Raw genomic sequence first — 51,802 nt, forward strand, 5'->3', positions numbered from 1 at the left:
CATTGACCTAAACTTGTAACACCAAAATGCTCTACCATCTTTCCCTGTTCTTTTCTGTCTAAAGAAAACAGGTCCTTTAGATTCTAGTTTTATAATTAATGTCATCAATGGTGTTAACCAAGACATCAATAGAACTATTACAGAAAAAGAGAATACCACATCAAAAGCTCTTTTCATTAGCTGATTATGTTGGTCATCCAATGGAACTGGAGAAACATCCAATACAGGAATTTCATCATATCGCTCCAAAGTAATCCCTTTAGAAGCAAAACCCCTAAAATCAGTAATTAGCTTCACCTTAATCATGTGACTTTCTCCCCAATCAATTAGCTCACGAATCAATTCATATTCAATATAAGGAATACAACAGTAAACCTCATTCACGCTATTCTCTATAGCAAAGGATTTGAACTCTGAAAGTTTTCCTTTAACATACATTTCCGTTGACTTATCATCAAAGAAACCTAAAAACCTAAAACCAAATTCAGGGTGAACTCTAAAGAATTTTCTAACTTCTACTGCTAATGGGCCGTAACCGAGGACTGCTACATTTTTGTAACTAAAACCTTGTCGGCGATACATTCGTACAGCATAGATACCAATTACTTTTACTATGAAAACAATTGGTGTCCATATCATATAGGTATTGAGTAGAAACTCTCTTGAGACATTAGCAAACTTAATCCCTACAACAAAAGTAGAAACAGCCATTCCATGCCATATTAATGCAGAAGTATAGCTTCTTAATACTTTTGTAACCCTTTTAGTTCTTTGAAAAGCATGTGGTTTTAAAGATAATGAAATGATGATCCATGCTAGATTTGCAAAAATCCATAGCATGGTATAAGGGTCCTTCTCCAACAAAGGATGTAAACCATTAAACTTTAATAATGTAGCTAACACTATTGATAGGTTTAACAGTAATAAATCAAGAACAAAATTGAATGGTTGGAGATATTTTAATTTGCCTGTCATATTTATGAACTAAAAAATTACCACACAAAAATATAAAAATATGACTTACTAGTAGTAGATTTAATCTATTATTTTCTTAATAACTCTCTAATAACAAGCATAATGAACTTAGTATTTCCTACAAAATACCTTTTAAACATTCTTCTAGGTTCTTGCAAAAATCTATAAAACCATTCTAGTCCTAATTTTTGCATCCACAATGGAGCTCTCTTAACTTTACCAGCCACAACATCAAAACTACCACCTACCCCCATTGTAAAGTTAACCTTTGAAAGGATATCTCTATTTTGATGTAAAAAATTTTCCTTAGTTGGAGAACTAATAGCAACAAAAAGAATATTAGCTCCACTATTAGCTATTTCTTCAGCTATAGTTCTCTCTTCTTCTTTTTTGAAATAACCATTACGGTATCCAGCAATAATATCTGTGGAATATTTTTCTGAATATTTATTTACTACACTTGCTATTACTTCTTCTTTAGCACCAAAAAAGAAAATCTTGAAATTTTCTTTTTCGGCAACTTTTACAAGTTCCTCCATTAAATCAATACCAGCAACTCTTTCAGGCAATGGTTGACCTAGTATTTTAGAAGCCCATACAATAGATTGTCCATCAGCATTGATGACATCAGCTTCATTAACACTTTGAGCAAGTACTTTGTCAGATTGCATAAGAACTATCTTTCCTGCATTTACTACTGTATGATTAATTGACTTCTTTTCATTAATAGTTGAAATAATTAGATCTATTGTTTCATTTAACGTCAAAGAATTAATAATTGTATTTATTATTTTAATTTTTCTCATATCTATACTTTATTAAAGAAGCAGGGTTCCCTCCATAAATAGAATATTCTTTATTATCTTTAGTAACAACACTTCCTGCTGCAATAATACTACCTTTCTTTATTGTTATTTTATTTCCTAAAATAACGTTTGTACCAATCCAAACGTCATTTTCAATTTTAACTAATGTTTTCTTTGAAACTCCTTGTTTATTCATTGGTATATCTAATCTATCAAAATTATGATTTGGTCCTAATACAACCAAATTTGGTGCTATCATAACATCATTACCAATAACTAGATTATTAGTAATTCGACTATCATTACCAATACCAGAATTATGACCTATCTCAACATCAGCTCCATTTCCAAAATAAATGTTTCGACCTATATCTATATTGTCTCCTGAATATTTAAATATTTGAGAGCAAACGAAACCTCTGATTTTTCTTATGAATAAACCAACAAATATAGATGTGTTTGAAGGTAATTTTGAAACTATTGAATAATAAATAATCAAAAAGAAATTTGTCTTAATTTTTTGTATGTTCATTATATAACCTTATTAATCTATTGACATTATTTTGTATTCGGTAGTCATCTAAACATATTTCCTCTTGCTGCGAATAATCCTTATGACAGAAATTCTCGAAAATCTCAGGATCAAATTGCTGTGATATAGATAATATCGGTCTACCTGAAAGTGAATAATCAATCAATTTACTAGGAACTTGATTACTAGAAATATTATTGATATTTATCAAAAAATCCATTTCAGACAACTTCTCTATTAATTCTAATCTTGGTACATTAACGTGAACAATTAATTTGCTTCCTAACTTTTTTTTATATCTTTCTATAAATTTATCATTTAGCTCCCTACTAAAAATGATAAACTTAAAATCTTCCTCTCTTTGACATAAGTACTCAAAAAAAGACGACGGATCTCTCATACCTGAATAAAATAGTCCTGCATATGCAAATGTTGGAATACTATTGCCGGAATATTTTTTTGTCGTTATTTTTTCAAAATTAAATGCTTGAGGAAAAACTTTAATATTAGATTGTTTTTTATAATAAGTATAGCTAGTAATTGCTTTGTCTGTTGGGATAAATATATAATCAAATTCTTTTAATACCATCTTCTCAAGATATTTATATATGGGATTTATTTTAATGTAACTTTGAAAAAAAAAGGGATCGCTATATTCAGCTATTTTCAATTTCGATTTATTTAATTTCTTATTTTTCTTTAGTCCCTTATACAAACCATAATGAACAGCAAAAGGAAATGAATTAGAAAAAATTATATCATAACCTCTATTTAAATTCGATAAATATAACGATAGTGAATTGATAAAATTCTTAAAATAAAAAAATGGATAAAAATAATTAATTACTTTTCTTAAATATTCATTTATTTTTATTGATAGTAAATTATGATTTACATTTGAAGAGTTTTTTTCTTCTATAAGATCGCCAATTAATATTACATTAACATTTTTTCTTTTATATATATTAGAATAAAAGATTTTTTTGTTAGGCAAAATTAAATCAATACTATAACCACGCTCTACAAACTCTTCAATAAGTTCATAGGCTCTAAAAGCCCTTGGGGAATTTTCAGGATAAAAAAAATACGATACTAATAATATCTTCATTTAATTTTATTATTTGAATATCTTACAAAGATAAAGTAAAAGAACGCAAAAATAACAACTCCCTTTTGTCTATATAAAATATTTTCAATAAACATGAATAAAGAAAAAGAAATCATTATAGAAGAATAAATGTCTACTTTTAAATTTTGAAAAGATTTATATAAGTGTGACAGAATAAAAGTAACAAAAGGTATAAACCCAATAATACCATAACATATTAAAATATCTAAATATTGATTATGAGTATGAGCATTATTCAAATATGCCCAAGAATCCGTTTTTCTAATATTTTGTAAAGAAGTTAAATAATCTCCACCTCCAACCCCTAACCAAGGATTTTGTATAAATAATTTAAGGGCACTTTGCCAATTTTGAATTCTAGCATTATCTCCTTCACTTATAAAATTAAGTATTCTAGATAATGTATCTTGAGACCAAAATTTAACATTTAATTCATTAATTAACTCCGAAGCAATACCAGGCAATACAGATACAAGTAACCAGAGAATAAATAAATTAAATATTAAAGTTAGAATCATTTTTAATTGATTTGAAACATTAATCTTACGCAATATTTTTGTCAACAAAAACAAATAAAAGAGAGTAAATATCAATAAAACACTGCTTTTTGTAGATAAAATATAAATTATAAATAGCAGGTAAATACTAATTAAAAATCGCAGAAACACCTTACCGTTAAAATAAAAAATAACTAGTAAAATAGAAATCAGTACATAAAATGATAAATATAATGGTTGCATTATATCTGGTACGATTTCAATAATAAAATTCCTATGGTAATGGGTTATTAATCTATATAAAGGCTCTTCATTCTCAAAAATATGTTGTATAACACAATAGTTTATTTTGAGTGAGATTAGCATAACACCAGCAATAAACGATTTCAAAAGATTTCCATAGGGTATTTTAAAATCGTGAAAGTTTATTGAAAATAATATCCCTATAACAAGTATATGAACACTATCAATTATCTTTGCCCCTGCTTCAATTATATTTTGGTTCTTGAATAATAGGAAAATCTGAATAAAAATAAATACTCCCCATGTTATTAGATGTTTACGATACCTAATATCTACACTAGTACAACCTTTTGAGGATAGAAAATAAATCACATACGATATTACAACTAATATTAACGATATATTATAATAGCCAGTATCTATAGACATCATGAATGATAGTAAACAAAAAGTTATAATCAATAAACTTTTTTTAATACTATCAGTCTTAAAAATATTAATCATACAACTTGACAATTTTCCTTGCAATTGTTTCATTATCTAGCTCTAACTCTTTTAATTTATTGATCGAATTCTCTGCTAAATTAGTCTTTTTCTCAAGGATTTTTTCAATTGCTTTTACATAAGTATCAACATTATCTCCACTAATAACATAACAATCATCCACTTTATCTAAAACAACATCAACATCTCCTACTTTTCTAGAAACCACAGGAGTATTACATGCCAAAGCCTCTTTTACTACTTGTGGAGATCCTTCTGAAATTGATGTTAACAGTAAACAATTTGCCTCAATTAACTCCCTGCGTATTTCAGATCTACTTAACCCTCTAAAAGCTATCACCTCAATATCATCTTTATTTCTTTTTCTTAAACGTTCAATTATTTCACTAAACAGTTTATAATTTTTTTCCTTTCTTAGTGGATCTGAAGGAAAGATTATTTTAATTAAGTTACTCCCATGTTTTTGTTTAAAAGTTTCATTTTTTGTTCTTTTAAAATAATTGACATTGACCCCACACGGTATTATAGAAATATTAGTATTATATTTTAATAAAATATCTTTCATTTTTGAATTAACAACAATTAGATTATCAGCTTTTCTAGCTAGTATTTTTGATAAATAAGTTTGAATATTTTTCTTAAGTGAATTATCTCCTTCAAGAATATCACTACCATGGAATGTTATTATAACTTTTAAATTTTTAGGCTTGAAAAGTAATAAGAATAATCCAGAAATTGAGTAGTGAATATGTATTATTGAATATTTAAATCGAATAATTTTTAAAATAATTTTTAACTGTGCTACTGTATATCTATAAAATGTAGAATACTGCCTCAAATTAAAAACTTCAAAAAAATAATCAGAATTATCTTCAATTGCATCTAACTGCTCTTTTACAAAGATTCCTGATAAATTATCATTTTGATCCAAAGGGTACATTGCAGTTATACATAAAATTTTCTTTTTCATATGATGTTTTAATTATTGCAAAAATTAAAATAAATATCTGAAATGTATAATATGAATAAATAACATTTTCAGTAAAAAGACGTAAAATGAATAGTAATAAGATAAATAATATAACCAGATTTTTCTTCTTACAAGAAATCCAAACGATTTTAAATACTGTGTATATAAACAGACCAAAAATTATTAAACCAAAATCAAATAAGATTAAAATAAAGTCATTATGAGGCATTATTCCATCCCAAACTAACTTAAAATTCATTACCCCATGACCAAAAATCATACTACATAAACTGCTTTTATCTAAAAAATAAATATAGTATTTACACCATGCATATACTCTCCAAACTAATGAACTAGTTACTGATTTATTGATTTCTTGAACAGAAGATCCTCTTCTAACTTCAGACAAAAATTCATTAAAAGATAATTCTTGAAAAACATTAAATATTCCAAATACTTTATTGTGAAGAATTGGATTAAAGGTTAATAATAACAGATAAAAACAGAAGAAGGAAAAAACAGAAACTAAGAAATAAAAGAAAAATGTTCTAACATTTATTTGTCTTATTGGTAAGAAAGATGTTAGAGTAATTAAAAAAGATCCAGTTGAGGTTGACAAAAAACCTATCAAAGTTAATGCTATCTTATATTTAAGTGGTAAATCAAAATATATTATTAATATCAATAAAAACACAATAACATTACCAAGCAAATTAACATGTTCAAAAAAACCTATTTCTCTTAATGCAATTTTACCCACCAAAAGGCTATATGTATAAATAATGATAAATAGATTCATAAATATCAATATTAGATATTTGGATAGTTTCACCATCTGATCTCTAGATATCTTTAGTAGACAATAACGCAATAAATTATACGATATATAAAAAGTTATTATCTTAACAAGCCATATAAGATCTGCATTTAAAAAAAAATACTGAATAAGAAAAAATATTATCACAAAAGAAATCTCTATTATTTTTTCAATTTTAACAAATTGAATCTTATTTATTAATAATCCTAGAATTAAATATGCATTTGAAAAAATAAAAATTAACAACCGAAATGGAGTTAATATATCAAGAATTAATATTACAAAAATATAAACTAATAAAAATTTAAAGTATGATATTTTCAAATTCATTTTTGTTTACTTAAACGAAAAGTTAATATTAAATTGATAATATAAGCAAGTGAATATGATAACGAAAAAAGTACTATGAAAGATTTTGACGATTCTAAATTTATAGAAATAATAGCTGATAATACTATTAAAGTAAATAAAAGCATTTGCCACAACAAATCTAAACTTTGTTTACCAACTATATGATAAACATCTGTCATTGGACTAGATATAAATCTAAAAAATAAAAATGGTGACAAAATTTGAGCATATTCCCCTGCTAAACTCCAATTATCACCAAAAAAAAATATAAAAAGGTCTTTACCAAAAAATAGTAATGCTAATGAAGGAAATATAGATAATAGTAATAATTTGATTAAGGTTTTAACAAATATATCTCTGCAATTTCCAATAGTATTATATTCTATTGCCGCTTCATTCCTAAATACTTGAGAAATTGAGTTTGAGATTAATCTATTTGGTATTGATACAACCTTTGATGACATAGAGTAGTTACCTATTATACTATTATCAGAAAAATATTTTTTTAAAAAAAACACTGGCAACTGATTGGTTAAAGAATTCAAAGCATTACTAAATATAGTAAACTTGGGAAAGTTGCTATACAGAACTAGCAATTCGATAATTTCTTTAATATTTAAGTTTTTAATTAAAATATCTTTTTGATACATCCTAAAAAAAGATACAAGAATAATCAAAAAAGTACTTAATAATTGTCCTATTATTAATCCATTAATACTTTTAAAAGTATAAAAAAACACAATCTGTAATAAGATAAGAAAAGTACTTTTATAAATATCTCTCTTTGCTAAATCTGAATATAAACCTTCTTTTATAAAGATAAAATTTGAAGTTTGATATATCGAGTTAAAAAAGCATCCTAATACTATTATTAATATATTAATCTCTAAAAAATGTGATATTAATAAATAAACAGGAACTAATAAAATACTTAAACAAACAGATAGAATAAAACAAATTACGGATAACAATCTACTCTTATTAAGGTCAGCTTCTACAGTAATAGCTCTTTCATACTTTCCTGATAAAAAATTTATCATTATTGCAATAATAGCATTATAGATAGCATATTTACCAAATTCAGAGGGTAGATACATTCTTGACAATATTGGCATAAATAATAAAGGGATTAAAGAGGATATTGTTGATCCAGAAAAAATTTTTAATACATTTTGATTAAAATCAGACTTCAAATATTTATTAAGATTTATCATTACATATAACATGAAAAAAAATAGGGTGAAATAAAGTTTCACCCTATTTTAATTAAACTTTAACTCCACAAAAGTCAAGTACTTTTTTTGTCTCTAAGTTCAGTTGCTTAAATTCATCATGTGCAACTAGAAAGACCACGATATCAGCTTTATTCACTGCCTTTTGATAATCAGTTAATTTAAATATATTATGTTCTTTCACATTTGGTTCAACAATGAAATAATTATCATTATTTGCATTTTGTAATACTTTCTGCACAATATATTTAGCAGGAGATTCTCTTAAATCATCAATATTAGGTTTAAAAGCTAACCCCATTAAAGCAATATTTGGCTTACGACCATGCTCTAATTCAAATTTCAGCTTCTCATTTTGAATCTTTTCAGCACACCAAAAAGCTTTATAGTTATTTATTTCTCTTGCTTTACCAATAATTTGAGATTCCATTGGATATTCAGATACAATAAAATAAGGATCAACGGCAATACAGTGACCACCTACACCACAGCCAGGTTGTAATATATTAACTCTAGGGTGTTTGTTTGCTAAATTGATGAGTTCCCAAACATTGATGCCTGCTTTATCACAGATCAGAGATAATTCGTTTGCGAAAGCAATTTGTACATCACGAGAAGAATTTTCTACTAACTTACACATTTCGGCAGTTCTTGCATTTGTAGCATGAAGTTCTCCTTTTACAAATTGACTGTAAAAAGCTAACGCTTTTTGTGTTGATTTTTCATCTATACCTCCAATTACCCTATCATTATTGACTAACTCAAACATTACATTACCTGGTAATACCCTTTCCGGACAGTATGCAATATTTAATTTACCTTTTAATTCTTGCCTTTCAGAATAAATTAAGTTTGCCATTTTCTCAGTTGTACCCACTGGTGAAGTAGATTCAATTATATATAAATCTTCTTCTTTTAATAAAGGTAAAATAGCTTTAGTTGCTGCTTCTACAAATGAGATATCTGGTTCATTTTTACCTTTGAAAGGTGTAGGAACAACTATTAGATAAACATTTGCTTCAATAGGCTTTACATCTGCACTTAAATATCCTTCTTTTACAGCATCAGCTACTGCTTTATCTAGTTCAGGTTCTACAATATGTATTTTACCTTGGTTGATAGTATCTACCACATGTGGATTAACATCAACACCATGAACTTTTACTTTATTTTGTGCGATTAACGCCGCTGTAGGTAAGCCTATATAACCTAAGCCAACCATTACTACTTCCGGATTCATTATAATGTTTCTTAGTTATTGTTTAGAATAAATTCCACTACTCTTTCTGATGCTTTTCCATCACCATAAGGGTTATGTAACGCACTCATTTTTTCATATCTATGATGATCAGAAAGTAATGAAGTAGCTTCTTTTACTATTAAGTTAGCATTAGTTCCTACTAATAAGACTGTCCCTGCTTCAACAGCTTCTGGTCTTTCAGTAGTATCTCTCATTACTAGAACAGGTTTTCCAAGAGATGGTGCCTCTTCTTGAACTCCACCACTATCAGTAATAATTAATTTTGACTGATTCATTAACCAAATAAATGCAGGGTAAGATAATGGATCTATTAATTTAATATTATCTATACCTCCCAAAATATCATATACTGGTTTTTGAACATTAGGATTTAGATGAACAGGGTATATTATTTGTACTCCTGTAGTTTCGGCTATTTCTTTTAAAGCAGTACAAATATTTAAAAAGCCTTGTCCATGATTTTCTCTCCTATGACCTGTTACTAAGATCAAATCTCTATTAGGAGTAATAATGGATTTAAGAAATTCTATTTCCTGATTTCCTTCAAGTTGCTTTACCTTTTCAACACTAAACATTAATGCATCAATCACGGTATTTCCAGTAACCAATATCCTATCTTCAGATGTATTCTCTTGTAGTAAGTTTTGTTTCGATGTAATAGTAGGGGAAAAATGATAATCTGCAACTCTACCTGTTATTTGCCTATTAAGTTCTTCAGGGAAAGGAGCTCTTTTATTATAAGTCCTTAGCCCTGCTTCAATATGACAGACTTGAGCTCCCGAATAAAAACCTGCTATACCAGCAGCCATTGTTGTTGTTGTATCACCATGTACAAATACATAATCAGGCTGAAAATCTTCTAAAATAGTTTTCATACCAACAATAATGTCACTTGTCAATGAGTATAAGTTTTGATTAGGTTTCATTAAATCCAAATCAAAATCAGGTTCTATTTCATAAAATTCTAGAACCTGATCTAACATTTCTCTATGTTGAGCTGTTACACATACTTTTGTATCAAAATCAACACTATTTTTTTGAAACTCTTTAACAAGCGGAGCCATTTTAATTGCCTCAGGCCTAGTTCCAAAAACTACTAATATTTTCTTCATTACTTCCCTATATTATAAACATTAAAGCCTAATGTATTCAGTTCTTGCTTATCCAAAATATTTCTACCATCAAATATATTTGCAGGTTTTAGTACTTTTGAATAAATCTTTTCCCAATTATAATCCTTGAACTCATCCCACTCTGTCAGAACAGCAATCGCATGAGCATCACCTACTGCATTAAAAGGGTTATTTACAATCTTTACTCTTGATCTAATGTATTCAGAAGAATGATTATTTAAGTATTCTAAATCAGCATATACTCTTTCTTCAGTTACTTTAGGATCGTAAATAACAATTTCAGCATCTTCATCTAATAAATGATCTGCAACATAAATTGCGGCTGATTCACGTGTATCATTGGTATCTTTTTTAAATGCCCAACCAAAGAAGGCTATTTTTTTACCTGAGACTGTATTATAAGATTCTTTGATAATACGATCTGCAAAACGTCTTTTTTGGTAATCATTTAGCTTGATTACTTGATCCCAATATTCAGCGACCTCATCAAGTCCATAAGATTTTGCGATATAAACCAAGTTTAAGACGTCTTTTTGGAAACATGAACCTCCAAAACCAACAGATGATTTTAAAAATTTTGGTCCAATTCTACTATCCATACCAATTGCACGTGCAATTTCATCCACATCCGCTTCTGTTTTTTCACATAAAGCTGACATAGCGTTGATTGATGAAATACGTTGTGCTAAGAATGCGTTTGCAGTTAATTTAGAAAGCTCTGAAGACCATACGTTTGTCTGTAATACCCTTTCTTTTGGAACCCAAGCTTCATAAATTGAAGATAAAGTATCTTTTGCTATTTGGCCTGACTCTGTGTTATCTCCTCCTATTAATACTCTATCTGGACTTAATAGGTCATCAATTGCTGTACCTTCAGCCAAGAATTCAGGGTTTGAAAGGATTTCAAAATTAAAGCCACTTTCAGAGTTGGATAGAATATCAGATAACGCTTCTGCTGTTCTTACAGGAAGTGTCGATTTTTCTACTACTATTTTATCTCGTTGTGCTATACTTGCAATTTGACGTGCACAAAGTTCAATATATTTTAAATCAGCCGCTTGACCTTTTCCTTTTCCATAGGTTTTTGTAGGGGTATTTACAGATATAAAAATCATATCCGCATCTCTGATACCTTGCTCCACATCAGTAGAGAAAAATAAATTTCTTCCTCTTGTATGTTCTACTACCTCTGATAAGCCAGGTTCGTAGATAGGTAGTTTATCTAGATCTGTATCATTCCAATCTTGAATACGTTGCTCGTTAATATCAACAATATTCACTTTAATGTGAGGGTTTTTCAGGGCAATTACTGCCATTGTAGGTCCACCTACATAACCCGCTCCGATACAACAGATGTTTTTGATTTCTTTTTTCATAACAGCATTAATTTTTCAAATTAGCTTTGGATTTTAGATAAGAGTTGATGTCTGTTAGGATAGCAAAAGCTATGATAGATATAAAACCTGCCAGCATTCCTAAGGCCGTTTTACCTTTTGCTGATAGGGATACGGTATAAAATTCTGAGAATCTGTTTACAAATTCTACAGGTTGGAGTAATGATAGCTTTCTTCTAATAATAGCAATACTATCGTCCGCTCTTCTACTTTTTTGCATGGCTTCAAAAGCTAGCTCACCACTTTGTCTAATATAACTATCATTTTGTTGATCTGTAGACATTAATACAACATTAGAATTACCCCTATTAGGTCTGCCTTGCTGTATTAAATCTCCCTGAGAGTCTATGATTTTTTTGTAAGCTTGATTATAGTCCTGCAGTTCTTTTTTCTCTTCTATAAAGCTTTCAGATTTTATATCAAGGTTCTTTTTATAGACATCTAAGTTTTTCTTTATATAAACATTATTATTGAAATAATATTCAAAACCTTGTTGAATCAATTGTTTTGTAATATTTGGATCTATGGAACTTACTATGATTTCAAAGCGTGTTTCGTTATCATAACTGTTCATTAATAGAGAGTCTGCTAAATGATTATTTTCAATTGCTCCATATTTATATAACCTAAAATAACTTGTGGCAGTTATTTCAGAAATAAGTTCTGCAGTTTCAACTGGTATATTAAGAGCTTTGGCTAACATTGGCCTTCCCTCATCAGTGCATAGTGCATTCAACTCATTAACTTCAGTTGTAAAATCAACTCCTTTCAAAAACCTAGAATTCACTGTAGCTTTGGAAGAATAAAATTTTGAGGTATTTTTAGTCATATAACCTATTACTCCTCCTATAACTATAGCTAAAGCAATAAGTATTTTCCACTTATTAACAATGTTGTAAAAATATAGGATTATCCCCAAAAAAAGCTTTCCTACACTATTAACAAAGGCATTGACCTTATCACCAATTATTGAAAACAATTCGAGTAAATCAATTTCGTCGTTATTGGATGTAGATTGGTTGTTTGATTTGTTTTTATTTTCTTCCATAAAGGTTAGATCTCAAATATTTAAGTGTGCAAATATACTAGAAGAATTCAGAAATTACTTTAATAAGAAACCTGTTAAATTCTATTTTGCAAAAAATAATTATGAGTGGCTCTTAATATTTAAATTATCATGATACCATTTCGATGCATTCTCTAGGCCTTTTCTGACATTAAATTGAGGGTTATACCCCATCAATTTATTCGCCTTTTCGATAGACGCTAAAGAATGTCTTACATCACCAGTTCTTTCAGGACCGTAATTTGGTTGAATTTTTTGAATATTTTCATCAAACTCCCCTAAAAATTCTTGAATTAATGCAAACAAAGTATTCAAACTGATTCTTTCTCCGTAAGCAACATTATACACTTGGTTTACTGCTTCTTGATTTTCTGTTATTGCCGCTTGTTCATTGGCATGTACAACATTATCTATGTATGTAAAGTCTCTTGATGTTTCACCGTCTCCATTTATTGTTGGTGACTCCCCATTTAATAGAGAAATTACAAACTTTGGAATTACAGCGGCATAGGCTCCAAAAGGATCTTGCCTTTTACCAAAAACATTAAAATATCTTAAGCCAATTGTTTCTATACCGTATGTTTTCGAAAACACATCAGCATATAACTCATTAACATATTTAGTTACTGCATACGGTGATAATGGTTTCCCTATTTTATCTTCTTCTTTTGGTAAATCAGGGTGATCACCATATGTAGAAGAACTTGCGGCATAGATAAAGCGCTTTACCCCTTCATCTTTTGCAACAGAAAGTAGGTTTAAAAAACCAGAGACATTTACTGCATTTGAAGTGATAGGATCATTAATAGAACGAGGAACTGAACCTAAAGCAGCTTGATGAAAAATAATATCTACACCTTCAACTGCTTTTTTACAATCTTCCAAATTTCTAATATCACCTTCAATAAAAGTGAAATGATCTGACTTTAGGAATGGTTCAATATTTTCAGGTTTTCCTGTAGAAAAGTTATCTAAACCGACAATAGTATTATCCTGTTCAATAAACTTTTCTAGTAAGTTTGAACCTATAAATCCTGCTACTCCTGTGATTAATATTTTCTTCTTTGTGAGCATGATTAAAGGCGATCTGTAATATATTTTTTATCAATTACACTTTTTACATCGTATATCACTGCACCTGATTCATTCAATGCTTTCCAATCGATCTCTTCTTTAAAGCTTTGATGTGCTACTGCGTGAATAATGGCACTGTAATTATCTCCTATTTCAGATAGCAAATTGATTCCGTATTCTTCGTATACTTCTTCTTTATCAGCATGAGGGTCATATACCTCTACATCTAAATTGAAAGATTGTAACTCACGGATTACATCAATTGCCTTTGAGTTTCTAATATCAGGACAATCTTCTTTGAAGGTAATACCTAGCATCAATACTTTTGTTCCTTTTTGGATGGATGCATTTTTTTCCATCATTAGACGTAGCACTTTATTAGCTACATGTGCTCCCATTCCATCGTTGATTCTTCTGCCTGCAAGAATCACTTCTGGATGATAACCGAGTGACTCAGATTTGTAAGTGAGGTAATATGGATCAACACCAATACAGTGACCTCCTACTAAACCGGGTCTGAAAGGTAAAAAGTTCCATTTTGTACCAGCAGCTTCTAATACATCTAAAGTATCTATACCTACTTTATCAAAGATTTTTGAAAGCTCATTTACAAATGCAATATTCAGATCTCTTTGCGAGTTCTCAATTACTTTTGCTGCTTCAGCTACTTTGATGGAAGAAGCTTTATGCGTACCAACTTTTACCACTACTTGGTACATTTGATCAATTTCTTCTGCAATTTCTGGAGTTGATCCAGAAGTTACTTTCATGATATTATGTACTCTATGTACATGATCACCTGGGTTTATTCTTTCAGGAGAATAACCTGCATAAAAGTCCTCATTGAATTGCAAGCCACTTACCTTCTCTAATACAGGTACACAAACTTCTTCAGTACAACCAGGGTAGACTGTAGATTCATAGACTACAATATTTCCATAAGAGAGTACTTTACCTACGGTCTCACTGGCTTTTTTAAGCGGAGTAAGATCAGGTGTTTTATATTCATCTATTGGAGTAGGAACAGTAACAATATAAATGTCTACTGTCTTTAAATCATCAATATCAGAAGTATATTGGATAAATTCCTGAGCTTCTCTTAACTCTTCTGATGAAACTTCTAAAGTATGATCTACACCTTTATTCAGTTCATTGATTCTTTCAGAGTTAATATCGAAACCAACAACTTTTACTTTCTGTTTTGCAAACTCAGCGGCTAGTGGTAATCCTACATACCCTAAACCTATTACTCCAATAGTCTTATTCATTATTTGTTATAGTTCTGGAATTAAAAAATTTTAGACAAACTCTTTGCCTTTTTGGTCTTTTGCATTGGCCAAAAATTGCTTAACTCTTTGCTCGTGGTCCTTTTCACAAATCATCAAGACATTATCGTATTCTGCAACAATGTAATTCTCAAGACCTTGTACTACTACTAGTTTGTCTTTTGGTGTTTTTACAATTGTATTAAATGTCTCATAAGACATCACATTACCGTGAAGAACATTCTCTTCTTGGTTTTTATCTGCTTGTTCATACAGAGATTTCCACGTTCCTAAATCAGACCAACCAAAATCGGTTCTCATGACATATACATTCTCTGCATGCTCCATGATACCGTAATCAATAGAAATATCTCTACATTGATGATAAAGCTCGTCTATTTTCTGTTCTTCTGATGAAGTGTAGAAAGATTCTTCTGCACTGCTAAACAATTGATGAACATCTTGTAGGTGTGTTTCTATTGCTTTCTTGATTGCTTTGGCATTCCAAACGAAAATACCTGCGTTCCATACAAAGTCGCCACTTAAAACAAAGGCTCTTGCAAGTTCTTCGTTTGGCTTCTCTGTAAATGTTTTTACTTTATATAAAACCTCTAACCTTTCATCATTGAGAGCTTGAATATAACCATAACCTGTATCAGGTCTATTTGGACGAATACCTAGTGTTATTAAAATATCATGAGTGGCAACATAGTGTAAGGCTTTCTCTACTCTCAACTGGAATTCTGGCACATCCAAAATCACATGATCTGCAGGTGCTACTACAATATTTGCATCAGGATCTTTTTTCCCGATCTTGTAAGCGGCATAAGCAACACATGGTGCTGTATTTCTTCTGCAAGGCTCTAAAAGAATTTGGTCATCAGAAAGGAAAGGTAATTGTTCCTTTGTGATTTCTTTATAATCCTTACTGGTAACTATATATATGTTTTCCTTAGGGCATACTCCTTCAAATCTATCAACAGTTTGTTGGATCATTGTACGTCCTACTCCTAAAATATCTTGAAATTGCTTGGGTCTTTTTTCTCTACTGAATGGCCAGAATCTACTTCCAATACCACCGGCCATGATCACCACGTAATTATTATTCATCTTATATATAATAGTTATTTATGCAAATTTTATATCTGTTAAAACTTCAGCTCCCAAACGCCTGTTTAATTTTCTGACAATTCTTTCTCTTGCCATCGTCAATTCATTCTTCAGCGTAGGAGTTGACAAGCGAACGTAAAGTATTTTTCCTCTTAACTTCAAGCTCATAGTTCGTGAAGCAATTGGCGTACCTAATTCCGCTTCCCAAACTTTTTCAATCAATGCTTGATTATAACTGTGACTTTTTTTTAAAGATTTCACAAAATCCTGCATCGCACCAGCAACACTTATCGTCTCGTGCTTTTTGGGAATTGGGGTTACTTTCCTAAACCTATACTTTATCTTTTTGTCGTCACTCAAAATTAAATCATTTTTTTAATTCTATGATATTACAAGGCATTGAAATCTGCTCTATCAATGTTTTAGACCGTTCAGGCCGAGCATCTGACAATAAAATCTGACTAAATTTCTTTTCTTTTATTAAACCAAGCAATTTTTTGATCCGAATGTCGTCCAATTTGTCAAAAATATCATCTAATAACAATATCGGACTTGTCTGAAGTTGTTTTTTAAGCAGCAAAAACTGCCCTAGTTTCAAGGCAATGATAAACGATTTCTGTTGTCCTTGAGATCCAAACTTCTTCAGCGGATAAGCATTTAATCTGAAATCAAAATCATCCTTGTGGATACCTTTTGTAGTTCTTTGCAATGCAATATCTTTCTGCCAGGTTTCTTCAAAGATAGTATCACTTCCAAAATCTGATTTATAATTAATATCCGCTACTTCCTCTCCAGCCAAAGTCTCATAAGCCTCTTTGAAACTTACTATAAACTCTTCAATAAAAGACTTCCTCTTATTTTGAATTATTCGCCCTTCTTTTAAAAGAACATGATCGTAAGGAGCTACCCATTCTTTATTCGGAATTTGTCTTTGTTCTGCAAAGTTCTTAAGTAATTGATTTCTTTGCAATAATGCTCTTTGATAATTAATGAGAGATTGAAGGTATTCTTTATCAAATTGGGAAATTACACTATCAAAGTACCTTCTCCTCACTTCACTTCCTTCTCTTAATAGATCTGTATCATTAGGAGCAATAAGTACGCAAGGAAATTTACCGAAATGCTCGCTGAACCTGTTATATTCTTTCCCATTAAGGCTTATCTTCTTTTTCGACTTATCATATTGGCAGATGACTGTACTTAAATCATTTTCTGTTTTGAATCGTCCTGAAAGAGCAAAATCACTAGCACCATGTTTTACATTTTGGTTTTCAGTAAAACTAAATGCACTTTTTGTCATGGATAACATGTAAACAGCATCAATTAGATTGGTTTTTCCTATACCATTTGGACCAATGATACAGTTTATCCCATCTTCTAATTCTAAGGTGAGTTCATCGTAATTTTTAAAATTCTTTAGATAAAGCCTTTCTAGATACATGTTATTCCTTTTTGCTAGGATGCAAAAGTAATCATTTTATAATGATATCAACATGAATGAAGGTAGTGAATGGATACTTCTACAATAAACACTGTAAACGATCACCTCTGCATTAATGACTTTACTAAAATTGGGAATGAAGTTTCTTGATAGCCTTTCTTTCTGTTTTCTTTGCTGATTTGATATATTTTCCACCAATGAGAAAATAAGTCTTTATAAGCTCTTAAAATTGAATTGTCTGGATCATAGATATGTGCGGGTTCAGAATTGACGCCATTTAATTCCATTATTTTAAAATGCCCCTTCTTCAATGCTTCCTCACTTTCAGCTTTCAAGTCATATCGACCAAAATAAAAGTCGTCAACATGAGACGATATTTTATCAAAAACACGAATATCTAATTCATCTTTTAAGTAATTGGCGTCATTAAAAATAGCTCCTCTACAATGATTACCCATTTTAGAAAGCATAAATACTTTGTTATCAGGCAACACACGTTCTAACTCCTCACTATATTTTTCTTTAAGGAAATCAATGTAAAGTATCGCTCTATTGTGATTTCTAAATAATTCAATCAGCGTACTTTTTCCATCTCCAACTACAAAAAGTTCACCTTTATAAACAACTGAAGTGATCTGACCGCTTTGTTGAGAAGGGTGCCTCACATACATCACACCGTATTCGAAATTGGCTGTAATAAACTCCTGGAGAATGACACCTGATGGATTATCAGATAAATACTTTTCAATTTCAGCATCAGATTTTATCTTTTCTACTCCGCTACCTCTTTCTCCTTCATCAGGTTTTAAAATAATTGGAAAACTTAAATCCAATTGTTTCATTGTCGATTTTACCTCTTGAAGGGTGGGTGTAGTTTGAAAGAAATGAGATTTTGGAAGATACTCCTCCGGTATCTGCTTTAGAGCATTGAATTTTGAATAATTAAAAAAGCCACCATACTTCATTCCAGGATTGGCTAAGGTCATAAAACTAAATGACTTTGAAAGTATGGAGAGAAATAAGTAAAAAAAGTAGACTGGAATATAAAATATATAAAAGGGCCAAAACTCCCACTTTAAAACCCTATGCCTAAAGTCCGGTTTGAGATTCATAATTTATAATAGTAAATGGCAACCTGAGTTGATCTTTTTCCTGTGTAAGTCTGTCGTGATAGATCATCTTTACTGACACAGCGTCCACTTCTAATTGTGTAGAACTCACTGTGCAGTATTGAGGTCTTAACATAGACAAACCTAATTTCCCTTCAGCATTTATGCCTTCATGAACACTTAAAATATCTCTTGGTGATCGCTTTTCCGCCTCAAGCCAATCCATAAAGCGTAAAGCTCTTTTTTCTTTTTGCTGAGGATTATATAAAGTAGAGGATGACCAAATATGAGGAATACTGCTGTCTAATTCTGAAAAATGTTTTTTTGATCCATCCCATACAAACTGATTTAATTCAATGCTGTTTTTATTTTCAACAACAATCAGTGTAAAGGGTTCTATATTATCAAAGTCATAGTCTTCAAGGTACTTTAAGACATTAGGAGCCGTCAGTGCATCAATCACAACTTTTCCTCTGCTGTGTTTGTAAGGAGGGGTAGGGATATGAACTTTAAATTCACCATTCAAAAGACACACTACTCTTCCTTGCTCTGTAGCGCCTAGCCAAGTTCCTAGTGCTTCACCATCAATTGGAGCCAAAAATTTCACTCCTTTTTCCTTATGAAGAGTTGGAGCAAAAGCTGAAGATCTACTTTTTCTTTCATCTCTATTTGAGGTGAAAATATAGTTAGTAGCTGATATTGGAACGAAGCTGAGTGTACACATAAATTAATATTCTATTCCTATGACTGTTCTTTTTGATAAGCTGTGGTAGATTTTGCTACTCCAACCTGTTCGGCTATTACAACGTCGGAAAAATAATGCTGAAGACCTATTTTTATGATCGCTAAATGATGAACTGCGTGTTCATTACAGTGATGCACTTCCCTTGCTAAAGTAGTAGGTGTACTCCATTCATTCATTACATCATTTTGATAGTCTCTTACTACCAAATTCATGCTATAAAACGGCTCGTGAATTGATTTCAACCACTTCATGGTTTCTTCAACAGTTGAAACTGCCGCTTTAAGGTCACATTCTATTGCTAGACTTCTCTTTCTATCTTCATAACAAACTGAACACTCCTGCTCAAAACTTGCTTGCAGGCATTGATAGAATTCAATAATATGTCGTGAATGTTGACCGATGGATGAACCGTTAAATAGATCTAATTGAGCTACATATTGCTCTTCTGATAATTGGGTCAATAAACTACATAGTTGTTTTGATAGCTCAACTGCAGATTGAAATACAGTACTTTTCATGGATTAAAAATTAAGCAAAAAAATTAGCTGTCTTATTTAAACAGACGAAAACAACTTAAGCATAGTTTTTTCAGTCTGCTTATTAAAAATAATAAAACAGCTTAAAATTATAAAGATTCGTGAAATTATTTTATTTGGAGCCTACTTATTTCAAGTAAAATACCTGTAAGTCCTTTTTTCTTCTATTTCTTGCTCCAATACTAATAGTGATGTCAGAAAGGCAACCAGTGTCATACCAAATAATTGCAGGCCTTTTGTGTAGCCTCCTTCAACAGGTAAATCTACACCTACTACAAATAAATGAACGATCAACAGAAAAGAGGTAATCACAAGTGAAATTCTTGCTCCTTCTTTTGATAAAGGAGGGTAAACTAAAAAAAATGCTGCTATAAATTCAAAAACAGCAATCAACAGTCGTACATCATCGCCTAGGCCTGTTGCTGTAAAAATATATACCGACTCAGCGTCATCTCCAAATTTGTAGAGTAAAGATTGAAGCAAGATGACAGCAGGTACAATTCGAAGTGCCCAATACGACAATACTTTATGGATTTTAAAATCTTTTTGCATTGTATTGGAAATAAAATTAGGTTTAAAGGGAAGAGCATGTTGTATTTCATGTACTCTATAGCTATTGCTAATTTAATCGTTTATTATTTCACATATTGCACATAATTATTATTGAAAATACATCTGCAAGAAATTATGAAAATCAGTACATTTTTAATCTCCTATTATTTACTCTGCTTATTCATTATAGGTTGTAATTCTACAGATCAAAAAAAGGGAAATACTAATACCGTAAAAACTGAAGTCAAACAAGCAACAACTTCAAATAAGAGTAAGAAGAATATTATTTTTTTTGGAAATAGCCTTACTGCTGGATATGGATTGGAAAAAGAAGCCGCTTTCCCTTCCGTGATTCAAAGGGAATTTGATCTTCAAAAAATCAATTATAACTGTATTAATGCCGGTTTGAGTGGTGAAACAACTGCTGGAGGTAATGATAGAGTCGACTGGATTTTAAATCAAAACAAACCTGATATTTTTGTTTTAGCACTAGGTGGAAATGATGCTTTGAGAGGGATTTCTCCCGAAAGCAGTCAACAGAACTTGGAAAGTATTATAGATAAAGTCAGAGCAGTAAATCCTGAATGCAAAATCCTTTTAACGGGTATAGTACCTCCTCCTAATATGGGACAGGATTATTTTGATGCTTTTCAGAAGATATACCCCACTGTTTCGAGTAATAAAAAGACCTTTCTTCTAAAATTTCTACTTGAAAATGTCGCTGGTGAACCTTCTTTAAATCAAGAAGATGGTATTCATCCTAATAAGGAAGGTGCTGAAATTGTAGCAAAAAATGTAATTGAAGCTTTAAAACCTTTACTCTGAGTCGTCTTTTTTCTTTGGTTTAAACACTGGTCGAACTCTCTTCTTTGGTGCTTCTATATCGCTTTCCAGTTCAGACTTCTTTTTCATAACAGGTCTTACAGGTTTTGGTTCAGAAGATGCCTCAGTTGAAGGTTCTACCTTTTTCTTCTTCATCACCGGGCGAGCTACTTTTGGTTTTGATTCCTCTGTGTTTTCGTCAAGTGCTTCCGCTTTTTTCTTTATTACAGGACGTACAGCTTTCGGCTTAGATGCTGTCTCTTCATTTGAAGTATCAACCTTCTTTTTCATCACCGGACGAGTTGCTTTTGGCTTAGACTCTTCAGTACTTTCCTCTGAAGTTTTACGTTTAAAAACTGGGCGAGCAGGCTTTGACGAAGATTCCTCTTCTGATGATTCACTCTTTTTCTTCATCACTGGGCGAGTTGCTTTTGGCTTAGACTCTTCAGTGCTGTCCTCTGAGGTTTTACGTTTAAAAACTGGACGTGATGGTTTTGATGGAGCCTCTCCTTCTGGAGATTCCGTCTTTTTCTTCATCACTGGACGAGTTGCTTTTGGTTTAGACTCTTCAGTGCTGTCCTCTGAGGTTTTACGTTTAAAAACTGGACGTGATGGTTTTGACGTAGTTTCTCCTTCTGATGATTCCGTTTTCTTTTTCATCATAGGGCGGGCAACCTTTTTCGGAGCATCTCCATCTGTTTCTGTTGAAGATTTTCTTTTTACTACAGGTCTCGCTGGCTTCTTCACTTCTTTAGCATCTGAATCTGCTTCTGATGCAGTTACTTTAGGTTTTACCTTAGGTCTGAATTTAGGCTTAGGTTTATCAGCTGTTTCCTCTAAAGTCACCTCAGTTTTCACCACCTTCTTCACAGGAGAAGTTTTTGGTTTAGGCTTAGGTGTTTCTACCTTCACTGCTTCCGCCAACCAATATCTTCGTCGGATCTGATTGATTAAAAATAGTTTTTGCTGTGTAAAACTTTTAGGGTGTACCATCATAAACAAAGATTCCCATTCCTGAAATCTTTCTGGTTCAGATGCCTTAAAAACTTTATGATCTATTCGTTTCTTTGTTAGATATATTTCAAACTCGCTCATCACTATTTTTCTTTAAGAATACTAAAATTGGCTAATCAACTGCATTAATTACCAACCCATTCCTTATTCAATCTTTGAAGTTGCTTTCTGTAGACACTAAAAATTCTAGACTTGGAAACCATCCCTACATATTTCTTATCCTGATCTATTACAGGCAAGTTCCAAGCATCCTCCTTTTCAAATTTCTGCATTACACTTTGCATCCTTTCTCCATAATAAACAATACTTGGAGGCTGCATCATGACATTCGCAATTTTCACCTTTTCCTGTTGCTCTAGGTCAAACATGATTTCTCTTACTTGATCCAGAGTAATGATCCCTCTTAGTTTACCTTCTTTGTCTACTACTGGAAATACAGACCTTTGACTGACACTAATGGCTTTTACCAAATCACTTAAATAACCTCTAACTTGCACAGTTACAAAGTTAGTCTCAATCAGTTTATTAATATTCAAACGGTCTAAGACCTGCATATCTCTATCTCCTTTCAAGTAATCACCTCTCGCTTTTAAGGTACTTACATGTGGTGCATCAGGATTTACAACACTCACTGTGGTATAGGCAATTGCGGATACCAACATCAGAGGCACAAATAGTGTATAACCACCGGTAATTTCTGCAATCAAGAATATGGCCGTCAATGGTGCATAAACTACTCCGCATAAAACGCCACTCATTCCTACTAATATAAAGTGAGATTCGTGAAGATTGGCAAACCCTAAAAGGTTGACTAACCTGGCAAAAGCAAAGCCTGTCAGACCGCCAATTACTAAGGCAGGACCGAAAGTACCACCACTACCACCTGACGATAGTGTTAATGAAGCTGCAATTACTTTAGCGAATAAAATCATGATGATATATGCTAAAAATAACCACGCCTTAGTGTTAGGTATAATGCTCTCAAAGAGTTCTGCTCTTTCTAAAAGATGGTGTTCATTTCCATTCAATAAGGCTTTGATTGATTCATAACCTTCACCATAAATAGGAGGGAAAATAAAGATAGTTACAGATAGAAGAATACCACCAAATAATGCTCTTCTGTATCGATTTGGGAATTTCTCCTCCATTAAGTGTTCCATTTGGTGTAATGTCTGATTGAAATAAATGGACATTAATCCGGCTAAAACACCTAATAATATAAAGAATGGAATATTCTGAGCTTGGAAGTCGTCTGTAATTTTAAATGAGAATAAAACCTCTTCTCCCACAATCAATGAAGAAACAATAGCAGCACTCACTGATGATATTAATAGGGGAACAAAGTTAGCTACAGAGACTCCTGTCAAAATTACTTCAATACTGAAAATCAAACCTGTTACTGGCGCGTTGAAAATGGCTGAGATTACCCCTGCCGTACCACAACCAATCATCAAGGTTTTAGTTTTATAATCTAAAAGAAATGATTGAGCCATATTAGAACCAATAGCACCTCCTGTCAATACGATAGGGGACTCTAGTCCGACTGAACCACCAAAACCTACAGTAAACATGGAAGTAACAAATCTGGAATACATTTTACTTTTCCCGATGTTACTATTGTTTTTGAAAATATCATGAAGAATATCAGTAATAGCATGCCCTACACTACTTTCCTTGTAAAGTGACTTTGCTATTAAAGTTGTGATGATCAATCCGATAATTGGAAACAATAATAACCCCCAATTGTCTGCGAAGTTATAATGTGTAAGGTGCTCATGAATATGATGCACTGACAGCTTTAATAGAACAGCTGCTAAACCTGAAGCAATACCCACCATACTACTCACAATAAGAATAAAATTCCTATCAGAGAGGTGAACCCTTCTTAAGTTTAATAACTTTTCGACTATCTTATATTTTGCCATTTATCTATTAAAGTATTTTGCTGTTGGTTTGTGAAAAAATGAGAATGCCTTTCTTGCCACAAAAATAATAGGTTTTGGAACTAAAGTACTAAGTACAAATTCAAAATTATTTAATACTAATTCCAATTATTGTTTTGCGATTACTACCTTAAAAAAACTTTTAATAGAACCACTATTAATACGTTTTTTAGCGTTGTATTCACAAAAAATAAATTAGAATTAACTATGATTTATTTTTGATTTAGTACTTAAGTCAAAATTATTTAATACTAATTCCAATTATTGTTTTGCGATTACTACCTTAAAAAAACGATCAATAGAACTACTATTCATTCGTTTTTTTGCATTGTACTCACAAAAAATAATTAAGAGTTAATGATCAATTATTTTTGGCTTAGTACTTATTTCAGTGATTCGCACAACTTTCAAAGAGTAAACTTACAAAAATACTAGACAAAAAAAGCCACCTCTCTTAAGAAAAGAAAGGTGGCTCACCTATAATTAAGTGCTTATTTTGTCTTAATACTAGTTTGAAGGTGTTGGTTGTTGTGTTTCAACTGCTGGGTAAGAATCCGTTTCAATCGTTGGGATTCTAGCACCATAATGTAAATTGATTGCATCAATTGTAAATTTACCAATTACTGCATATCCTTTTTGAGTTAAATGTGCCCCATCCAAACTGAAAAGGAAACCTGTAACATAATCACCTGTGAATGTTGTATAACCTACGGTGATTCCTTCTGAATTTACTTTATCCATCAAAGATTTTGTATCTAAGAATGCTAAGTCTCTATCCGATGCTTCAGCTTCTAAGTAAGTATTATAACCTGTGATAGCTTCTACTACTTCCTCCGCATCTACAGCTGTCAATGCTTCACCTTCTGCGGGTACTGGTAATACATCTTTAATATTTTCAAGATCTAATTCTCCTCCATCAATGATCAAACTAAGAAGTGCTCCTACTTTACCTTGAGCATTTAAAGTAAACTTAGCTCCTGGTTTAGTTTGAACCATCATTGTCGGTGAGTTTTCATCATAAATTGGCATCTGATTATTCTCTTGTGTAAATACAGGATAGTAACCTAATGCTTTAAAGCCAGTTGAAACTGTTGCTACAGATTCTGTAACTGCTGCTTCAACAGTAGAAGTAGCCCATCCGATATTACATCCAATTCCTGCAAGTTCTAGAATTTGAGCTTGACCTTCCGCTGTTGCTAAATAAGCCATTGCGTCTGCTGGAGATTGACCTGCTGCTGTTAATTGTAAAAAGATAACAGTATATGATAACTCTACAGGATTGTTAGGATCTTTACCAATAGTCGGTGCAGTTTGTGCAGCTGCCGCAACAACATTTACCTGAGGATTATCCGCAGGAATTGACGGAGTTACCAAAGCAGTAACAGTTGGTTCAACTTGTGATTTAATCAATGGATCAAAAGCTGCCGCCAGATAAGAGTTTACCAACCCTAGTGTTTGCTCATTTAAAGGTAAACCTTGCAAAGCTAAAATTCCTTCTAAAGTAGACGGTACAAAATTGAATAAAGGCGTATCCATAATATTTGGAATATTTAATACAACACCTTTCGCACCATTGCTTGTCATACCATCTAAAATCTGCTCAATTGAAGCCTCATAATCAGATTGTGAAGAAATAGCTCCATTTCCGTATGATCCACCTGAAGTAGCATAACCTAGAACATCATTCGCTCCTAACCACATCGAGAAGAATGTTGGGTTAGCTGCAACTGCATCAGCAAGAACTGTAGCAGTCTGTTCTGAAGAAAAATATCCAAACAATTCGTTTGCTATACCATAGCCAGGAGTTGCCATATCAACAGCTCTGATTCCAGGTACTGCCATATTATGAAACTGTCCAGCTTTGATATCTGATGCCGCTCTTTTTCCTTCAACACCTACAGGAACTTTAATGTTTATGTTAATTCCATCTCCATTAACTAATTCCATTTGGGCTCCAAAATAAGAAGCTCCGCTATTAGAAACCAATGGCTGAGTAAAACCTTGTGCACCCATTCCAACAGATTGTAAACTGTTTGCAATCAACTGAGGGTAAGAGTTCGCTTGTGCAGTACCAACCCATGCATTGTCAGTATATCCTGCCGTTAATGAATTTCCTAATGCTACATATGTTGTAAAATCTAAAGCTTTACCATCTTTTGCTTGCCCATTGGAAGGCTGGAAATCATCTACTTCAGTTTTACAAGCAAAGAAACTTGAGAAAACTAAAGCTAAGAGAATTGATTTATATCTATTGAATATCATGTTTTCTTTTTGGTATTAGGTCTTAGGTTAAAAAGTATAGTTCAATGAAACAGTTGGGATATAAGCAGTTGCTTTGTAAATACCGTCCATTGCTCCTGTATCTACACCGTCCGGTACCTCGTTTTGTCTTTGCTCTTTATTTACATAAAGGAACGCTGCGTCTACACCAAAGTGATCCCCAATCATGTAGCTTGCTCCTATTGTTAAACCTAAAGCATTTGCATCTGGAGATTCAGGTGTTAAATAACCGTCTTGAACTGGAGTAGTGTCATAGTAAGCACCTGCTCTAATCGTTAACGCTTCTGTAGTTCTATGCTCCACACCGAAATTAATGATGTATGAATCTTGCCATTTTCTAGCATATTTAATTTCTGCTTGACCATCATCATTCAAGTAATCACCTTGAGGGAATTCTATTTTCAACTCCTCATAAACACTCCAAGTCACATAGTTGAAATCTAGTGCAAATGATAATTTCTCTGTTGCATTGTAACCTACACCAATCCCGATATTTGACGGAAGAGGTAATTTCGCATTGAAATCAGTCTTGTATCCATTATCAGTATAATTACCACCCCATTTAGCTTCTGGGAATAATATCTCTCTAACAGCATTTGATGGCATGTCAAAAGTAGCCTCTCCGTTTTTCACCTCCATGTCAACACCTGCTCTGTAGCTAGCACCTAGTGAGAATTTTTCAGATAACTCTGCAAATACACCTACATTGAAACCTACTTTAGTTTCTGCTTGGCTATCCATTTCAAAAGTAATATCACCAGCTGGAGCCGATAATACTTTCTTGAATTGAACTGAACCTGTTACAATACTAACCCCTGCGCCTACTGATACTTTATCACCTATTCTGTAAGATGCCGTTGGCTGAATAAAAATAGATTGTAGAGCAATTTCTTGTAATGCAAATTTACCTACCCAATCGGGGTCATAAGTTACTGTTGAGCCAAATGGGGTATAAACACCTAAACCGAATGCCCAAGGTGATTCTGCAGATGGTCTATATACACCATATGCATGGAATGGTGTTCCCATTGGTGAGGTTGATGAGTTTTTCTCAGCGCTCTCAATACCTCTGTAAGAAATATTTGAAAAAACTGGACTAAAACCAACCTGTATTGCACTGCTTTCTAAAAACGAAAGAGCTCCTGGGTTAAAAAATAAGCTGGAAGCGTCTGGGCCGTAACCCACGCCTACATTACCACGGCCAGTTTGCTTTGTTCCTTGAAGAAGCACCTGGAAGCCATTAGCAAAAGATGCTTGAGCGATGCATACTGCTGCTAATGATAACAGTAAATTTCTAAGTTTCATTAAGTAAAATAGATTTTGATAAAATTGATAATTTTCAGACTAAGTAGTGTCTCAAAAAATACAATCAGATGAATAAATGTTATGTATGCATAACAAATTTTTCTAAACAATTATAGGTTTACTGTCCGCAAAGTGCAAACAATTCATAAAAAATCCCACGTATATTTAACACTTAATGGTTTATTTGTAGATATATTTACATTTATTATAGAAAAAATGCAATGTAATATTTGTAATTATTACATTTAAACCTAAATGAATATTCATTCATAACACTCAACACTCATTAAAAGCACTTTGTTATCACATGGTAAAAGTGATCACCATTGAAATAATAGAGGTTTTAATATAAAAAATAAAAGAATTGAACTATTCTAATTTTACATAATGAATGATTATTCATTTATTGTTTAACGAAATTATATATACGCAATATTTAATATGTATTATAATATTTCATTAATGCTCTATAGAAGAGCTCTCCTTGGTATTGATAACCGATTCTACTCAAATGAACTCTATCTTTTGAAGTCATAGAAAGAGCACTCCATTGCTCAATCGATGATAACCCTCCCATAACATGATAGAAGTCCCAAATCGCTACATTATTTTGTTGAGCAATCTGATACATTGCTTTGGTGGCAATCGCATTGTCCTTGTTCAAGTATTTCGATTTTCTAAAATTATCTCCAGGTGTAGTTAGTATAATGGGTAAATCAGGGATTACTTTTCTGATATCCTGGATCAATTGGGTGTATTTCTGTATAAAGATATTTTTGTTGAATGGTGAATGAAAAGCATCGTTAGTGCCTAGTGAAATGATTAGTAAATCAGGATGAATGGATTGAATATCTTCTTGAATTGCTTTGCATCTTAAATAAGAGGTCACTTTAGCGCCATTCACTCCAGAAGAACTGTAGGACAATCCACTTTCTAATTGGTCATATACACCAAACCCTCTTAATATAAATTGGTTTTGTGAGGCATTTTCCTTTTCAAAAGAAAACCTGAACTTAGAAATTGGTTTATCAAAAGTAAAAATGACTTTTCCATTTTTCACTTCTTTACTGATCAATTTAGCAGGTTCTAAAGGCATTACTATAGGGGTAAACTGTGTCGGATCATCCGTAGGATAATAAACTTCAATGATGTTTCCTTTATAAGGATGTAATGAATCGATGCCAACATTAATAGTCAGAGCGGCAAATGACTCCGTTGTCCTTGCGGAGATAGCAGCCAAACCCCAATTGCTTTTATGATAACTTATGGAAGCTCTTTTTCCTTCCCAAGTTCCTATTTTTGACACAGAAAAATTGTAGGGATTATTGGTTTTAGCGGCTTTATATGGAAAAAAGAAACCTCTACTTTTCATAGGGAAGCGAGCATCTTCATAAAACTTTTCTCTTACCCAGCCTGAGAAAAAATCGGCTTGAATGTGGGAGTCGCCTATGTGCAATACTTCTACTTGTTTTTGATCACCTGCTTCTAAGTCTGAAAGCTTATCAAAAAAAGTTTCCAATAATGATGAATCTCCAAACACCTGTATTTTATTAAGGTCCATTCTTATAAAGTCGTATACTTCAAAAGGCTTCTTCGTAGAAGAAATTGAAGTAGGCGCAGAGTGACCACATAAAAATATAATTGTGAAAAAGGCTTTTACACTATTGGAAACATATTTTTTCCAAGCTCTCTTGTTACTTTGTGGCTTCATCCGAATGGTCTCTGTTTTTATAGCGTTGGTATTCTCTCACTAACTCATTATAAAGCATATCCCCTATATAATTTGCTCCTTTTCTTGTAAAGTGAGTATAATCTTTCCCTGCCCATGCTGGCTTCTTGTCTGCCCATCTTACGATAGAGTTCTTGCCTCCCATTGCTAAATAAAGGTCCCAATAAGCCACTCCTGCTTGTTTTGCAGCTCTTCTTTCAGCGGCGCGAATCGCATCTATATTAGAATATGATTCCATTTTTGAACCTTCTTTTTTTGCCATATCTGAAACACCTACAATCAGAATGCTCATTTCAGGTGCCACTTCTTTGAAATACTTCAATTGTTTTACTAGTAAACGCTCATAAAATTTATAGCTCTCCGCTTCTTGCGGCACTACATTTACCCCAAACTGTAAAATCAAAAGTTCTGAGTTTACGGTTGAAAGCAACTTCTTCAAATGTTTACGGCTTATTTTTGTGAAATCAGTTCCTGAAGAGCCCCTCATTGGTATATTATCAACAGCAATACCTGTATTACAATCAAAACTTACACCGTATACTTCTGGAGAAACATCTGCTGTAAAGGAAACTTCTAAAGCTCCTAAAGCCCCTGAAACAGGTAATTTTATTTTTTTACTTTCAGAATCAGCCTCTACCTCTATAGGGCTTCCTTCCACACCATTCATACTGTAGCCTACTTTCACATCTGCTACTGTATTTCTTAGGTAAACATTAAAAAGCTCAAACTGCTTATGTGATTTTTTAGAGTAAGGAGCCGGTTCAAAAGAGATTTTAGCTTCTGTACCTTCATATGAATAATATTTACCAAAGAATCCATAATCGTTATGTTTTCCTCTATATTTTTTGGGACCAAAACATAAGAACTGTTCCCAATTATCAGAATACGACTGCGCAAGAGTTGTTCTTCTGTTTTTCTGTTCCATGATCGGCACTAATCCTACGCCACAACCGCCAAATTGCTCTTGTAAATTGCGTCTAAGTTGTTCGGTCATCCTGTCTCCTTCTAATTGTGAATCGCCGTAATGTAAAACTCTTACTAATTTTCCTTGTTCGGCAATAGAGGATAAGCCTTTGAAAAAATGATCTAAACAATAAGGGTTAGTTTCGGGATATTCAATAGCTACAGCACCTTTAGGTGTTCTTACTTGTAATGGTTTTTCTTCAACAGGAGTCCATGATGATTCCTCTGAAATACTTTCCATATCCACTGTCATCGAATCATCTTCCTCGTATTCTTCCACTTCCACAACCTCTTTTTCTTTTTCAGCAATCATGCTTTCAGGCAATACATCTTCTGTAGAAGGTATTCGGATTGTTGTTCCGAAAATATTGATTTCATCAGGAGACATCATCAGTACCAACCCCAGCATCAAGGCTACGTAGACTAATATTTGAATTATCTTTAAAGGAGTAATTTTCATTCTTTTTCTGAGGTTATTTAATAGTTTTTCTGTGAAAAAAATTCAACTAAGTACTAAGCCAAAAGTAATTGATAATTAATTATTTTTTGTGAGTACGACGCTAAAAAACGTATAAATAGTGGTTCTATTTAAAGTTTTTTGAAGGAAGTAATCGCAAAACAATAATAAGAATTAGTGTTAAATAATTTTGGCTTAGTACTTATAAATTTATGAAAAATATAAATGTTCGGAACGATAGCAGGCATATTTCACCTAAAGTTTTTTATCTCTGCCCAATACCGTAATTTTGGGCTTTCATTATCTTCTTTCGAAAATAAGACATACGAACCTCATAAATATATTAAACATGGCTGAAGAATTATTCTTACCTGAAAATGGTAATAAAACGGAGCTATACGAAAGTATTCTTCCTCAAATAAAAGGGCTGACTTCTATTGAAACAGATCTAATAGCCAATTTATCCAATACTTGTGCTGTGCTAAAGGAAACATTTAATCACCTATGGATTGGGTTTTATCTGGTCAAAAATGATGAACTAGTATTAGGGCCTTTTCAGGGACCGATTGCTTGTACAAGAATTAAAAAAGGTAAAGGTGTTTGTGGTACTACCTGGGCTGACGCAAAGACTTATGTAGTGGAAGATGTAGAAGCTTTTCCAGGACACATTGCATGTAGTTCGGCTTCTAAGTCTGAAATTGTTGCACCAGTTATTGTAAATGATGAAGTAGTAGCTGTTTTGGATATTGACAGTGATCAATTGAGTACATTTGATGCTATTGATCAAAAATATATTGAAGAATTGTGCAGTTACCTTGCCTCTAAATGGAGTTAGGCAAAAAAATAAGGGCGCTTTTTAAAACGCCCTTATTTTTTATTGATCAGCTAAAATGATCTTGTCGACAGCCTCTAATAAATTCTTTGCATAATGTGTTGCAACTGAATTTTCAACCAAAGGATTATCAACCTGAATTCTATATTTGATACCCACTTTTTCAGCAGGAATTAAATCTCTTTCCTTGTCTCCAATCATCCAAGTGTTTTCCATGTCCGCATCGTACTTGTAAATCGCTCTTTCAAACATTAAAGTACCTGGCTTACGGCTCAATGAATTAGACCAGTTTTCATGCAAAGGAGCGTAGAACATATCGTCGATTGCATTGTTACATTCTTTCTGTAAGGCATCGTGACAGATATATACATCTTCCTTTTTATAGATTCCTTTTACAATACCTGATTGATTGGTGAGAATCACTAACTTAAAACCTGCATCTTTTAATTTCTGCAAAGCTTCTGCAACTCCTGGAAGAACCTCAAACTTTTCTAAAGTGTAAGCATAATCCACATAGTCTTTATTCAAGACACCGTCTCTATCCAAGAATACGCACTTATTCTTTTTCATCTTAATATTAAGTATAGAAATGAAATAATTTCCGCAAAGTTAAAAGAATACAGAGATAAATTGGTATCTATTCAGATTTATAAACCCTTCCTTTCCAATGTACCTTAGGCTTTTTTAAACTATAAATGAGTAAAATATTATAGGTAAATGCATGAAATAAATCAAACATCAGACTGTCACGCCATTGTATTTTCAAGCCCAACTGATGCTGAATTGTGATTATTGTTGCTGACTTAACAACATAAACGACAGGAATCAACCACAATAATTCGTTAAAAAACACCCCAAAAAGTATTAATAAAGGATAAAAAATGATATTGAGATAGTTAAGGACTTTTAATGGTAATTGAATCTTATTCGCCCCTTGCATCCACCTCCATCGCTGACGTAACCACTGAGGCAATGTGCTAACAGGCTGAGTTACTGCTAATACATCTTTTGAAAAAAGCTGTTCAAAACGACCTCCGACACGGATTACTTCTTTGAATAATGCAAAATCTTCTGCTACTGAGAAGGGTATATCTCTCACTCCTCCAACCTTTTCAAACATTGATCTTCTGATACCAAGGTTATTTCCCATAGCTGTCACAGGAATTCCAAATTTTGATAAAACTTGGATCATTTTCAAGGCAAACATCCAGTCCATTCTTTGATAATTCGACCATAAGTTCCCTTGTTCAACAACTGTCACACCTGTCACAATATCTGCTGATAACAAGGAATTAAGCATAGTTTTCACCCATGATGAAGGATAAACGACATCAGCATCTGCAAACAGAAAGTATTCCGCATCAGTCTGTTCACTCAAGAAATCGAGTACATTCACTTTTCCTTTCAAAGTTCTATCTTGAGGGATATTGAACAGTTTAATGTTATCAAATTCTGCTACAAACCCGGTAACAATCTGCTCTGTGTTGTCTTTTGAAGCATCGTTCCCTATTAAAATATCAATACATACATTGTTATTAACATTTTGAGAAATTAAACTCTCAAGGCAAGATTTTATCGTAACTTCCTCATTTCTAGCGGCAACAAGTATACTCACCTTCATTTCATCAAAATCAATTTACTTAACATGTTAAAATTACAACCTATCAGCATTTTATGTGGTTTGTAGGTTTATTGAAAGTTGGTAAATTTGTACGTAATTAAAATAATACCAAAAGTAGAAAATCATCGTTTTCGAGTTACAAGGTATTGAAATTTCTACATTACGTTTGTGATTCATAAACTAAACAGAAAGTTCTACTTATTAAAAATACTTATACATGACAACGGCAGTAAACTTAGTTCCCTATAAGACTCTTCTAACATTCAGTAAAAACGTTTTCTTAGCTATGGGTTGCCCTGAAAAAGATGCAGACTTAGCCGCAAATGTTTTATTATCTGCTGATTTAAGGGGAGTGGATTCTCATGGTGTTGCCCGTTTGATTGGATATGTAAGATTGTGGGAAGCAGGTAGAATTAACCCTACGCCCAATATTAAAATAATCCATGAAACGCCAAGTACTGCCACTGTAGATGGTGACGCTGGATTAGGTTTAGTTGTAGCGCCTCAAGCAATGCAAATTGCTATTGACAAGGCTGAAAATGTGGGTACAGGTTGGGTTTCTGTCAAAAACTCCAATCACTATGGTATTGCTGGTTATCATGCAATGATGGCTTTGGAACATGACATGATTGGTATATCAATGACCAACGCCAGTCCATTGGTTGCTCCTACTTTCTCTAAAGAAAGACTATTGGGAACGAACCCTATTGCCATGGCAATCCCTGCTGGTGAGGAACCGCCTTATGTTGCAGATTTTGCTACAACTACGGCTGCCAATGGTAAATTAGAAATCCTTCAAAGAAAACAAGAAGACGCTCCTGTAGGGTGGATTCAAGACAAAGAAGGATTATCATCTACTAATGCTGGTGAATTAAAAAACGGCGGCGCTTTATTGCCATTAGGTGGAGATAGAATCAGAAGTAGTCACAAAGGATATTGCTTAGGAAGTATGGTTGATATTTTATCTTCTGTATTATCTGGAGCTGGTTACGGGCCTTGGGCGCCTCCTTTTGTAAGCTTCTTACCATTGCCTGAAGATCCTGTTGGAGAAGGATTAGGACACTTCTTCGGAGCAATGAGAGTAGATGGATTTAGACCGAAAGAAGAGTTTAAATCACATATGGACAACTGGATCAGACGTTTCAAAAATGCTGAAACTGTAGAAGGTCAGGAAAGAGTGTTGATTCCAGGTGATCCAGAAAGAGAAATTGAACATGAAAGATTAACAGAGGGTATTCCTTTGTTGTCTCCTGTTATAAAAGACTTAGAAGAAGTTGGTAGTAAATTTAGTCTATCAATTTAACTGGAAGAAAGTCCTCCATCGATAATATTTTCAACTCATTTTGATGGAGGGCTAATTCCAGAATTACTAAAACAAAACCATAAGTTACTAAGACATTTACAACTTGCTAAAGTAATTATGACAACGGAAACTTGTCATAGCACTAAACTTCATTCTAGATTAAAATTAATACACTTGACAAAATAGGTGGTGTGTTGACGTAAGTTTAAAGCTTGCTTTAATATACTATCTACGATTTTATTACTATCTAAAACCAATTAAGAAAATGCTTTACAAAATTAAGCTTAAAAATGCTGATGAGCATGTGCTACTATCTAGTGCATCTTATGAGTTCATTGAAAACAACGAGTATTACAAACAACTAAACCTTTTAGAAAACTTGCGTCTTCACGCGAGCGGTTATGTTTTCTTCCAAAAAAACTTTCCTAAGCCTAATGGAGGTTATAAGAATGTTACCATTTACTTACATAAGTTAGTGGCAGAGAAGTTTGTTCCAAAACATGAATCTGAGAGAAGATTATTTGTAAGAATTATCAATGGAAACCCTTTAGATTGCAGAGAAAAGAACCTTGGTTGGGCTACAATGGCCGAATTGAGAAGAAATCAAAAGCATCACCACAACAAAACAGGTTACAGAGGTGTGGTAAAAGTGAGTAAGAAAACCTACCGTGCAGTGCTTTATTCTAAAGGAGAAAGATATGATCTTGGTTTGTTCCCTTCTGCAGAAAGTGCTGCTGAAGCATACAATCAAAAATCAAAAGAACTTTTCGGTAAGACGAAGAGCTTGAATAACTTCAAGGAAGAAGAGAATCCTAATATTGTTCCTTCTGAATAAATAATATGAAGTTTTATCTGTTATGATAACTTCAAAATTAAGTACTCAGCTGAAATGATTTAATGCATTTTGGCTGAGTATTTTTATATTTACCCCCTCTCGCCAACCAAAAGTCTCTTTTTCAATTATTTAAGAACATAAAATCAACTTATTATAGTGAATAAACAATCATTCATACGTATATTTACTATAGATATGAAAAGAAAGCCCATGAATTGGTCCTTTTTTTCTTAAAAAAAATTGAATTATAGATAATAACCTCATAAATACTATGGCACAGCAAAGAAAAAAGCCCACAACCCGTAGTACTGCTAGACGCAAAACCACGGCTGGTAAAACTTCTGCTACAGAACAAAAAGCAACTGCTTCGGCAACTGAGAATGTAACACCTCCAAACACGGAAGAGAAAGTGAATGAAACCGTTCAAGAAACTGCTTCGGGTGTTGTTGAAAAAATTACAGAAACCGTCAATGAAAGTATTTCTACTGCTACTAAAATGGTAGAAGATGCAAAGGAATCTGTAGAGGAAAAGGCAAAGGAAACAATAAATACGGGACAAGAAAAAGTAGTTGAAGCTACTGATAAAGCGGATTCCAAAGTAGAAGATATTTTGGATAAAACAGCTCAACAGTCACATGAAGTGATCAAGGAAGCTTCTGCATTTTCAAAAACGTCTGCTACAACTGCCAATGAAAAAGCAAGTGCAGTATTGGATCAGACCGAAGATGCCGCTGGAAGATTAATCACAGAAGCAAAAAGTCTTTCTGATGCCGCAATTGATAGTATTGAGGAAACTACAAATAAAGTGTTATCCACCACAAAGGAGTTTGTGGAAAGTACTTTCGTCAATACGCAAGAGGTCGTTACTTCTTTGGTAAGCAATAGCAAAACCTTTAAGGATATGGCTTATGAAAAAGCCAATGAGACGATTGAAAGTGTCACTACGCAAGCTGATAGCATTGTGGATGAATCACATCGTTTTATCAAAGATACTTCTTCTAAGGTATTCAGCACTTCTAAAGATCTAGTCACGGAACCTGTAGACACAATTTCCTCTACTGCTAACAACGCAAAGGATGCTACTTCAGGTGTATTTACAGAAGTTTCTGATAAAATCATCAGAATGTCACCTGTTGAATTGCCAAGAATGAATGATGTAAATGAGGCAAGTCAGACAGTCAGAAAGTTTATTACTAACGGTACTGCAGCCGTTATATACCCTGTAGTTCGTTTATTAAAATAATAAAAAGCTGTTGCACAATTAAAATCGGAAGTTTTGGATTTTATTTTTCAGCCTACTCTGCATTAGAATATCATCACGTAGCTTCAGCTATGCTCTTCTATTCTGCCTTGATTAGACTAAAAAAATAATTATCCAAATTATCCCAATTTTAATAGTGCAACAGCTTAACTGAACAACAAACACCCCGAAAATATCCTCTATGGGTTATTTTTCGGGGATTTTTAATGTCTAAAAAAAAGGAGCATTCTTAAAACACTGCATTATTTATGGGTAAAGAATCATATAATGCAATACCTAAGAAACACTCCTTCAAACTATTCAGAAAAAGGCCTCTAGCTAGGGATTTGTAGACCATAGTGCTGCACTTTTCAGTAAGGCCCTTCTTGGTAGTTTTAACGCTGATGAAATCAATTCTGCAAAATCTTCCGGCTGTAATACTCGCTCTTCCGAACCCTCACTTGCAATGCCCAATTCTCTGGTCATATCCGTCTCAATGGTACTTGGAGTAAGTGTAATCACTCTAATATTATTTTTTCTTACTTCTTTCATTAAAGATTCAGATAAACCGATGACCGCAAATTTAGATGCTGAATAGGCTGAAATATTGGCATTGCCGTTTAAGCCCGCTGTTGAGGAAACGTTGAAAATATCGCCTTCATTTTTTTCTATTAAATAAGGAAGCACCTCTTTAGTGACATAGTATAAACCCATCACATTGGTCTGAATGATCTGTGACCACTCTGCTACTTCCATCTCATTAAAAGCTCCAATACCTGCAATTCCTGCATTATTTACCAAGATATCTACCGTACCCAATGCTTCGATGAGTTTTTTGATATTGGTTTTCACCTCCTCATAAATCGAAACATCAAAAACAGCGTAATATGCTTTCACACCCAATGCTTCTAACTCCTTTACAGTTTCTTTTAATACCGCTTCATTACGGCCTGTGATCGCCACATCTATTCCTTCTTTGGCAAATGCAATTGCGGTCGCTTTTCCTAATCCTCTTCCACCGCCAGTGATAATTGCTTTCTTATTTTTCCAACTCATTTTCTTGTCTATCTATCCAATAATCAATAACAAATATATCTCCTATGATAGGCCCTACGATTTTCACCAGATCCAAATGTGCTTTATGGAAAAGGTAAATTTCTCTTGCCGACTCATCATTAAAAATCAATGTAAAACAGTGCGTAAAGCCTTTACTCATTCCTTCCGTACTATCGTTCAATCCCCATTCAAGGTGAGCAATTTCAGGGATGTGTGTTTTTAGATCTTCAAATGTCTTCAACACAACATCAATCTGCTCTTGAGTCGCTTCTTCTTTGAATTTGATACTTACAATGTGCTTCAGCTTTTTGTTTTCTCTCTTGACGTTTGGCTTGACTTTATAGGTTACAACCTTTCCCAAATCAAATCGGAAAGAGCCTGCTATCAATAATTGCTCGTTCTCAATTTCATGAGCTCTTAAGCCATAATAAATTGAAAAGCCTGTTTCTAAATAGTTGATGGGTTTTAAAATGCCTTCTTTATCCAATTGACAAAGTTGAATACTTTCATCATCCCTTGTTCCTATGGCTAAAATTGCTTCTTCGTTATGGACTGAAACCACCTCTATCCTCGTCTGTCCTTGTAGCTTTGTTCCATCGGTATCTTTTAATACATAATGAGGAACCAAAGCTCCTTTTTTATCAATTTTGAATACCGTTACCCCATCACCGTGATACACAAAATCAGTATTCTTTATAAAACCTTTTCGCTTATAATATTTATGATGTCGATGTCCGGCAATCACATAATGATTTCCACCCAACTCTACGCCTGTTACAGGATAAGTACCTGTTAAATAGCGGTCTGTTTCATTATCACTGATATTATTGATATTCTTAAACGTTCCGTTTTCATACACCCTAAAACTGCTGATACCATTATCTTGAAAACCTCCCGTATACAAATACGTTTTTCCACTAATTTGATGCGTAAACATGCCTATGATTCCATCTGTATGAATCTTATCATCATCTTTCATAGACTGAACATGCGTGAGTTTTCCATCATTCTGAATTTTGAAACAGCTCAAACCTGGCGTTTCTTCCAAGCCACCCACAAACAGATAAGAAGACTTCTTCATATGAACCACCTGCAATGTGATGGCAACCCCAATAAACGTTTCCTCTGTATCTTCAGTGATGGCCACTCTTTCGATAGACCCGTTATCTAAAATCTTAAAAGTTTCTACGGCATCTCCGTATTTGTTGGCGACAAAAAGAAAATCTGTCCCTCCAATATTATCAGCCACCATTCCCCTTGCAGGGCCCTTTTGTTTGTACAATTCATGGTTGCTGACTGCCGTTAATTGTCCATTTTTATTTAATTCAAAGACATCAATATTTCCAAAACCACCCACATACACAAAGTCCTTTCCTCCCTTTTTATAAGAAGTCACAGTGACTGTATTTTTTGCGGTAATTTTTTTGAAGTCCTGCCTTTCTAGCATCAAACTGTCTTCTTGAGCATGAAGTGTCTGAAATAGTAAAGCAATGAAAAAGAAGTTGATAAAAAATTTCATCTGTATAGTTTTTAAAGTTTGTTATTGCAGTATTGAACTTGCACCTGCAGTGGCTATCGCTCTATCCTGTTCAATTGTTCCCCCACTTACTCCAATAGCTCCAATAATTACATTCTCTTTATTTCTGATTGGAATTCCTCCCGGAAAAGTAATCAAGCCATTATTAGAATGTTCTATATTATAAATGATACCGCCAGGCTGTGTCATTTCTCCCAGTTCTCCGGTATCAATATTAAAATACCTTGCGGTTTTGGCTTTTTTGATGGCTACATCAATACTACCCAAATAAGACTCATCCATTCGGATAAATGCTTTCAAATTGGCTCCAGCATCTGTTACTGCTATGTTGACCAAAACGTTGGATTCCTCTGCTTTTTGTTTCGCAGTTAAAAGAATTCGAAGTGCTTCTTCGTCTGTAATATCATATGCATTTTGAGCATAAATGAAGTTTGAGCTGAAAAGAGTGATAGTTATAAAAAAGAGTAGCTTGTTCATTTTAAAAAAACATTATTATTAATTCTGCTGTAAAATTCATAAACAGTTTTCAGAAAAAAATTGAACTAGTTCAACTCTTCAAGAAAATTACCGCTTTTTGATCTTACTTAAAAATTCGTGGGTTATTCCCAGGTAACTTGCCATCTGTTTGTCTTTTATTTTAGAAGCAATAGAAGGGTAAGTGGTTATAAAATTCTGATAACGCTCTTTTGCTGTTTCACAGTGATTTCTAATTAATCTTCGTTGCCAGGCCACCAATGCTTTTTGAGACATTATTCTGAAAAGTTTCTCCACGATAGGCAACTTTTCATACAGCATTAATTTATCCATTCTATTGATCATCAAAACTTCACTGTCTTCCAAAGCTTGCATATTCAAGCTTGATGGGTTTTGATGCATAAAACTATCATTGTCCATCAGCCACCAATCTCTAGCAGCAAAATAAAGTGTGTTGTCATTTCCTTTTTGATCAAATGTAAAGATTCTGAAGCACCCGCTTACAACAAACCCTTCAAACCGACAAACATCACCTTGCTTCAAAAGATATTCTTTTTTCTTAAAAGTTTTCAGTTGAAAATACTTGCCAAATTCCTGTAATTCTTCTTCAGAAAATGTGACGTGGTTACTAATATTTTGCTTTAAAAGTTCGTTCATTATTGTCTGTTTATTTAGATCAATCCATCAAAAGTTCATTTGAAGAGAATAATTTAATGATGTCAGCAACAGCAGGATTTCTTAAACTGTCTTTGGGGTAAGATAATCCCACTTCTCTATATGAAATTGGTCCTTTATATTTTTTAATTTGAAAACCATCCCATTCCCTTACAAATGATTCAGGCAAGAAAGTAATGCCTAGTCCTGCAATTAATAAAGTAAGAACATCATTCTTTGTGGCACAATTGGCTATTGTTTTCCATTTTCCACCTAAATCATTCAAAATAGATAAACTTTGCTGATGTGCTTCGCAAGGTGGACAGTGAATAAAAGGTTCCCCTTCTAAATCTGTAATTTCGATTTCATCTTTTTCACATAAAGGATGATCATTTGGAATGCACAAAACATAATCTTCTTTCCATAAAGGTAAAAACAGGTGTTCCTCAAATTTCCACTCTCTCACCAATAGATTCAGTTCACAATCCCTGCCTATCGTTCTTATATCCCATTCTATATTATTTACCTCTTGATTAATCGAAAGGTAGAATTTCTTTTTCAAAGACTGAGGCAAACTATCTGCTACTCCAAGTATGACTTTCTGCTTGAAATCTTTATTTTTAAATAAATCCGGAATCTCATTCAATTCCCCTAAAATCCTTTTCGCAATGGGGTACAACTGATGTCCTTCCTCTTTGATCGTCACCCCTTTTTTATGCCTGATAAATAAATCTTTTCCCAATAATTCTTCTATTGATTTTATACCATTAGAGATATTGGGCTGTGACACAAAGCATTTTTCAGCTGCTCTTGAAATGTTTTTCTCTTCATAAACCGCTACAAAAAAACGCAGTAATCTCTCATCCATAATAAATAATTATAATAACGATACAAAAATAGTATTTTGATGATAAATGAAGAATAAACACCTTTGTATCAACAGTTAATAAAGACATTTAATCATAAATAAATCTAATACTTCTCATTATGGAATCAACAAATAAAGGTCTGATCGTTATCACAGGTGCTAGTTCTGGAATTGGCGCCGCCACTGCTAAACTTTTTTCTGACAATGGTTTTCCTCTTTTACTCTTAGGCAGAAGAGTGAAAAAAATGGAAGCGCTAAACCTTCCTAATACACTCATTAAAAAAGTGGATGTAACAAATTATGATGCTTTCAAATCAGCTATTGCTGAAGCTGAAAGTCAATTTGGTTTGACAGAGGCTATTGTGAATAATGCTGGAATGATGCTTTTGGGTGATATTGCTATCCAAGATCCAATGGAATGGAAAAAAATGTTTGACGTCAATATCATGGGAGTATTGAATGGTATGCAGATTGTTCTTCCTCAAATGAGAGAAAGAAAAGGAGGTACTATTATCAATATCAGTTCTATTGCTGGAAGGAAAACTTTTGGTAATCATGCCGCTTATTGTGGTACCAAATTCGGCGTACATGCCATCACCGAAAACGCAAGAGAAGAAGCGGCTGCTGACAATGTAAGAATGGTTACGATTGCTCCTGGTGCTGTGGAAACGGAATTGCTTTCACACACAAGCAATCAAGAAATAAAGGATGGCTATGAAGCTTGGAAAAAAGAGATGGGAAACATTTTAAAAGCTGAAGATATTGCCAATGCAATCTGGTATGCTTTCAATCAGCCTCAAGGCGTGAATGTGAGAGAAATTGTACTTGCTGCTACAAAACAGCAACAATAGATAGTAGAGACAACAGGTATTCTACAAAAAATCCCGATCAGTAATTGATCGGGATTTTCTATTTATTCAAATTTTGTTCCTAGCAAAAATGCTTTGACTGGCATACGTTTTTTGCCTTGCATTTGCCATTCCTCTACGGAAATAAAACCATCTGCTGTTTTAATGTAGAAGTAATTTTTATTGTCAGTAGCATATCCTTTTTCATTGGCCTGCACATCACTGTCCATTACTTTTGACACTTTGAAAAGCTTGTACGTTTTTCCTTCAATCTCAGTCCACGCTGCAGGATAAGGAGATAAACCTCTGATAAAATTATATACTTTCTCTGTCGGTTGCGTAAAATCTACTTTACATGTTTCCTTGAAGATTTTTGGAGCATGTTTCGGTTCTCCTACAATCTGCTGAGGTGTTGTCTCGTAGTTTCCTTCTTCAATCAACTTCACTGTTTTTAATACAGTTCCTGCACCCTTCTCCATCAAACGTACATATACATCACCTACAGTATCTTCTTCATGAATAGGTTCTTCCTCACGCATGATGACATCTCCTGTATCAATTTCATGCTGTAAGAAGAACGTCGTTACACCCGTTACTTTTTCACCGTTGATGATGGCCCAGTTGATCGGCGCCGCACCTCTGTAATCAGGAAGTAATGAACCATGTAAATTAAAAGTACCGATGCGAGGCATATCCCAAACTGATTCAGGTAGCATTCTGAAAGCCACCACAATTTGAAGATCTACTTCTAAAGCTTTTAATTCCGCTTGGAACTCTGCATTCTTCAAGTTTGTAGGTTGAAGAATATTCAACCCTGCCTCCAAAGCATATTCTTTTACAGGAGACATGTGTAGTTTTCTTCCTCTACCAGCTGGCTTATCAGGAGCTGTAATTACGCCAACTACATTGTAATTATTTTCTACTAGAATCTTTAATGAAGGAACAGCAAAATCAGGCGTTCCCATAAAAACAATTTTCAAGTCTTTATTCATCGTATCTTATTTTTTAAAAGTCTTCGCAATGGTCTCGTGACGATCGAGGGATTTACACACCCAAGCCGCTTCAATCAGTTTTCTTTCTTCCTCTGATAATTTCCACTCACTCTCGGGCAACTTTCTCAATTTTGTACTCAAAGTATGTAAACTCAATGCCGCACTGACCGAGATATTAAAGCTTTCAGCAAAGCCGTGCATTGGTATTTTCACCTTGTAATCGGCCATTTCAAAAGCTTCATCTGAAATACCATCCTTTTCATTCCCAAACATCAATGCTATAGGCTCATCTACTGGCAAATCATCAATAGACATATCCGTATGTGGCGTTGTGGCTACTAACTTATACCCTTTAGATTTCAATGTTTCAATAGCTCCTTTGGTAGAATCATATGTATTGACATCTACCCATTTTGCAGAACCCATTGTAGTCTTCAAAGAAACTTTAAACTTCGTATCAGTTTCTATTAGATGAAGGTTCTGTAAACCGAAACAATCACAAGTTCTGATGATCGCTCCAACATTTTGAAGTTTGAAAACCTCCTCCAATAGTACTGTAAAATGATTTGTTCTCTGAGAAAGCACCTTTTCTATTCCCTCTACTTTCTTTTCGGTTAAAAATGTTTTCAAGTAATCCACCAAACCTTCTTCTTCTGCATATTTTTTAAAAGCATCCGTTTTAAAAAATTTGAAATCATCATCGTTCGCGTAAGGCATTTCTTTCTCTCTCTATTAATAAAACTAGGAAAGCTGTCTGTAAAGTGAATATCAACTTTACGGACAGCTTTACATTATTTGATTTCTCTGAATTTTAGTTCACTGCTTCTTCAAGTGGAGTCTTATTTTTCAGATCTCCATCAATAAATTGAATAATAGGAACGTATTGATTATCCTGAGCATTCTTATAATTATAAGCCGGAGTCAAATAACCTTTTCTGAATTCGTCACTTGACCTTAGCTTCTGTACAAAACCATTTCCATAATCATTCAGGATCATACCAAAAGCAAACATGGTTTCGAATCCATTATAAACAAAGCCAGAAGGCTGATTATTAAATTTCTCCTGATATTCTGCTATAAAAGTCTTCGCTCTGAAAGAATCATCATCAAACCAATTCGGATAAAGAATATTGATTTGTGCTGTCTCCATCTGAGAATAACTTAACTGATTATATTTCAACCATTCTTGCGGTACATAAGCTGAAGCTACAGTACCTAATGAAAGCAATGCACTTACTGTACTTAAAGCCTCTACTTCATTGACCACTGAAATGAATACATGAGCTGTAGAATCTTTAACTACTTCTAATGAATCATCATAAGCCAATGGCTGGAACATTTCCTGTACTACATTAAAACCATCTACTGGATCAAATTCCTGATAAGCTGCAATCTTACCTCCTTCTGCTTCATAAGCTTCTTTAAACGCTGCCGCCATTTGTTTTTCTTTTGTAGAATGGCCAAATACAACATATGTTTGTACTGTATCAGCTTGAATTCTTAAAGAATCACCTTCAGGGAATTGCTCTAATGTTGCTAATTCCTCTGCTCTTAAACGCTTACCTAAACTCTTTCCAATTGTTTCTGGAGTAGAAGAAGTAATAAACGCATTGGAAGCATCCTCAATAACGGCACTATTACTTGAAATTGGATTGACCATCGGAATGCCAGTTTCATTTGAGAATTTTTTCACGATCGGCAACATATCAGCATATAATGGACCGATAATAAGATCTACATTCATCATCTTCGGATCTTCCAATAATGCACTCAGATGTGTTGTATCTCTTTTAGTATCATAAGCTATAATATCTATGTTGACATCTCTTTTTGCCAAGTATTCCTGTCCGATCAGAATACCTTGATAGATATTATAAACAAACTCATTTTTCACTCTCAATGCATTACCATCAGTCGTTTCAGTAAAGAAAGGCAATACTACTGCTACAGTATATTTATCTTTCTTCTCTGATTTCTTTACCACATGCTTATTGATTTCAATACCCAAATGCACAGAAAGCTTTGTCAGTAATTCCTGATCTCTTTCTTCTTTTGGTTGCTGTAAAATCTTATCGAAAAGTAAAGTGGCAATATCTTCATTTTCAGTATTTGCTTCACAGATAGGCTTTAATTCTTCAATGCTAAGCTCTTCCAACTCTTGAAAAATCATTGTATTCAACTCTTGTCTGAGTTTCTTATCAGTGATTCCATTCACCGTCATCAAGCTTTCATCATACTTTTTGGCTTTCAAATAAGAACACCCAAGCAGATATTTAGCTTGTTCTTTCTCATCCCAATCAGCATAATCTGTGATGGCTTTATTTAAATTATTTTGAGCTTCTATAAAGTTTCCCTCCTGATAATATGCGTATCCTATCAATGTATATGCATAGGGCTGCAAAGTAACTCCTTTCAGAGTCATCATATCTTGCAATACCACAATCGCGGGCTGGTACTTTCCTTGGTCTATTAATTGTTTTCCGTAAGTGTACTTCTCAACTTCCGTTTTTCCGCCTTGAGCTAAAGCATTGAAAGAAAATAAAAAAGTCAAGATTAACGTATAAAAGTATCTCATAAAAAAATGATCTTCTTCTTATTTAAACTGAGATAAAAATTTAGATTATGGCTTTGATACTAAGAAAAATAGTTCTTGAGAATCAAAAGCAACTGCAAGTTACAAAATCAGTATTGATTAAAAACACTTTGGTATAAATAATAGATAATAACCTTCTGAAATAGAGATTAAGTACATGGAAAAAATTTTGAATGAAGAATTAAGAGGGAAGAATGAAGAATGATGGTTCGTAAAATGGTTTTTATGGTGGTTCAGTGGACGTTGCAATGCAACATCCCTACAACTGTATCCTTCATAAATGATATTCTACCAAAAATTGAAAGTAGGCTGTAGGAACGTTGTACTACAACGTCCACTGAACCACAATACAAACCACTTTTTTCACCTTCAAATTGCCAATTACTTTTGTCCCAGCACTTATTCGGAAAAAGAAAAAGCCAACCTCAAAATTGAGATTGGCTAAAAAAAGGAACTCTAAAACTATCTGTCGCTAATCCGTCCTACTCACCACAATAGGGAAACGAATCTGATAACGATTATATAATTGACTAACTTATTTCAATTGTTTTTTTCTCTGCAGGAGTATTTTTCGGTAAAACGACAGACAAAATGCCGTCATCATACGAAGCGTTAATACCTTCTACATTAATATTATTTGGTAGCGTAAATGATCTCTTGAAATCTTTACCTACAAATTCTCTTTTAAGGTACTTCACTCCTTCTTGTTCAACCTCAGTATGTTTATAAGTCACCACTAATTTATTATTGTCAATGGCAATCTCAACATCTTCTTTTTTAATGCCTGGTATTACAATCTCTACAGTAAAACCTTCTGCATACTCCTTTACATTCATAGGAACTTGAGCGTCTAATGGGTTTACAGTATCTAATACATTTACAACGTCACTCATCAATGAGGAAATAAAAGTTGTTGGGTAATCTGACAATGAATGTTTCATTTTTAATATTATGTTTTTGTTATGGTTAATTATTTTACTTCAATTTTTACAGGTTTCTTCTCTTCGCTTTTCGGTAAAGTAATTGTCAAAATTCCTGCATCAAATTTCGCTTCTAAAGCTTCTACTTTAATCAAATCTGTAATTTTAAAAGCTTTCTCAAAATCACTCACTTGATAAGCATTTACTAAGAACTTCTCTTCTGTTTTGTTCTCTATTTCTGGTTGCTTATAGTTAATGTTCAATCTATTATTTTCAACATTAATAGAGAAAAACTCTTTCTTGTAACCTGGTACTACTAATTCTAAATAGAAAGCTGTTTCATCTTCCTTAATATTCACAGGTACAAATGATTGTCTGCTTCTTTCTACAGCATTAATCACATTTGAAACGAATGATTTTCTTGTCGACGGTCTATAAGTTGCTATACTCATGATTTTATTATTTTAATTTTTATTGAATATCAAATTTTACAGTTTGCTATTGGACAAGAGGTGTACCAATTGAAAAAGTGAGACATTTTGTCATTTACAGTTGATTAAAATAAGATTTTAAATGTCATTTTGTCATTTTCAGGTAAAAACAATAAGACAAAATGAGTGAAAACAAGATTTCATTAGCTTCAGAGGTGAGTGCCAGAGCTTAAAATAATTTTATCTTTTAAATTTTGATTAAACACAAACAATTAATTACATTACAGGACATTTAATAACTTATCAATTCAAATTCATATCTATGGGTACATTAATGAGCGAAGATGTTGAAAAGAGAAGACGTCTGACTAAAATAATTGCACAAGTATCAAGATTAGGCAACTACACTTTAGGGCGTGCCTTTGAGCGTGAAGGTTTACCTATATCAAGAGAACAATGGGATGTGCTTGTAATGCTTTGGGACAAAGACGGTAGAGCACAACAGGAGTTCGCCACATTTTTATTAAAAAACAGAGCTAGTATCACAAGTTTGATCGATAATATGGAGAAGAACAACCTAGTAACTAGAGTTCCAAATCCAAATGACAAAAGATCTAAGTTGATTTATCTAACAAGAAAAGCTAGAGACCTGAAAGAGCAGGTAGTAGGTATTGCTGAAGATGCTATTCTTTCTATTACAAAAGGAATTCCTTTGGAAGAAGTGGAACAAGCGGCAGACTTACTAACAAAATGCTTAGAAAACATCGTAGAATATGAAGATAATATTCTTGATGAACAAAAAGGTGAATAATCACTCCCAACCAACAAGCTCTTAATAATCGAAAGGTTACTTTCAAAAATATGCAACGACAAACTAATACTCTTATTTGTTGGCAAAAGTGTATTGGATCAATTGTGTTTTTTATCTCACTTCTATTTTCCAATACACTTTTATCACAGCAAACTCCCGAAATAAAAACTGTTCTTCAAGCACTCAATTCCGGAGATCACCCTTATGGCATCAAGATTTTTTCAGACAGTTTAATGCCATTGATCTACGATAGAAGAGACTATGAACCAATCTGGACCTCTCAAAAAAACATTGAAGACCTACTTTTTCTTATCAATGACAGTTATAATGAAGGTTTAACTCCTGAACATTATCATCTGAAAGCTATCATGGATTTGAAAAATAAACCTTCTCTTACAAATGAAGAAAAAGCACTCTATGATGTTGTCTTGACAGATGCTGGTATTCTTTTAAGTTCTCATATGATTTGGGGAAAAGTTCAGCCAGAGACGATATCTTCTACATGGAATTTTGATACAAAACAATTTTCTGAGGATAGAATCAAGCTTTTTTTAGCACCCATTGAACAGGAAATGATTATTGAAGCTTCTGCGTCTATCCGTCCTAATAATCTCCTTTATAATGGTTTAAAGAAATCATTAAAAAACTTCAGAGAGATCGAAGCAAACGGCGGGTACACTAAACTTCATAAAATCGAATCTATCGAATTAGGTGATAATAATGAGTATATTCCTGAGCTAAGAAAGAGGTTAGCCATAACTGGCAATCTTCTTCCTGTCGACTCTACTGTACTTAAGGTTGATACAACTTTCAGATCACAACAAGAAGGCATTGCGATTATCAATGCTCCTTCAAACCAACCCGTTATTGATACCGTCACATCAATGATTCCTTTCAACCCTGCCCCTATTCTTGATTCTTCTTATGTAACAATTCCACTTTTAGACACCACTTCCACTATTTATAATGACAACTTGAGACAATCTATTATTGCATTCCAGAAAATGTATGGATTGGAGCAGGACGGCAAAGTGGGAAAAGCGACTCTCAAAGCATTAAATGTACCTATTTCAAGCAGAATCAATACTCTAAGAGTAAACCTAGAAAGAGCAAGATGGATCAACCATGAAGATGATGATAACTTTATCTTCGTCAACATTGCTGATTTCACATTATATCTTCATAAACAAGGAAAATGGTATTATCAGACGAATGTAGTAGTGGGTAAACCATATCATCAAACGCCTGTTTTCAAGGCTAAAATGAGCTATATAGATATTAACCCAACTTGGAGTGTACCTTATAGTATTGCCAGCAAGGAGATGCTTCCAAAGCTGAAAAAAGATGCTGGTTATCTGAAAAGGCAAAATATGAAGCTGTATGACAGAGCTAATAATGAAATTGATCCTTATTCTGTCGACTGGAAATCCATCAAACAGAAAAGCTTTCCTTATTACATAGTTCAGGGTTCTGGTCCTGGCAATGCACTTGGGTATATTAAGTTCATTTTCCCGAATAAATACTCAATCTATCTTCATGATACTCCTTCAAGGTATTTGTTCAGTAGAAACTCAAGAGCATTTAGTCATGGATGTATCAGAGTCCATGAACCATTAAAACTAGGTGAACAGCTACTGAAAGATCAAGGATACACTTTAGAAAAAATTGAAGAGATTGTCAAAACACATGAACTAAAAAGAGTTATTCTGATGGAAAGACCCACAGTTTATTTATTGTATTTTACAGCGATGCTCGGACCTGATATCGCAGTGCATTTTTATGACGATATTTATTCCAGAGACAAAAGAGTCTTGAAAGAACTTAACAAATCACTTTATTAAAACAGAAAAGGTATAGCAGTCAAAAATTGCTATACCTTTTTTATATTTATCAAAGAAGTCGAATCAAAACGGTCAACCCTATTTAGGGAAGTACAAAACACAACTCTTAACTCTTAACTCTTAACTCTTAACTCAAATTACACCTCTTATTTTCTTCCTCCAAAAAAGAATGTCAGGAACATAGCCATATGAAGATTTCGGTTATCATCGGTTGCCATAATCTCCACTTTTTGAGCGTAAGCATCTGCAATGATACCCGCTTCAATACCTGTGATACTTCTTTTATTTACCCCAAATTCAAATGACAGAGAGGCTTTAAGCGCTAAACCTACCACAACACTAGCTTTTGAAAGACTTTCTCCCAGAGACCCTGTACCTTCAATAAAATCACTGTAATCAAGAAAGTCCTGCTTTGTAAACTGTTTTGTAATTACTCCTCTTGCCGGATCTTTGTATTTAATCAAATAAGGTGAAACAATACCAATAGATGGTCCTGCATTGGCTATGAAATTCATTTGAACTCCTTGCTTTCTTGCTTTCTTGAAGACAATCCATTCTTTACCAAACATAGGTCGGATGGCATACAGTCTATTCTTTTTACCAGGAACTACTGACTCTCCAGTATAGGTTTGTCTTTTTTCTTCTTTGGGGTGTTTGATATTCAAAAATTCAATACTCAAAGAATGGTATTTTCTTTCGTTCTCTATCTCTCCCACTCTACCACGAGTCACTTTGGTTTTTCCGCTGTTTCTTCCCAGTGATTCAGTAATTTTATGCTCGTAAAAGAATTTCTTTGAGAAACGGACAGAGGCTCCGCCAATAGTTCCACCATAGGTATTCATCATGATACCTAAGGCCCATTCTTTTTCATAATATTCATCTTCTTCCTCAACTGGGAATTGAGCAAAAACAGATAACGGGGTTATGCAGATAAATATTAAAGAGATGATGATTAACTTCTTCAAGTCTAGCTATTTTAATACGTTCAGATAAATAAGGGTTTACTCTAGTAATTTACTTTCTATTAATGACTCTTACAAGAGAGAAAGTGATGTTTAGAAAGTAAAAAATCACTAAGTTTGCTATTCCTTTAAGAATATAACAAACTTAATCATAAAAAGTAAATTTTTGTTTGAGCAATTCTACTGAAATAAATAATTAGGTATCTAAACTTAGATCGCCCTAAATAGTAAAACGTACTTCTGTTACGGTTAACTGATTTACATTAGTGTAAAAGTAACCAAACAACCAGATGTATTATGATCAATTTTGAAGGTTTTGACGATAGAACATTTTATTCAACATTTCAAAAAGAAGAAGATTGTCTTGAATATTTATCGACACTAAAGTGGAGTGATCATTACAAATGTAGGAAATGTGAACATACAAAATATATGAAAGGTAAAAAGTTGCATTCTAGACGTTGTCAAAAGTGTAAATATGATGAGTCTGTTACAGCTCATACCCTATTTCATAAGCTGAAATTTTCAATTCTAACTGCTTTTGAATTCATATTTAAAGTTAGTTGTGATAAGAAAGGCATGTCCACTTTAACTTTAAGTGAGAAACTGTCCTTGAGTTATCAAAGCTGTTTAAATTTCAGACGTAAAGTACAATATTCTATGCAAAGTAGTTTACAGCATCCTTTGAAGGGGTATGTTGAAGTAGATGAGTTTGCTGTAGGTGGGTAT

At 33.2% G+C, this 51,802-nt stretch carries 49 protein-coding genes (1 of these 49 running past the window's edge); 9 read left to right on the forward strand and 40 right to left on the reverse strand.

Going from position 1 to position 51,802, the window contains the following annotated elements:
- The 21 genes from HHU12_RS06775 to HHU12_RS06875 all read right to left on the reverse strand — a co-directional run.
- Positions 1-975, reverse strand: partial view of an undecaprenyl-phosphate glucose phosphotransferase gene (locus HHU12_RS06775; protein WP_169655996.1) — the 5' portion only. The gene continues 408 nt to the left of window position 1, outside the view; only the first 975 of its 1,383 coding nucleotides appear in the window; its start codon is at positions 973-975; its stop codon lies beyond the left edge, outside the window.
- 68 nt (positions 976-1,043) lie between these two features.
- Complete coding sequence (locus HHU12_RS06780) at positions 1,044-1,781, reverse strand: WecB/TagA/CpsF family glycosyltransferase (RefSeq protein WP_169655997.1); 738 nt, start codon at positions 1,779-1,781, stop codon at positions 1,044-1,046.
- The gene (locus HHU12_RS06785; protein WP_169655998.1) at positions 1,768-2,313 is read right to left on the reverse strand and encodes an acyltransferase; all 546 of its coding nucleotides are present in this window, start codon (positions 2,311-2,313) and stop codon (positions 1,768-1,770) included. The genes HHU12_RS06780 and HHU12_RS06785 overlap by 14 nt, the downstream gene beginning before the upstream one ends.
- Positions 2,294-3,421, reverse strand: a complete 1,128-nt coding sequence (locus HHU12_RS06790; protein ID WP_169655999.1) for a glycosyltransferase family protein — start codon at positions 3,419-3,421, stop codon at positions 2,294-2,296. Before HHU12_RS06790 ends, HHU12_RS06785 begins: the two co-directional genes overlap by 20 nt.
- Positions 3,418-4,719 carry an O-antigen ligase family protein gene (locus HHU12_RS06795; RefSeq protein ID WP_169656000.1) on the reverse strand — a complete coding sequence of 434 codons (1,302 nt, stop codon included), beginning with the start codon at positions 4,717-4,719 and terminating at the stop codon, positions 3,418-3,420. The genes HHU12_RS06790 and HHU12_RS06795 overlap by 4 nt, the downstream gene beginning before the upstream one ends.
- On the reverse strand, positions 4,679-5,656 hold the full coding sequence (locus HHU12_RS06800; protein WP_169656001.1) for a glycosyltransferase family 4 protein: 978 nt from the start codon (positions 5,654-5,656) through the stop codon (positions 4,679-4,681). Before HHU12_RS06800 ends, HHU12_RS06795 begins: the two co-directional genes overlap by 41 nt.
- Positions 5,604-6,455, reverse strand: a complete 852-nt coding sequence (locus HHU12_RS06805; RefSeq protein WP_169656002.1) for a hypothetical protein — start codon at positions 6,453-6,455, stop codon at positions 5,604-5,606. The genes HHU12_RS06800 and HHU12_RS06805 overlap by 53 nt, the downstream gene beginning before the upstream one ends.
- Positions 6,456-6,799: 344 nt before the next feature.
- Positions 6,800-8,038, reverse strand: coding sequence for an oligosaccharide flippase family protein (locus tag HHU12_RS06810; protein WP_169656003.1), 1,239 nt, complete (start codon positions 8,036-8,038; stop codon positions 6,800-6,802).
- A 52-nt stretch (positions 8,039-8,090) separates the two neighbouring features.
- A complete protein-coding gene (gene wecC / locus HHU12_RS06815; protein ID WP_169656004.1) occupies positions 8,091-9,296 on the reverse strand; it encodes a UDP-N-acetyl-D-mannosamine dehydrogenase in 1,206 nt (401 codons plus the stop codon).
- Positions 9,297-9,307: 11 nt separating this feature from the next.
- Positions 9,308-10,429 (reverse strand): non-hydrolyzing UDP-N-acetylglucosamine 2-epimerase, encoded by a 1,122-nt coding sequence (gene wecB / locus HHU12_RS06820; protein WP_169656005.1) that lies wholly within the window; start codon positions 10,427-10,429, stop codon positions 9,308-9,310.
- Positions 10,429-11,826: a nucleotide sugar dehydrogenase gene (locus tag HHU12_RS06825; protein WP_169656006.1), complete on the reverse strand. Its 1,398-nt coding sequence runs from the start codon at positions 11,824-11,826 to the stop codon at positions 10,429-10,431. The genes wecB and HHU12_RS06825 overlap by 1 nt, the downstream gene beginning before the upstream one ends.
- 7 nt (positions 11,827-11,833) lie before the next feature.
- A complete protein-coding gene (locus HHU12_RS06830; protein ID WP_169656007.1) occupies positions 11,834-12,892 on the reverse strand; it encodes a hypothetical protein in 1,059 nt (352 codons plus the stop codon).
- Positions 12,893-12,991: 99 nt separating this feature from the next.
- A complete protein-coding gene (locus tag HHU12_RS06835; protein WP_169656008.1) occupies positions 12,992-13,984 on the reverse strand; it encodes an SDR family oxidoreductase in 993 nt (330 codons plus the stop codon).
- 2 nt (positions 13,985-13,986) lie between these two features.
- Complete coding sequence (locus HHU12_RS06840) at positions 13,987-15,252, reverse strand: nucleotide sugar dehydrogenase (protein WP_169656009.1); 1,266 nt, start codon at positions 15,250-15,252, stop codon at positions 13,987-13,989.
- A 30-nt stretch (positions 15,253-15,282) separates the two neighbouring features.
- Positions 15,283-16,359, reverse strand: coding sequence for a mannose-1-phosphate guanylyltransferase (locus tag HHU12_RS06845; RefSeq protein ID WP_169656010.1), 1,077 nt, complete (start codon positions 16,357-16,359; stop codon positions 15,283-15,285).
- 18 nt (positions 16,360-16,377) lie between these two features.
- Entirely contained in the window at positions 16,378-16,719 is a 342-nt protein-coding gene (locus HHU12_RS06850; RefSeq protein ID WP_169656011.1) for a DUF721 domain-containing protein, read from the reverse strand.
- A gap of 7 nt (positions 16,720-16,726) precedes the next feature.
- Positions 16,727-17,800: a DNA replication/repair protein RecF gene (gene recF, locus HHU12_RS06855; protein WP_169656012.1), complete on the reverse strand. Its 1,074-nt coding sequence runs from the start codon at positions 17,798-17,800 to the stop codon at positions 16,727-16,729.
- 101 nt (positions 17,801-17,901) lie between these two features.
- Complete coding sequence (locus HHU12_RS06860) at positions 17,902-18,786, reverse strand: ATP-grasp domain-containing protein (RefSeq protein ID WP_169656013.1); 885 nt, start codon at positions 18,784-18,786, stop codon at positions 17,902-17,904.
- 103 nt (positions 18,787-18,889) lie between these two features.
- Positions 18,890-19,633 (reverse strand): NRDE family protein, encoded by a 744-nt coding sequence (locus tag HHU12_RS06865; RefSeq protein WP_169656014.1) that lies wholly within the window; start codon positions 19,631-19,633, stop codon positions 18,890-18,892.
- A 17-nt stretch (positions 19,634-19,650) separates the two neighbouring features.
- Positions 19,651-20,172, reverse strand: coding sequence for a DinB family protein (locus HHU12_RS06870; protein WP_169656015.1), 522 nt, complete (start codon positions 20,170-20,172; stop codon positions 19,651-19,653).
- Between the two features lie 150 nt (positions 20,173-20,322).
- A complete protein-coding gene (locus tag HHU12_RS06875) occupies positions 20,323-20,742 on the reverse strand; it encodes a DoxX family protein (protein ID WP_169656016.1) in 420 nt (139 codons plus the stop codon).
- A 135-nt stretch (positions 20,743-20,877) separates the two neighbouring features.
- Here HHU12_RS06875 and HHU12_RS06880 point away from each other — a divergent pair, with 135 nt between their 5' ends.
- A complete protein-coding gene (locus HHU12_RS06880; RefSeq protein WP_205959802.1) occupies positions 20,878-21,567 on the forward strand; it encodes an arylesterase in 690 nt (229 codons plus the stop codon).
- On the opposite strand, the gene HHU12_RS06885 is transcribed toward HHU12_RS06880, so the two are convergent.
- From HHU12_RS06885 to HHU12_RS06910, 6 genes are all read right to left on the reverse strand, one after another.
- Positions 21,559-22,659 (reverse strand): hypothetical protein, encoded by a 1,101-nt coding sequence (locus HHU12_RS06885; protein ID WP_169655956.1) that lies wholly within the window; start codon positions 22,657-22,659, stop codon positions 21,559-21,561. The two genes, HHU12_RS06880 and HHU12_RS06885, sit on opposite strands and share 9 nt — an antisense overlap.
- 44 nt (positions 22,660-22,703) lie before the next feature.
- The gene (locus tag HHU12_RS06890; protein WP_169656017.1) at positions 22,704-24,503 is read right to left on the reverse strand and encodes a chloride channel protein; all 1,800 of its coding nucleotides are present in this window, start codon (positions 24,501-24,503) and stop codon (positions 22,704-22,706) included.
- Between the two features lie 525 nt (positions 24,504-25,028).
- Positions 25,029-26,783: an SGNH/GDSL hydrolase family protein gene (locus HHU12_RS06895; RefSeq protein WP_169656018.1), complete on the reverse strand. Its 1,755-nt coding sequence runs from the start codon at positions 26,781-26,783 to the stop codon at positions 25,029-25,031.
- A 27-nt stretch (positions 26,784-26,810) separates the two neighbouring features.
- Complete coding sequence (locus HHU12_RS06900) at positions 26,811-28,106, reverse strand: OmpP1/FadL family transporter (RefSeq protein ID WP_169656019.1); 1,296 nt, start codon at positions 28,104-28,106, stop codon at positions 26,811-26,813.
- A gap of 436 nt (positions 28,107-28,542) precedes the next feature.
- Complete coding sequence (locus tag HHU12_RS06905; RefSeq protein ID WP_169656020.1) at positions 28,543-29,817, reverse strand: GDSL-type esterase/lipase family protein; 1,275 nt, start codon at positions 29,815-29,817, stop codon at positions 28,543-28,545.
- Complete coding sequence (locus tag HHU12_RS06910) at positions 29,801-31,258, reverse strand: SGNH/GDSL hydrolase family protein (RefSeq protein WP_169656021.1); 1,458 nt, start codon at positions 31,256-31,258, stop codon at positions 29,801-29,803. The genes HHU12_RS06905 and HHU12_RS06910 overlap by 17 nt, the downstream gene beginning before the upstream one ends.
- A 346-nt stretch (positions 31,259-31,604) precedes the next feature.
- Here HHU12_RS06910 and HHU12_RS06915 point away from each other — a divergent pair, with 346 nt between their 5' ends.
- Positions 31,605-32,090: a GAF domain-containing protein gene (locus HHU12_RS06915; protein ID WP_169656022.1), complete on the forward strand. Its 486-nt coding sequence runs from the start codon at positions 31,605-31,607 to the stop codon at positions 32,088-32,090.
- Positions 32,091-32,129: 39 nt separating this feature from the next.
- Here the strand turns inward: HHU12_RS06915 and HHU12_RS06920 are convergent, their stop codons facing one another.
- Positions 32,130-32,657, reverse strand: coding sequence for a D-glycero-alpha-D-manno-heptose-1,7-bisphosphate 7-phosphatase (locus HHU12_RS06920; RefSeq protein ID WP_169656023.1), 528 nt, complete (start codon positions 32,655-32,657; stop codon positions 32,130-32,132).
- A gap of 67 nt (positions 32,658-32,724) precedes the next feature.
- Positions 32,725-33,708 (reverse strand): glycosyltransferase, encoded by a 984-nt coding sequence (locus HHU12_RS06925; RefSeq protein ID WP_205959803.1) that lies wholly within the window; start codon positions 33,706-33,708, stop codon positions 32,725-32,727.
- A gap of 217 nt (positions 33,709-33,925) precedes the next feature.
- On the opposite strand from HHU12_RS06925, the gene HHU12_RS06930 reads away from it, so the two are divergent.
- From HHU12_RS06930 to HHU12_RS06940, 3 genes are all read left to right on the forward strand, one after another.
- The gene (locus tag HHU12_RS06930; RefSeq protein WP_169656025.1) at positions 33,926-35,011 is read left to right on the forward strand and encodes an Ldh family oxidoreductase; all 1,086 of its coding nucleotides are present in this window, start codon (positions 33,926-33,928) and stop codon (positions 35,009-35,011) included.
- A gap of 265 nt (positions 35,012-35,276) precedes the next feature.
- Positions 35,277-35,846, forward strand: a complete 570-nt coding sequence (locus tag HHU12_RS06935) for an AP2/ERF family transcription factor (protein WP_169656026.1) — start codon at positions 35,277-35,279, stop codon at positions 35,844-35,846.
- A 271-nt stretch (positions 35,847-36,117) separates the two neighbouring features.
- On the forward strand, positions 36,118-37,089 hold the full coding sequence (locus HHU12_RS06940; protein WP_169656027.1) for a hypothetical protein: 972 nt from the start codon (positions 36,118-36,120) through the stop codon (positions 37,087-37,089).
- A gap of 336 nt (positions 37,090-37,425) precedes the next feature.
- On the opposite strand, the gene HHU12_RS06945 is transcribed toward HHU12_RS06940, so the two are convergent.
- From HHU12_RS06945 to HHU12_RS06965, 5 genes are all read right to left on the reverse strand, one after another.
- Complete coding sequence (locus HHU12_RS06945; RefSeq protein WP_169656028.1) at positions 37,426-38,142, reverse strand: 3-ketoacyl-ACP reductase; 717 nt, start codon at positions 38,140-38,142, stop codon at positions 37,426-37,428.
- Positions 38,126-39,661, reverse strand: a complete 1,536-nt coding sequence (locus HHU12_RS06950) for a Dabb family protein (protein ID WP_205959804.1) — start codon at positions 39,659-39,661, stop codon at positions 38,126-38,128. Before HHU12_RS06950 ends, HHU12_RS06945 begins: the two co-directional genes overlap by 17 nt.
- Positions 39,662-39,682: 21 nt before the next feature.
- Positions 39,683-40,156: a GlcG/HbpS family heme-binding protein gene (locus HHU12_RS06955; protein ID WP_169656029.1), complete on the reverse strand. Its 474-nt coding sequence runs from the start codon at positions 40,154-40,156 to the stop codon at positions 39,683-39,685.
- Between the two features lie 87 nt (positions 40,157-40,243).
- Entirely contained in the window at positions 40,244-40,810 is a 567-nt protein-coding gene (locus HHU12_RS06960) for a Crp/Fnr family transcriptional regulator (RefSeq protein ID WP_205959805.1), read from the reverse strand.
- 19 nt (positions 40,811-40,829) lie between these two features.
- A complete protein-coding gene (locus HHU12_RS06965; RefSeq protein ID WP_169656030.1) occupies positions 40,830-41,675 on the reverse strand; it encodes a LysR family transcriptional regulator in 846 nt (281 codons plus the stop codon).
- A gap of 119 nt (positions 41,676-41,794) precedes the next feature.
- Here HHU12_RS06965 and HHU12_RS06970 point away from each other — a divergent pair, with 119 nt between their 5' ends.
- Entirely contained in the window at positions 41,795-42,526 is a 732-nt protein-coding gene (locus HHU12_RS06970) for an SDR family oxidoreductase (RefSeq protein ID WP_169656031.1), read from the forward strand.
- A gap of 62 nt (positions 42,527-42,588) precedes the next feature.
- Here HHU12_RS06970 and fmt read toward each other — a convergent pair whose 3' ends face one another.
- The 5 genes from fmt to HHU12_RS06995 form a co-directional block, all read right to left on the reverse strand.
- Positions 42,589-43,515: a methionyl-tRNA formyltransferase gene (gene fmt, locus HHU12_RS06975; RefSeq protein ID WP_169656032.1), complete on the reverse strand. Its 927-nt coding sequence runs from the start codon at positions 43,513-43,515 to the stop codon at positions 42,589-42,591.
- Positions 43,516-43,521: 6 nt separating this feature from the next.
- A complete protein-coding gene (locus tag HHU12_RS06980; protein ID WP_169656033.1) occupies positions 43,522-44,232 on the reverse strand; it encodes a TrmH family RNA methyltransferase in 711 nt (236 codons plus the stop codon).
- A 94-nt stretch (positions 44,233-44,326) separates the two neighbouring features.
- Positions 44,327-46,090, reverse strand: coding sequence for an ABC transporter substrate-binding protein (locus HHU12_RS06985; RefSeq protein ID WP_169656034.1), 1,764 nt, complete (start codon positions 46,088-46,090; stop codon positions 44,327-44,329).
- Positions 46,091-46,638: 548 nt separating this feature from the next.
- The gene (locus HHU12_RS06990) at positions 46,639-47,049 is read right to left on the reverse strand and encodes an Hsp20/alpha crystallin family protein (protein WP_169656035.1); all 411 of its coding nucleotides are present in this window, start codon (positions 47,047-47,049) and stop codon (positions 46,639-46,641) included.
- Between the two features lie 29 nt (positions 47,050-47,078).
- Positions 47,079-47,480: an Hsp20/alpha crystallin family protein gene (locus HHU12_RS06995; protein ID WP_169656036.1), complete on the reverse strand. Its 402-nt coding sequence runs from the start codon at positions 47,478-47,480 to the stop codon at positions 47,079-47,081.
- A gap of 301 nt (positions 47,481-47,781) precedes the next feature.
- On the opposite strand from HHU12_RS06995, the gene HHU12_RS07000 reads away from it, so the two are divergent.
- On the forward strand, positions 47,782-48,270 hold the full coding sequence (locus HHU12_RS07000; RefSeq protein ID WP_169656037.1) for a MarR family winged helix-turn-helix transcriptional regulator: 489 nt from the start codon (positions 47,782-47,784) through the stop codon (positions 48,268-48,270).
- Between the two features lie 50 nt (positions 48,271-48,320).
- On the forward strand, positions 48,321-50,111 hold the full coding sequence (locus HHU12_RS07005; RefSeq protein WP_169656038.1) for a L,D-transpeptidase family protein: 1,791 nt from the start codon (positions 48,321-48,323) through the stop codon (positions 50,109-50,111).
- A 146-nt stretch (positions 50,112-50,257) separates the two neighbouring features.
- Here HHU12_RS07005 and HHU12_RS07010 read toward each other — a convergent pair whose 3' ends face one another.
- Complete coding sequence (locus tag HHU12_RS07010; RefSeq protein WP_169656039.1) at positions 50,258-51,076, reverse strand: hypothetical protein; 819 nt, start codon at positions 51,074-51,076, stop codon at positions 50,258-50,260.
- A 294-nt stretch (positions 51,077-51,370) separates the two neighbouring features.
- On the opposite strand from HHU12_RS07010, the gene HHU12_RS07015 reads away from it, so the two are divergent.
- A partial coding sequence (locus tag HHU12_RS07015) for a transposase (RefSeq protein ID WP_169656040.1) occupies positions 51,371-51,802 on the forward strand: 432 nt, incomplete at its 3' end.

Origin of the sequence: Flammeovirga aprica JL-4, assembly GCF_012844305.1 — a bacterium.
Taxonomy (GTDB): domain Bacteria; phylum Bacteroidota; class Bacteroidia; order Cytophagales; family Flammeovirgaceae; genus Flammeovirga; species Flammeovirga aprica.

Bases quoted from the DNA above. Each gene is read 5' to 3' on its own strand.
- HHU12_RS06780 (WP_169655997.1), bottom strand. From the start codon at position 1,781: ATGAGAAAAATTAAAATAATAAATACAATTATTAATTCTTTGACGTTA.
- HHU12_RS06785 (WP_169655998.1), bottom strand. From the start codon at position 2,313: ATGAACATACAAAAAATTAAGACAAATTTCTTTTTGATTATTTATTAT.
- HHU12_RS06790 (WP_169655999.1), bottom strand. From the start codon at position 3,421: ATGAAGATATTATTAGTATCGTATTTTTTTTATCCTGAAAATTCCCCA.
- HHU12_RS06795 (WP_169656000.1), bottom strand. From the start codon at position 4,719: ATGAAACAATTGCAAGGAAAATTGTCAAGTTGTATGATTAATATTTTT.
- HHU12_RS06800 (WP_169656001.1), bottom strand. From the start codon at position 5,656: ATGAAAAAGAAAATTTTATGTATAACTGCAATGTACCCTTTGGATCAA.
- HHU12_RS06805 (WP_169656002.1), bottom strand. From the start codon at position 6,455: ATGAATCTATTTATCATTATTTATACATATAGCCTTTTGGTGGGTAAA.
- HHU12_RS06810 (WP_169656003.1), bottom strand. From the start codon at position 8,038: ATGATAAATCTTAATAAATATTTGAAGTCTGATTTTAATCAAAATGTA.
- wecC (WP_169656004.1), bottom strand. From the start codon at position 9,296: ATGAATCCGGAAGTAGTAATGGTTGGCTTAGGTTATATAGGCTTACCT.
- wecB (WP_169656005.1), bottom strand. From the start codon at position 10,429: ATGAAGAAAATATTAGTAGTTTTTGGAACTAGGCCTGAGGCAATTAAA.
- HHU12_RS06825 (WP_169656006.1), bottom strand. From the start codon at position 11,826: ATGAAAAAAGAAATCAAAAACATCTGTTGTATCGGAGCGGGTTATGTA.
- HHU12_RS06830 (WP_169656007.1), bottom strand. From the start codon at position 12,892: ATGGAAGAAAATAAAAACAAATCAAACAACCAATCTACATCCAATAAC.
- HHU12_RS06835 (WP_169656008.1), bottom strand. From the start codon at position 13,984: ATGCTCACAAAGAAGAAAATATTAATCACAGGAGTAGCAGGATTTATA.
- HHU12_RS06840 (WP_169656009.1), bottom strand. From the start codon at position 15,252: ATGAATAAGACTATTGGAGTAATAGGTTTAGGGTATGTAGGATTACCA.
- HHU12_RS06845 (WP_169656010.1), bottom strand. From the start codon at position 16,359: ATGAATAATAATTACGTGGTGATCATGGCCGGTGGTATTGGAAGTAGA.
- recF (WP_169656012.1), bottom strand. From the start codon at position 17,800: ATGTATCTAGAAAGGCTTTATCTAAAGAATTTTAAAAATTACGATGAA.
- HHU12_RS06860 (WP_169656013.1), bottom strand. From the start codon at position 18,786: ATGACCTTAGCCAATCCTGGAATGAAGTATGGTGGCTTTTTTAATTAT.
- HHU12_RS06865 (WP_169656014.1), bottom strand. From the start codon at position 19,633: ATGTGTACACTCAGCTTCGTTCCAATATCAGCTACTAACTATATTTTC.
- HHU12_RS06870 (WP_169656015.1), bottom strand. From the start codon at position 20,172: ATGAAAAGTACTGTATTTCAATCTGCAGTTGAGCTATCAAAACAACTA.
- HHU12_RS06875 (WP_169656016.1), bottom strand. From the start codon at position 20,742: ATGCAAAAAGATTTTAAAATCCATAAAGTATTGTCGTATTGGGCACTT.
- HHU12_RS06880 (WP_205959802.1), top strand. From the start codon at position 20,878: ATGAAAATCAGTACATTTTTAATCTCCTATTATTTACTCTGCTTATTC.
- HHU12_RS06885 (WP_169655956.1), bottom strand. From the start codon at position 22,659: ATGAGCGAGTTTGAAATATATCTAACAAAGAAACGAATAGATCATAAA.
- HHU12_RS06890 (WP_169656017.1), bottom strand. From the start codon at position 24,503: ATGGCAAAATATAAGATAGTCGAAAAGTTATTAAACTTAAGAAGGGTT.
- HHU12_RS06895 (WP_169656018.1), bottom strand. From the start codon at position 26,783: ATGATATTCAATAGATATAAATCAATTCTCTTAGCTTTAGTTTTCTCA.
- HHU12_RS06900 (WP_169656019.1), bottom strand. From the start codon at position 28,106: ATGAAACTTAGAAATTTACTGTTATCATTAGCAGCAGTATGCATCGCT.
- HHU12_RS06905 (WP_169656020.1), bottom strand. From the start codon at position 29,817: ATGAAGCCACAAAGTAACAAGAGAGCTTGGAAAAAATATGTTTCCAAT.
- HHU12_RS06910 (WP_169656021.1), bottom strand. From the start codon at position 31,258: ATGAAAATTACTCCTTTAAAGATAATTCAAATATTAGTCTACGTAGCC.
- HHU12_RS06915 (WP_169656022.1), top strand. From the start codon at position 31,605: ATGGCTGAAGAATTATTCTTACCTGAAAATGGTAATAAAACGGAGCTA.
- HHU12_RS06920 (WP_169656023.1), bottom strand. From the start codon at position 32,657: ATGAAAAAGAATAAGTGCGTATTCTTGGATAGAGACGGTGTCTTGAAT.
- HHU12_RS06925 (WP_205959803.1), bottom strand. From the start codon at position 33,708: ATGAAGGTGAGTATACTTGTTGCCGCTAGAAATGAGGAAGTTACGATA.
- HHU12_RS06930 (WP_169656025.1), top strand. From the start codon at position 33,926: ATGACAACGGCAGTAAACTTAGTTCCCTATAAGACTCTTCTAACATTC.
- HHU12_RS06935 (WP_169656026.1), top strand. From the start codon at position 35,277: ATGCTTTACAAAATTAAGCTTAAAAATGCTGATGAGCATGTGCTACTA.
- HHU12_RS06940 (WP_169656027.1), top strand. From the start codon at position 36,118: ATGGCACAGCAAAGAAAAAAGCCCACAACCCGTAGTACTGCTAGACGC.
- HHU12_RS06945 (WP_169656028.1), bottom strand. From the start codon at position 38,142: ATGAGTTGGAAAAATAAGAAAGCAATTATCACTGGCGGTGGAAGAGGA.
- HHU12_RS06950 (WP_205959804.1), bottom strand. From the start codon at position 39,661: ATGAAATTTTTTATCAACTTCTTTTTCATTGCTTTACTATTTCAGACA.
- HHU12_RS06955 (WP_169656029.1), bottom strand. From the start codon at position 40,156: ATGAACAAGCTACTCTTTTTTATAACTATCACTCTTTTCAGCTCAAAC.
- HHU12_RS06960 (WP_205959805.1), bottom strand. From the start codon at position 40,810: ATGAACGAACTTTTAAAGCAAAATATTAGTAACCACGTCACATTTTCT.
- HHU12_RS06965 (WP_169656030.1), bottom strand. From the start codon at position 41,675: ATGGATGAGAGATTACTGCGTTTTTTTGTAGCGGTTTATGAAGAGAAA.
- HHU12_RS06970 (WP_169656031.1), top strand. From the start codon at position 41,795: ATGGAATCAACAAATAAAGGTCTGATCGTTATCACAGGTGCTAGTTCT.
- fmt (WP_169656032.1), bottom strand. From the start codon at position 43,515: ATGAATAAAGACTTGAAAATTGTTTTTATGGGAACGCCTGATTTTGCT.
- HHU12_RS06980 (WP_169656033.1), bottom strand. From the start codon at position 44,232: ATGCCTTACGCGAACGATGATGATTTCAAATTTTTTAAAACGGATGCT.
- HHU12_RS06985 (WP_169656034.1), bottom strand. From the start codon at position 46,090: ATGAGATACTTTTATACGTTAATCTTGACTTTTTTATTTTCTTTCAAT.
- HHU12_RS06990 (WP_169656035.1), bottom strand. From the start codon at position 47,049: ATGAAACATTCATTGTCAGATTACCCAACAACTTTTATTTCCTCATTG.
- HHU12_RS06995 (WP_169656036.1), bottom strand. From the start codon at position 47,480: ATGAGTATAGCAACTTATAGACCGTCGACAAGAAAATCATTCGTTTCA.
- HHU12_RS07000 (WP_169656037.1), top strand. From the start codon at position 47,782: ATGGGTACATTAATGAGCGAAGATGTTGAAAAGAGAAGACGTCTGACT.
- HHU12_RS07005 (WP_169656038.1), top strand. From the start codon at position 48,321: ATGCAACGACAAACTAATACTCTTATTTGTTGGCAAAAGTGTATTGGA.